Origin of the sequence: Xanthomonas sp. WHRI 8932A, from assembly GCF_035012785.1 — a bacterium.
In the GTDB taxonomy this organism is placed as follows: Bacteria; Pseudomonadota; Gammaproteobacteria; order Xanthomonadales; family Xanthomonadaceae; genus Xanthomonas.
The window spans coordinates 344,830-402,500 of the sequence record NZ_JAYGQQ010000003.1; the positions used below are offsets into that span (position 1 = coordinate 344,830).

General features: G+C 64.9%; 44 protein-coding genes and 5 other RNA genes (1 of these 49 running past the window's edge). 24 read left to right on the forward strand and 25 right to left on the reverse strand.

Annotated features, from left to right (window positions below; all coding sequences use genetic code 11):
• The first annotated feature begins 15 nt into the window (after positions 1–15).
• A complete protein-coding gene (tkt, locus tag VC212_RS06595; RefSeq protein ID WP_323514637.1) occupies positions 16–2,016 on the forward strand; it encodes a transketolase in 2,001 nt (666 codons plus the stop codon).
• A 278-nt stretch (positions 2,017–2,294) separates the two neighbouring features.
• Here the strand turns inward: tkt and VC212_RS06600 are convergent, their stop codons facing one another.
• Positions 2,295–3,368, reverse strand: coding sequence for an alpha/beta hydrolase (locus VC212_RS06600; RefSeq protein ID WP_323514636.1), 1,074 nt, complete (start codon positions 3,366–3,368; stop codon positions 2,295–2,297).
• 606 nt (positions 3,369–3,974) lie between these two features.
• Between VC212_RS06600 and fhuE the strand changes: the two genes are divergently transcribed.
• Positions 3,975–6,158 carry a ferric-rhodotorulic acid/ferric-coprogen receptor FhuE gene (gene fhuE / locus VC212_RS06605; RefSeq protein WP_323514635.1) on the forward strand — a complete coding sequence of 728 codons (2,184 nt, stop codon included), beginning with the start codon at positions 3,975–3,977 and terminating at the stop codon, positions 6,156–6,158.
• Between the two features lie 283 nt (positions 6,159–6,441).
• Here fhuE and VC212_RS06610 read toward each other — a convergent pair whose 3' ends face one another.
• Entirely contained in the window at positions 6,442–7,419 is a 978-nt protein-coding gene (locus VC212_RS06610; RefSeq protein ID WP_323514634.1) for a LysR family transcriptional regulator, read from the reverse strand.
• A 33-nt stretch (positions 7,420–7,452) separates the two neighbouring features.
• On the opposite strand from VC212_RS06610, the gene VC212_RS06615 reads away from it, so the two are divergent.
• Positions 7,453–8,217 (forward strand): SDR family oxidoreductase, encoded by a 765-nt coding sequence (locus VC212_RS06615; protein ID WP_055848694.1) that lies wholly within the window; start codon positions 7,453–7,455, stop codon positions 8,215–8,217.
• Between the two features lie 117 nt (positions 8,218–8,334).
• Here VC212_RS06615 and VC212_RS06620 read toward each other — a convergent pair whose 3' ends face one another.
• The 3 genes from VC212_RS06620 to VC212_RS06630 form a co-directional block, all read right to left on the reverse strand.
• Positions 8,335–9,045, reverse strand: coding sequence for a M23 family metallopeptidase (locus tag VC212_RS06620; RefSeq protein ID WP_323514633.1), 711 nt, complete (start codon positions 9,043–9,045; stop codon positions 8,335–8,337).
• Positions 9,046–9,047: 2 nt separating this feature from the next.
• Positions 9,048–9,977, reverse strand: a complete 930-nt coding sequence (locus tag VC212_RS06625) for a L,D-transpeptidase (protein ID WP_323514817.1) — start codon at positions 9,975–9,977, stop codon at positions 9,048–9,050.
• Between the two features lie 374 nt (positions 9,978–10,351).
• Positions 10,352–13,066: a TonB-dependent receptor gene (locus tag VC212_RS06630; protein WP_323514631.1), complete on the reverse strand. Its 2,715-nt coding sequence runs from the start codon at positions 13,064–13,066 to the stop codon at positions 10,352–10,354.
• 76 nt (positions 13,067–13,142) lie between these two features.
• On the opposite strand from VC212_RS06630, the gene VC212_RS06635 reads away from it, so the two are divergent.
• A non-coding RNA gene (locus tag VC212_RS06635) (sX9 sRNA) lies at positions 13,143–13,218 on the forward strand.
• Between the two features lie 126 nt (positions 13,219–13,344).
• Here VC212_RS06635 and VC212_RS06640 read toward each other — a convergent pair.
• From VC212_RS06640 to VC212_RS06650, 3 genes are all read right to left on the reverse strand, one after another.
• Positions 13,345–14,520: a phosphatidylinositol-specific phospholipase C1-like protein gene (locus VC212_RS06640; RefSeq protein ID WP_323514630.1), complete on the reverse strand. Its 1,176-nt coding sequence runs from the start codon at positions 14,518–14,520 to the stop codon at positions 13,345–13,347.
• A 128-nt stretch (positions 14,521–14,648) separates the two neighbouring features.
• Positions 14,649–14,725, reverse strand: a non-coding RNA gene (locus VC212_RS06645) — sX9 sRNA.
• A 73-nt stretch (positions 14,726–14,798) separates the two neighbouring features.
• Positions 14,799–16,757: an acetyl-CoA hydrolase/transferase C-terminal domain-containing protein gene (locus VC212_RS06650; RefSeq protein ID WP_323514629.1), complete on the reverse strand. Its 1,959-nt coding sequence runs from the start codon at positions 16,755–16,757 to the stop codon at positions 14,799–14,801.
• Positions 16,758–16,906: 149 nt separating this feature from the next.
• On the opposite strand from VC212_RS06650, the gene VC212_RS06655 reads away from it, so the two are divergent.
• The 4 genes from VC212_RS06655 (at position 16,907) to VC212_RS06670 (ending at position 19,368) form a co-directional block, all read left to right on the forward strand.
• On the forward strand, positions 16,907–17,272 hold the full coding sequence (locus VC212_RS06655) for a BlaI/MecI/CopY family transcriptional regulator (protein WP_115513745.1): 366 nt from the start codon (positions 16,907–16,909) through the stop codon (positions 17,270–17,272).
• Positions 17,262–18,551: a TonB family protein gene (locus VC212_RS06660; protein WP_323514628.1), complete on the forward strand. Its 1,290-nt coding sequence runs from the start codon at positions 17,262–17,264 to the stop codon at positions 18,549–18,551. The genes VC212_RS06655 and VC212_RS06660 overlap by 11 nt, the downstream gene beginning before the upstream one ends.
• Complete coding sequence (locus VC212_RS06665) at positions 18,548–19,132, forward strand: hypothetical protein (RefSeq protein WP_323514626.1); 585 nt, start codon at positions 18,548–18,550, stop codon at positions 19,130–19,132. The genes VC212_RS06660 and VC212_RS06665 overlap by 4 nt, the downstream gene beginning before the upstream one ends.
• Positions 19,133–19,292: 160 nt before the next feature.
• Positions 19,293–19,368, forward strand: a non-coding RNA gene (locus VC212_RS06670) — sX9 sRNA.
• Positions 19,369–19,502: 134 nt separating this feature from the next.
• On the opposite strand, the gene modC is transcribed toward VC212_RS06670, so the two are convergent.
• The 9 genes from modC to VC212_RS06715 form a co-directional block, all read right to left on the reverse strand.
• Complete coding sequence (gene modC / locus VC212_RS06675; protein WP_323514625.1) at positions 19,503–20,117, reverse strand: molybdenum ABC transporter ATP-binding protein; 615 nt, start codon at positions 20,115–20,117, stop codon at positions 19,503–19,505.
• Positions 20,117–20,803, reverse strand: coding sequence for a molybdate ABC transporter permease subunit (gene modB, locus VC212_RS06680; RefSeq protein ID WP_323514623.1), 687 nt, complete (start codon positions 20,801–20,803; stop codon positions 20,117–20,119). Before modB ends, modC begins: the two co-directional genes overlap by 1 nt.
• Before the next feature lie 16 nt (positions 20,804–20,819).
• Positions 20,820–21,596: a molybdate ABC transporter substrate-binding protein gene (gene modA / locus VC212_RS06685; RefSeq protein ID WP_323514622.1), complete on the reverse strand. Its 777-nt coding sequence runs from the start codon at positions 21,594–21,596 to the stop codon at positions 20,820–20,822.
• A gap of 73 nt (positions 21,597–21,669) precedes the next feature.
• The gene (locus tag VC212_RS06690) at positions 21,670–22,494 is read right to left on the reverse strand and encodes an MBL fold metallo-hydrolase (RefSeq protein WP_323514621.1); all 825 of its coding nucleotides are present in this window, start codon (positions 22,492–22,494) and stop codon (positions 21,670–21,672) included.
• 13 nt (positions 22,495–22,507) lie between these two features.
• Positions 22,508–23,281, reverse strand: coding sequence for a S1/P1 nuclease (locus VC212_RS06695; RefSeq protein ID WP_323514815.1), 774 nt, complete (start codon positions 23,279–23,281; stop codon positions 22,508–22,510).
• Between the two features lie 127 nt (positions 23,282–23,408).
• A complete protein-coding gene (locus VC212_RS06700; RefSeq protein WP_115554470.1) occupies positions 23,409–24,023 on the reverse strand; it encodes an OmpW family outer membrane protein in 615 nt (204 codons plus the stop codon).
• Positions 24,024–24,149: 126 nt separating this feature from the next.
• Positions 24,150–24,226, reverse strand: a non-coding RNA gene (locus VC212_RS06705) — sX9 sRNA.
• A gap of 61 nt (positions 24,227–24,287) precedes the next feature.
• On the reverse strand, positions 24,288–24,911 hold the full coding sequence (locus VC212_RS06710; protein ID WP_055848732.1) for an OmpW family outer membrane protein: 624 nt from the start codon (positions 24,909–24,911) through the stop codon (positions 24,288–24,290).
• Between the two features lie 302 nt (positions 24,912–25,213).
• Positions 25,214–25,726 carry a calcium/calmodulin-dependent protein kinase type II gene (locus VC212_RS06715; RefSeq protein ID WP_311260603.1) on the reverse strand — a complete coding sequence of 171 codons (513 nt, stop codon included), beginning with the start codon at positions 25,724–25,726 and terminating at the stop codon, positions 25,214–25,216.
• A 451-nt stretch (positions 25,727–26,177) separates the two neighbouring features.
• Between VC212_RS06715 and gap the strand changes: the two genes are divergently transcribed.
• The 9 genes from gap to VC212_RS06760 all read left to right on the forward strand — a co-directional run bounded on the left by gap (position 26,178) and on the right by VC212_RS06760 (position 37,626).
• Positions 26,178–27,179, forward strand: coding sequence for a type I glyceraldehyde-3-phosphate dehydrogenase (gene gap / locus VC212_RS06720; protein ID WP_005988872.1), 1,002 nt, complete (start codon positions 26,178–26,180; stop codon positions 27,177–27,179).
• 327 nt (positions 27,180–27,506) lie between these two features.
• Complete coding sequence (locus tag VC212_RS06725) at positions 27,507–30,320, forward strand: DUF2339 domain-containing protein (RefSeq protein ID WP_323514620.1); 2,814 nt, start codon at positions 27,507–27,509, stop codon at positions 30,318–30,320.
• Complete coding sequence (locus tag VC212_RS06730) at positions 30,317–31,663, forward strand: DUF3999 domain-containing protein (RefSeq protein WP_323514619.1); 1,347 nt, start codon at positions 30,317–30,319, stop codon at positions 31,661–31,663. Before VC212_RS06725 ends, VC212_RS06730 begins: the two co-directional genes overlap by 4 nt.
• 449 nt (positions 31,664–32,112) lie before the next feature.
• Positions 32,113–33,288 carry a phosphoglycerate kinase gene (locus VC212_RS06735; protein ID WP_323514618.1) on the forward strand — a complete coding sequence of 392 codons (1,176 nt, stop codon included), beginning with the start codon at positions 32,113–32,115 and terminating at the stop codon, positions 33,286–33,288.
• A complete protein-coding gene (locus tag VC212_RS06740) occupies positions 33,285–33,932 on the forward strand; it encodes an HAD family hydrolase (protein WP_323514617.1) in 648 nt (215 codons plus the stop codon). Before VC212_RS06735 ends, VC212_RS06740 begins: the two co-directional genes overlap by 4 nt.
• A 256-nt stretch (positions 33,933–34,188) precedes the next feature.
• Positions 34,189–35,655, forward strand: coding sequence for a pyruvate kinase (gene pyk, locus VC212_RS06745; RefSeq protein WP_055848745.1), 1,467 nt, complete (start codon positions 34,189–34,191; stop codon positions 35,653–35,655).
• Positions 35,656–35,676: 21 nt separating this feature from the next.
• Positions 35,677–36,147 carry a hypothetical protein gene (locus VC212_RS06750; protein WP_323514616.1) on the forward strand — a complete coding sequence of 157 codons (471 nt, stop codon included), beginning with the start codon at positions 35,677–35,679 and terminating at the stop codon, positions 36,145–36,147.
• Positions 36,148–36,355: 208 nt separating this feature from the next.
• Positions 36,356–37,360, forward strand: coding sequence for a class I fructose-bisphosphate aldolase (locus tag VC212_RS06755; protein WP_055848751.1), 1,005 nt, complete (start codon positions 36,356–36,358; stop codon positions 37,358–37,360).
• A gap of 194 nt (positions 37,361–37,554) precedes the next feature.
• A non-coding RNA gene (locus VC212_RS06760) (sX9 sRNA) lies at positions 37,555–37,626 on the forward strand.
• Positions 37,627–37,774: 148 nt separating this feature from the next.
• Here VC212_RS06760 and VC212_RS06765 read toward each other — a convergent pair.
• From VC212_RS06765 to cobA, 4 genes are all read right to left on the reverse strand, one after another.
• Positions 37,775–38,314: an O-acetyl-ADP-ribose deacetylase gene (locus tag VC212_RS06765; protein WP_055848754.1), complete on the reverse strand. Its 540-nt coding sequence runs from the start codon at positions 38,312–38,314 to the stop codon at positions 37,775–37,777.
• A gap of 269 nt (positions 38,315–38,583) precedes the next feature.
• The gene (locus VC212_RS06770; RefSeq protein WP_055850303.1) at positions 38,584–39,090 is read right to left on the reverse strand and encodes an isoprenylcysteine carboxylmethyltransferase family protein; all 507 of its coding nucleotides are present in this window, start codon (positions 39,088–39,090) and stop codon (positions 38,584–38,586) included.
• Between the two features lie 678 nt (positions 39,091–39,768).
• Positions 39,769–40,728, reverse strand: a complete 960-nt coding sequence (cysK, locus tag VC212_RS06775; protein ID WP_104616535.1) for a cysteine synthase A — start codon at positions 40,726–40,728, stop codon at positions 39,769–39,771.
• Positions 40,729–40,744: 16 nt separating this feature from the next.
• On the reverse strand, positions 40,745–41,947 hold the full coding sequence (cobA, locus tag VC212_RS06780) for a uroporphyrinogen-III C-methyltransferase (RefSeq protein WP_115554462.1): 1,203 nt from the start codon (positions 41,945–41,947) through the stop codon (positions 40,745–40,747).
• A gap of 163 nt (positions 41,948–42,110) precedes the next feature.
• On the opposite strand from cobA, the gene VC212_RS06785 reads away from it, so the two are divergent.
• Both VC212_RS06785 and VC212_RS06790 read left to right on the forward strand, forming a co-directional pair.
• On the forward strand, positions 42,111–43,091 hold the full coding sequence (locus VC212_RS06785; RefSeq protein ID WP_323514615.1) for a LysR family transcriptional regulator: 981 nt from the start codon (positions 42,111–42,113) through the stop codon (positions 43,089–43,091).
• 10 nt (positions 43,092–43,101) lie between these two features.
• The gene (locus VC212_RS06790; protein ID WP_323514614.1) at positions 43,102–43,386 is read left to right on the forward strand and encodes a hypothetical protein; all 285 of its coding nucleotides are present in this window, start codon (positions 43,102–43,104) and stop codon (positions 43,384–43,386) included.
• A 670-nt stretch (positions 43,387–44,056) separates the two neighbouring features.
• Here VC212_RS06790 and VC212_RS06795 read toward each other — a convergent pair.
• The gene (locus tag VC212_RS06795; RefSeq protein WP_161963934.1) at positions 44,057–45,253 is read right to left on the reverse strand and encodes a GAF domain-containing sensor histidine kinase; all 1,197 of its coding nucleotides are present in this window, start codon (positions 45,251–45,253) and stop codon (positions 44,057–44,059) included.
• A gap of 304 nt (positions 45,254–45,557) precedes the next feature.
• Between VC212_RS06795 and VC212_RS06800 the strand changes: the two genes are divergently transcribed.
• The 3 genes from VC212_RS06800 to VC212_RS06810 all read left to right on the forward strand — a co-directional run bounded on the left by VC212_RS06800 (position 45,558) and on the right by VC212_RS06810 (position 49,917).
• The gene (locus VC212_RS06800) at positions 45,558–45,992 is read left to right on the forward strand and encodes a DUF2946 family protein (protein WP_323514814.1); all 435 of its coding nucleotides are present in this window, start codon (positions 45,558–45,560) and stop codon (positions 45,990–45,992) included.
• 191 nt (positions 45,993–46,183) lie between these two features.
• Positions 46,184–48,187 (forward strand): TonB-dependent receptor, encoded by a 2,004-nt coding sequence (locus VC212_RS06805; RefSeq protein WP_323514813.1) that lies wholly within the window; start codon positions 46,184–46,186, stop codon positions 48,185–48,187.
• A complete protein-coding gene (locus VC212_RS06810; RefSeq protein ID WP_115554459.1) occupies positions 48,187–49,917 on the forward strand; it encodes a PepSY domain-containing protein in 1,731 nt (576 codons plus the stop codon). Before VC212_RS06805 ends, VC212_RS06810 begins: the two co-directional genes overlap by 1 nt.
• A 327-nt stretch (positions 49,918–50,244) precedes the next feature.
• Here VC212_RS06810 and VC212_RS06815 read toward each other — a convergent pair whose 3' ends face one another.
• The 3 genes from VC212_RS06815 to VC212_RS06825 form a co-directional block, all read right to left on the reverse strand.
• The gene (locus VC212_RS06815) at positions 50,245–50,970 is read right to left on the reverse strand and encodes a phosphoadenylyl-sulfate reductase (RefSeq protein WP_055848769.1); all 726 of its coding nucleotides are present in this window, start codon (positions 50,968–50,970) and stop codon (positions 50,245–50,247) included.
• Positions 50,967–52,673 carry an assimilatory sulfite reductase (NADPH) hemoprotein subunit gene (gene cysI / locus VC212_RS06820; RefSeq protein ID WP_323514613.1) on the reverse strand — a complete coding sequence of 569 codons (1,707 nt, stop codon included), beginning with the start codon at positions 52,671–52,673 and terminating at the stop codon, positions 50,967–50,969. Before cysI ends, VC212_RS06815 begins: the two co-directional genes overlap by 4 nt.
• A gap of 108 nt (positions 52,674–52,781) precedes the next feature.
• Positions 52,782–54,629: an assimilatory sulfite reductase (NADPH) flavoprotein subunit gene (locus VC212_RS06825; RefSeq protein ID WP_323514612.1), complete on the reverse strand. Its 1,848-nt coding sequence runs from the start codon at positions 54,627–54,629 to the stop codon at positions 52,782–52,784.
• Between the two features lie 180 nt (positions 54,630–54,809).
• Here VC212_RS06825 and cysD point away from each other — a divergent pair, with 180 nt between their 5' ends.
• Together cysD and cysN are read left to right on the forward strand one after the other, a co-directional pair.
• Positions 54,810–55,718: a sulfate adenylyltransferase subunit CysD gene (cysD, locus tag VC212_RS06830; RefSeq protein WP_115562743.1), complete on the forward strand. Its 909-nt coding sequence runs from the start codon at positions 54,810–54,812 to the stop codon at positions 55,716–55,718.
• A gap of 62 nt (positions 55,719–55,780) precedes the next feature.
• On the forward strand, positions 55,781–57,671 hold the 5' portion of the coding sequence (cysN, locus tag VC212_RS06835) for a sulfate adenylyltransferase subunit CysN (protein ID WP_323514812.1). Its footprint extends 23 nt past the window's final position; only the first 1,891 of its 1,914 coding nucleotides appear in the window; its start codon is at positions 55,781–55,783; its stop codon lies off the right edge, out of view.

The following is a 57,671-nucleotide window of genomic DNA, read 5'->3' on the forward strand; positions in this document are numbered from 1 at the left end:
CTTCCATAGACGCCCATGACCCAGCCCACCCGCCGCCAGCTGGCCAACGCCATCCGTTTTCTTGCCGCAGATGCGGTCGAAGCCGCCAAGTCTGGCCATCCCGGCATGCCCATGGGCATGGCCGATATCGCCGAAGTGCTGTGGAACGATTATTTCCGGCACAACCCGAACAACCCGCAGTGGTTCAACCGCGACCGCTTCGTGCTGTCCAACGGCCACGGCTCGATGCTGCAGTACGCACTGCTGCACCTGACCGGCTACGACCTGCCGATCGAGCAGCTCAAGCAGTTCCGCCAGTTACACAGCAAGACCGCTGGCCACCCCGAGCGCAGCGAAACCCCCGGCGTGGAGACCACCACCGGTCCGCTGGGGCAGGGGTTCGCCAATGCAGTGGGCTTTGCGCTGGCCGAGAAGTTGCTGGCGCAGCGCTACAACCGCCCGGAGCTGCAGATCGTCGACCACCGGACCTGGGTGTTCATGGGCGATGGTTGCCTGATGGAAGGCATCTCGCACGAAGCCGCCTCGCTGGCCGGTACCTGGGGCCTGGGCAAGCTGGTCGCGTTCTGGGACAACAACCATATCTCCATCGACGGCAACACCGATGGCTGGTTCAACGACAACACACCGGCACGTTTCGAAGCGTACGGCTGGCACGTGATCCGCGATGTGGACGGGCATGATGCCGACAAGATCAAGGCGGCGATTGAAGCGGCGCTGGAAAACAGCGACAAGCCAACCCTGATTTGCTGCCGCACCAAAATTGGCTTCGGTGCGCCCACCAAGGCTGGCAAGGAATCCTCGCACGGCGCGCCGCTGGGCAAGGAAGAGCTGGAAGGTGCCCGCAAGGCGCTGGAATGGCCGTATGGTCCGTTCGAAATTCCCGAAGAAATCTACGCCGGCTGGCGCGCAGGTGGCACTGGCACGCTGCGTCAGGCCGAGTGGGAGCAGTTGTTCGACAAGTACGGCAAGCAGTACGCGGCCGAAGCTGCCGAACTGACCCGTCGCTCGCACGCCGAGCTGCCGGCCGACTTCATCGCCCAGGCCGATGCCTACATCGCCAAGGCACAGGAAGACGGCCAGACCATCGCCTCGCGCAAGGCCTCGCAGCTGGCGATCGAAGCGTTTGCGCCGTTGCTGCCCGAATTGATCGGCGGTTCGGCCGATCTGGCGCATTCCAATCTGACCCTGTGGAAGGCCAGCAAGTCGGTGGCCACCGATGACCCGGATGCCAACTACGTGTATTACGGCGTGCGCGAGTTCGGCATGACCGCCATTGCCAATGGTCTGGCGCTGCATGGCGGCTTCATTCCGTTCGACGCGACCTTCCTGGTGTTCAGCGACTATGCGCGTAATGGCGTGCGCATGAGCGCGTTGAATCCGGCGCATGCCATCCACGTGTACACGCACGACTCGATCGGCCTGGGCGAAGACGGCCCGACCCATCAGCCCGTGGAGCACTTGGCGTCGCTGCGCTACATCCCCAACAACGATGTATGGCGCCCGGGCGATGCGGTGGAATCGGCGGTGAGCTGGAAGGCCGCAATCACCCGTAAGGACGGCCCGAGCTGCCTGATCTTCAGCCGCCAGAATCTGCAGCACCAGCCGCGCAGCGCCGAGCAGATCAAGCTGATCGAACGCGGTGGCTACGTGCTGGCCGATGCCGAAGGCGGCACGCCGGACGTGATCCTGATCGGTACCGGTTCGGAAGTGGGCCTGGCGGTGGAAGCCAAGAAGACGCTGGATGCGGCCGGTTTGAAGACACGCGTGGTGTCGATGCCGTCCACCGATGTGTTCGATCGCCAGGATGCGGAGTATCGCGAATCGGTGTTGCCCAATGCAGTGCGCAAGCGCGTGGCGGTGGAAGCGGGTGTGACCGGCTTCTGGCGCAAGTATGTCGGCCTGGATGGCGATGTGGTCGGTATCGACACCTTCGGCGCCTCGGCACCGGCCGATCAGCTGTATGCGTACTTCAAGATCACCGCCGAGCACGTGGTGCAGGCGGCGAAGGCGCTGTAACCGCGCAGCGTTGCGGATAAGAAAAACGCCGGCCAATGCCGGCGTTTTTTGTTGTGGCTGCCAGTGACGTCATCGTTGGATGCGCGCATTGCTGCCGAATCGTTTGCGGCTCCCGGCCCTTGTGATGGTGAGAAGGCGCAATGCTTAGGTGGCAGGTGTGCGTTGCAGAACGCGTCTGCGCGTGGGGCAAGCAGTCGCGGCATGCCGGTGATGCAAGAGTGCTGCACCACGCAGCACCAGGCCGCCGGATGGCTGTGCAGTAGTGGCGTCTGCCGCTCCTAGCGCGCGTGCTTCGCCAGCGTCTCTGCACGAATCCGTTCCAGTACCTTCAACTGCGCGTCCATCATGGTCGGGTTGGGGTCGTGCCCGGTGCGCGGTAGCGGCAAAAACGCCTTGCTTGGGGCAGAAATCGCATCGAAATAGGCTTTGCTGACCTCTGCTGGCGTGACCAGGTCCTGGTCGCCCTGCAACAGATAGACCGGCATGGCGAAGCGGGTTCCCAGTGTGCGCAGATCGATGCCCGGGCCCATGCCGTCGCCGTGTAGACCGACAAACTGCAGGAACGAATAATCCTCTCCTGCCTCGTAAGCGGCGCGGTATTCCGGCGTGTCGTAGTCCGGCGCAAAGGTGAACCAGCCCGCGGGCGCAGGCTCGGTCTGCAGCGCTTCGTAGGTGCGTGTCAGGCGCCGCAGGATGCCGAAGTTGCGCGGGTTGGTCCACGGCGGAGGGCCTATCTTTTCCAGTTTGCCGATGGCCTCCGTATCGCTGGCCGCGCGCGCCAGCTGCAGTGTCTTTGCGTAACTCGCCGCCATATCGTCCTGGTAGTTGGCCAGTTGCGCGGTGCCGACATAGGCCTGAAACAGGTCCGGTTGCGCCATGGCGATATTGACCGCCAGCGCCGACCCCCACGAGCCACCCATGAGGATCAAGGTGCGCTTGCCCAGCCGTTGCGCGGCATAGCGGGCGATCGCCACGCCATCGTCGGTCAGCCGTTGCACGGTCAACGTTTCGTCATCGGCCGGCGTGCTGGCAGCGTAGGTCTTGCCTGCGCCGCGCTGATCCCATTGCACGATGGTGAAGTGTTGCGTCCAGCTGCCGAACAACTGCTGTGCAAAGGGCGTATTGGGGTTGCCCGGCCCGCCGTGCACGATCAGCACGACCGGATTGCGGCAATCCTGCCCGTCGATGGTGACCCATTGCGCGATGCCGCCGATCTGCACAAGGCCGGATTCCGTAACACTGGTGCCCGGCTGCCGGCAGGCAGCGCTCACTGCGACTTCTTCCGCGTGTGCGTCGACGACAGCAAAGGCGCAAAGCAGCAACAGCGCGCCACTCTTCCAAGTCTTCTTCATGCGATCCCTCGTGGTGCTGCGTGTTTGCGCTATGCAAAGCCAGTCCTGCGGCGCTCATCCGAGTATCACCGCAGCGTGAGTTCTGCTGCAATGCAGATCGCAGTAGTGCGCGATCTATCGGTTGATCGCTGGTACTCGCTGGTACCTACACGCCACTACGCTGATCAGTTTGCGACTCGCGTGGGGCTGGGATCTGCGATGGCCGGGCGATGCAGGCGCAGGTGTCAGCGGTGGCGATGGTCGTGCTGACCAGGCCGTTGTGATCGCGCTCCCTATGTTCTCGCCAGTGGGCACCGCTTTCGCACGCTAGCGCTGCAGCCAGTTCAGTGCGCCGATGTGTCCGTGCTGCATGCGAGCGACGCCTTGATGCGCTGTCCGCTTGGCCGAGCAGCGTGTACCGGTCGAGGCCGCTGGCAGGCGCAAAACCTTGCTGTGGCGTTCGCTTGGGCCGGCCTTTCTGCCGGCCGACCCTGACGCCGCCTATTTAAAATGTGAATCATTCCCATTAAAATGTTGCACTGCCGCGGTTTCGCGGTGCGTCCTCCCCCCTGTATACCGCCGCCTTCGCGTGGCGGCTTGCCCTCGACTGTCTGCGCCGGAGCTGTAATGAATCGTCTTACCGTAATGCGTCTTCTTCTCATTGGGCCGCGCCCGCGCGCGCTGTCGCATGCGGTGTTTGCCGCGCTGTGCACAGTGTCGGCAGGTCAGGCCATGGCCGAAACGCCGGCCGGCGATGCCGAGGTCACCACGCTGGACCGGCTCAACGTGCAGGGTGAGCTGGTCAAGGGCTATACGGTGGAAAAGACCACCGCCGGCACGCGCATGAACCTGTCGCTGCGCGAGATTCCGCAGTCGGTCAGCGTGATCACGCGCGACCGCATGGACGACCAGAACCTGCAGAGCATCACCGATGTGCTCAACAACGTCTCCGGCATCTCGGTAGCCCAAAGCGATAGCGAGCGGCTGGAGTTCTACGCGCGCGGTTTCTACATCGACAACTACCAGTTCGATGGCATTCCGGCGTACATGGAGCAGGCCTGGAGCTATGGCGATTCGGCGTTGGACGTGGCGTTGTACGACCGGGTGGAAGTGGTGCGTGGCGCCACCGGCCTGCTGACCGGCTCGGGCAATCCGTCGGCCTCGATCAATCTGGTGCGCAAGCATGCGGTGAGTCGCGACTTCACCGGTACCGTGTCGGTAGGCGGTGGCGACTTCAACAAGACCCGTAGCGTGGCCGATGTCACCGTGCCGCTGAGCCCCGAAGGCACCGTGCGCGCACGCGTGGTCGGCGTGTATCAGGACGGCGAATCGGATATGGATCGCTACAACCTGCGCAAGAAGATCGGCTCGGCGATCATCGATGCCGACCTCACCGACAGCACCTTGCTGAGCGTGGGCTACGAATACCAGAAGAAGGAATCCGACGACGTCACCTGGGGCGGCTTCCCGCTGTTCTACAGCGATGGCACCCGCACCAACTACGACCGCTCGTTCAATCCCGCCGCCGACTGGACGTTCTGGGACACGCGTCTGCAGCGTACCTTCGCCAGCCTGCAACAGAGCTTCGACAACGGTTGGACCCTCAAGGCCAATGTGAGCCACGAGAAGACCGAAGCGTCCAATCACCTGTTCTATCCGTTCTATACGATCTTCGGCTTCGACCGCGCCACCGGCGGTGGCGTGGTGCCGTATTCGGGCAACTACCAGACCGAGCGCAAGGCCGATGGCGCCGACGTCTACGCGGAAGGTCCGTTCCAGTTGTTTGGCCGCGAGCATCATCTGGTGGCCGGCGCCAGCTACAACCGCCGCGAGTACGTCAACAACGGCACCTTCGATTTCCCGGCGCCGCTGGACAGCTACCTCGGCTGGAACGGCGCGTATCCGGAACCCAACTGGAGCCCGCGCACGGTGCAGAGCGAAGGCACCATCAAGCAGAAGGCCGCCTACGTGGCCGCACGTTTTTCGCTGGCCGAGCCGCTGACGCTGCTGGTGGGCGCGCGCTATACCGATTGGCAAATCGATGGCGGCAACGCCGATGCGGCGCAGGGGCTGGTGCCGTTCTCCGATAGCCAGACCGAAGTCACCCCGTACGCCGGTCTGGTCTACGACATCGACGACGTATGGTCGACCTACGTCAGCTACACCGAAATCTTCAACCCGCAGACCTTGCGCGATGCCAACGGCGGCTACCTCGATCCTCTGAGCGGCAAGGGCTACGAAGCCGGCGTCAAAGCCGCCTGGTTCGACGACCAGCTCAATGCCTCGCTGGCGCTGTTCCGCATCGAGCAGGACAACCTGGGCGTGGCCACCGGCGGCTTTGTGCCGGGCAGCAGCGAGTCTGCTTATGAGGCGGCCAGTGGCGTGGTCAGCGAAGGTTTCGACTTCGAGCTGTCCGGCCGTCTGGCCACTGGCTGGAATGCGACCTTCGGTGCCTCGCACTACACCGCCCGCGATGACAGCGGCACGTCGATCAATACGCACCTGCCGCGCACCACCATCAAGTTATTCAACAGCTACACCCCGCAAGGTGCGTGGAGCGACCTGACCGTGGGCGGCGGTATCAATTGGCAGAACCGTTCGTACTACGTGGACCCGGTGTACGGCACGTTCCAGCAGAGTGCCTACACCCTGGTCAGCGCATTCGCACGCTACCGTCTGTCGCCGCAGTTCTCGGTGCAGCTCAACGTCGATAACCTGCTCGACAAGCGCTACTACGCGCAATTCAATGGCGGCTACGGCGCATGGGGCGCATCGCGCAACGGCATGCTGACCTTCAACTACGCGTTCTGATCGATGGCGACGTCAGCTGGTTTGACGTTCGATCCTGCTGAAGTGACACAGGCACCTGCAAGGGTGCCTGTGTTTTTTTGTGTGTCGGGTCGCTCTGTGCTGACGTATCGCGGAGCTTGCGGTGGCGGTGGAACAAATTCGCGCGGCATGCCGCAAAGGCTGTTTACAGCCGTTGCCAGGAATGCAGGGACAGCGCTGCAGGAGTGATGCGGGAGTTTCACGGTTCGATCGAAACGCAGCATCGTCTTCACGCGATCGCGATCGCAACTTCAATCGCAATCTCTCAAGGCAACAGCGGCTGCAACTGCGGCGCCATCACTTCGGCTACCCAGTCCATGAAGGCGCGTACACGCTGCGGCAGATGTCGGCGTTGCGCGTAGAGCAGCGTGACGGGCATCGGCTCGGGTGCCAGATCGGCCAGCACTTCGATCAGTGCGCCGCTGTCCAGGTGCGGGCGTAACGGGCTGGCTGGCGCCTGGATGATGCCCAGCCCCGCCAACGCAGCAGCCAGATACGCGTCGCCATTGTTGACCGTCACCGGGCCGCGCATGGGCAGCAGTTGGTAACGCTGCCCATCGTGATACTCGAAGCCGGGCGAGCGCTGCCCGAGCGTTGGCACGTAATGCACCAGATCGTGCTGCGCCAGATCGTCCAGGCACGTTGGCATGCCGCGGCGCGAAAGATACTCGGTGCTGGCGCAGCTGACGATGCGGAACGCGCCCAGCGGACGTGCGACCAGGCTGGTGTCTTCCAGCGTGCCCACACGCAGCACGCAGTCGAACCCCTCGCGCACCACATCCACTCGGCGGTCGGTGCCGCTGATTTCCACTTCCAGCTGTGGATGCCGTGCCAGAAACGCGGGCAACGCGGGGATCACGAAATGACGCGCGATGCCCGCCGACATGTCCACCCGCAGACGCCCGCGCAGCTGCCCATGCTCGCGCTGAAACATGCTGTGCAACTCGTCCATGTCGTCGAGCAGGTCGCGGCTGCGCTGATAGAACGCCGTGCCGTCGCCGGTGAGTTGCACACGCCGTGTGGTGCGATGCAAAAGCTGTGTGCCGAGAGATGCCTCCAGCCGCTGCACGGCGGTCGAGACACTGGCCTTGGGTAAGCCAAGGGTGTCGGCGGCGCGGGTGAAACTGCCCAGCTCGGCAACGCGCAGAAAGGCGCGCAACGATTCCATGGTGTCCATCGATTGGTCGATTATCTTGAACGGTGCAATCAGCGTGAGCCGATTTATGTAGCGCAGCAAGCGCAATAGCCTGGGCCATACCCACTACGGAGCATGCCGATGTCGACCACCACCACACCCATCACCGTGATCACTGGGGGCAGTCGCGGCCTTGGCCGCAATGCCGCGCTTGCGCTCGCTGCCGCAGGCAACGATATCGTGCTGACCTACCGCAGCCAGGCCGACGAAGCCGCCGCCGTGGTAGCAGAGATCCAGGCACTGGGCCGGCGCGCGCATGCGTTGCCGCTGGATGTTGCGCAGGCCGAGACCTTCAGCGCATTCGCCGCGCAGCTGAAGGACGTGCTCGCCGATTGGGGGCGCACGCAGTTCGATGCCTTGGTCAACAATGCCGGCACCGGATTGCATGCGGCCATTGCCGATACCACGCCCGCGCAGTTCGATGCGCTGGTGGATATCCATCTCAAGGGGCCGTACTTTCTCACCCAGACGCTGCTACCGCTGATCGCCGATGGCGGGCGCATCCTCAACGTGTCGAGTGGCCTCGCGCGCTTCGCGCTGCCAGGTTCGTCCGCCTACGCGATGATGAAGGGTGGGGTGGAAGTGTTCACCCGCTATCTTGCAAAAGAGTTGGGCGCGCGTGGCATTCGCGCAAATACGCTGGCGCCGGGCGCCATCGAGACCGACTTCAATGGCGGCAGCGTGCGCGACAACGCGCAGGTCAATGCGATGGTGTCCTCGGTCACCGCACTGGGCCGGCCCGGCCTGCCGGACGATATCGGGCCGGTGGTGGCGGCGTTGCTCGCACCCGGTACCGGATGGATCAATGCGCAGCGCATCGAGGTCTCGGGCGGGATGTTGATCTGATTTGATGAGTCAGACAGTGCGGCGATGCCGTTCGACGGCATCGCCGCTTGCAAGCCAGTGCATTGGTGAGCGCGATGACGATGCGCGGCGATGTATGCCGGGCGTTGCGTCGTTGCCTCACTGCAGGATTTGATCGCCATGCAATACGGGATAGGGATTCAACGCCTCTCCCTTCCACCACTGCTTTTCCGGTCCCAGGCGATGGATCTCGAAGTGCAGATGCGGTGCGGCCGGATTGGCATTGCCGGTGCTGCCGACATAGCCGATGACCTGGCCACGTTTGATGGACTGTTTTTCGGCCAAACCATCGGCGTAGCGTTCCAGATGCGCGTAGTAGTAGCAGTACGTGCCGCCGGGCTCGAACTGATACACGGTCAGCCCACCGCGTTCGCTGTCGAACAGTTTTTCGACCGTGCCATCTGCCACCGCAAGTACCGGCGTACCGGCCGGCGCCAGGATGTCGATGGCGTCATGCACGCGGCCTTCGCTGCGTGCGTCGGTGAAGGTGTCCTGCAATTTGCTGCGGTCGATGCCCTGTACCGGGATCAGCAGACCGGTGCCCGCTGACGTTGTATTGGCTGCCGGAGTAGAAGCCGGTGGTGCGGGCGCGGCCGGACTTGGCTGTGCAGGCACAGCATCCGATGGCAGCGATGTCGGTGCGGGTTGCGCAGCAGATGCAGCAACCACTGCAGTGTCGGTGGGCTGCGCAATCACCGTCGGCGCACTCGCCGACGGCGTGACTGTTGCTTCCGGCGCGCCGCGTTCCAGCCACCAATAGCCGCCTGCACCGATTGCCACGCCTGCAACCAGAATCATCAGCAGTTTCATGCTTACTCCTGCATCACCACCGGGACCGACGGGCCGACCACGCTGGCCAGATTGACCACGTCCCAATTGGTCAGACGCACGCAGCCGTGCGATTCGGTCTTGCCGACATGGCCGGGCTCCGGCGTACCGTGCAGCCCGTAATGCGGTTTGGACAGGTCGATCCACACCCGGCCAACCGGATTGTTCGGGCCTGCCGGCAACGTGGCTTTTTGATCGCCTTTTTTCGCGTCCCAGAACAGCTTGGGGTTGTACTTGAACACCGGTTCGCGCGAGATGCCCAGGATCTTCCAGCGCCCGATTGGCAACGGATCATGCTTGCTGCCCGACGACACCGGGAACTGTGCGTAGACCTTGCCGTCGGCATCGAACAGGCGCAGCGTCGAATCGGATTTGTCTACGATCAGCTTGGCCGGTTTGGCCAGCGGCGCAACGCCGTCGATGTTGGGAACCTGGATCACGCCGCCGGCCTTGCTCAACTCCACGCCGGGGTTGAGCTGGCGTAGCAGCGCCGGGTCGGCGTGGAAGCGCTCGCCCAGTGACTCATCCACCGAGGTATAGCCGAGCGAAGGCAGCTTGGCTTGCTCTGCGGGACCCTTGGGAATTGGCTGGAACGGGCCGGCAACGTCGGCATCGGTGAGTGTGTATTGCACCATCGCCGGCGTGCTGTCGGCCTGCAGTGCCTGCCAGGTGGCGTCGTCCAGTTCGCCGGTCACCTTGATGTTGTGCTCGGCCTGAAACCCGGACACCGCGCGCTTTTGATTCGAGCCACGTTCGCCATCGATCTGGCCCGGCGAAAAATGCGCGCGGTCCAGCAGTACCTGTGCATGCAGATCCGAGCGTGGGCCGGTCGCCACGGCCTTTGCGGCAGGCGTAGCCGTCGGCGCAGGTGCGGTAGCAGGCGGGGGTTGCTGTGCCTGTGCCAGCGCAGACAGCGAAGCGCTCAACGACAGAGCGAGCAAACAAACGCGAGCGTAAGAGCGTGATGGCATGTGCAGATCCGGGAAAGGCATGCGCGCACCTTGCCCGACCGGGCTGCGCTCTCTGCGTGAAATGGCTGCACGCCGACTGACTTGAGATTTGGTGTCGCTGGGGCCAGTGGCCAATCACGACGATACGGTGCTGCGTTGCGCGACCGCCTGCGCGACACCGCCACGTTGCGCGCGGTGTCGCGGACAGGTGCGCATGTGCAAGTCCTCACCATCGGCCGGAAATCGATCGCCTGCCTCATGCGCAGACAATCGGCCGATGACCTGTGCGCCCACGTCCGAGCGCACGCATTTGGCCGCGTGCCGCACACGCTTTGTCGTCAGTAGGTATAGCCCACTGTCAGCAGGTACGCCCGCCCGGTCTGCACATAAGCACCATCGGCGCCGGGGTCGTAGGCCATGTAGCGATCGGACTTGCCCTGGGTTTCGTAGAACGTGGCGGCGTTGAGCAAGTTCCTGGCCGACACGCCCACGTCGACGTGGTGCGGCAGGTGATAGGTGGCGCTGAAGTCCAACGACTTGACCGGCTGCAGGTAGTAATTGAGCCGGTCGCTGGTCAGCCCCAGCAATTGCAGGCCGGTGTAGTGGTAGCTCAGGTCTGCGCGCAGGTGCGCATCGTCGTAGAACAGATCCAGGTTGTAGATGCGCTCGGGCGCACGCGGTAACCAGGTTTTTTCCGGCTGATCGGCCCGTTTGCTGTCCGCTTCGCTGCGCTGCAGAGTAAGGTTGGCGGTGACGCCAAGGTTGCTCCAGATGCCCGGCAAATTCTGCAAACGCTTGCTGCCGGCCAGCTCTAGCCCGTACAGCGTGGCGGTGCCGCCGTTCTGCGGCATGGTCACCGGTACGCCGTTTTCGAAGGTAGTGCCGGTGGGCACCAATCCGCCGAGTGTGTTGTCGTTGCTGGTGGCCGACTGCGAGGTGTAGATGAAGCCGGTGATGCGCTTGTAGTAGGTCGAGGCGCTGAGCACGCCGCCGTTGTGGTCGTAGAACTCGGCGGACAGGTCGGCGTTGTCGGCCTTGCTCGGCTGCAAATCGGGGTTGGGTTTGGAAATGCCGACCACGTGCTGGGTGTCATCGATGGTGTACACCGTTTCGCCGGAAATCAGGCCGAAGGCCGGGCGGCTGAAACTGCGGCGTAGCGAGGCGCGGTAGACGGTGAGATCGTCTGGCCGATAGTTGATGCTCATGCCGGGCAACACTTGCCCATAGGTGCTGCCGGTGCCGACGAAATTGCCGCTGTTGCCGTCGCCGCTGGATTGCCAGGAATCGGCCGAGTAGCGGGTCAACTCATAGCGCACGCCGGGCAGGATGCTGACCTGGCCGACATGCAGCGCGGCCATCGCGTAACCCGAATAGATCGCTTCGGTGCTGGAGGTGGTGTTGGCGTTGTAGTCGTTGGGGGTATAGACGCCTGCGCCGTTCGGGTCGTCGATGTATTTGTAGGGCAGGGCTTGCGCGCGCATCCAGTTGCGGTCCAGCAGTTTGAACGGACCTGCGTAATGCCCATCGAAGGCGTTGTAGGTAAGACGGCCGGGAATGGCGCTCAGCGGCGGTCCGCCCGCGGTGGGGAAGGCGTAATTGGGGCCACCGAAGTACGGCCCGTTGCTGACGAAGTTGCCGTCCTTGTGGAAGAACGGGTGATCGTAGGCGCCGCGGTCGGAGTGATCCGCAGACAGGCCGACCTTGACGCTGTCCAGCACATCGCCATCGACCTGGTAGGTGATATCGGTATGCGCATTGATGCGGTTGTCGTGACTGCCGGCATCGTGGCCTTGCACTTTCCACAGCAGCGACGAATCCAGGTTGTAGAAGAAGTCCTTCAACGTCGCCGCGCTGGGGCCGATGCCGGGGTAGGTCGGGTCGCTGAGGTCGAAGGCGAAGCTGCCCGGGGTAAAGCCATACAGACTGGCCGACACATAATCCGGCCGGCTGCGCGTACCACGCCCCACCGAAGCGCCGTAGTCGAAGCGCAAACGGTCCAATGTGGTCTGCCCGCCAAGCTGCAAGGTCGCCAGCTTCTCGTCGATGTCGTGGGTATTGAAATAGCCGCCGCGCACCGCCGTGGGTTGGTTGAGATAGGTTTCCAGGCGCGCACTGGATTGATCCTGCTGCCCGGTGACGCCGTAGCTGCCATAGATGGCGCGCGCATAGAGCGCACTGTTGTCGCCTTGCCAATCGAGCGAGAGGTTGCCGCCATAGCGTTCGATCTGGCTGGTGTACACGCTGTATTTGTAGCGCGTGCTGATCAACGGGCCGACAGCGCGCAGATCGGTTGCATTGGCCAGCGCGGGATCGGCCGGCACATATTTGCTGTTGGGCGCCGGTGCCTGCGCCATGTTGTTGTTCTTGCCGTAATAGGCCGATGCGTAAACGCCGAACGCATGGTCGCTACCAAATTTCCAGGCGATTTCCTGCTGGAACGTACCGCCGGTGTGCTTGCCGCCCAGGTGCAAGGCCAGTGCGTTGAGCTGGCCTTGCGCGGTGCTCTTGGCATACACGTCCTGGTCGAAATCGAACGCATTGGGCGTGCGCATGTCGATCGCACCGCCAATCGCATCGCCGGGCATGTCGGGTGTGGGCGACTTGGACACCTGCACCGACTGGATGCCGAACGGCGCCAGCATGTTCAATGAGATCGCGCGCGTCGACGCATCGGTTTCCGGCATGCCGAAGCCATTGAGCGTGTACGCGTTGTAGCTGGCGTCCATGCCACGGATGCTGACGTAGGCGTTCTCGCCGGTGGTGGCCTGGCCCAGATGCATGTCGCTGTACGACGACAGACCCGGCAGATGCGCCACGACATCGGCGATGCCGCCGGACGGGATGGCGTCGATCTGCTGCTTGCTCATCACGCTGTTGACGCTGCTGGACAGGCGTTGCTCGTTGAGCGAACCGGGCGTGGCGGCATGCTTGGCCTGCACGTTGACCGAATCCAGCGTGGTGGTGGCCAGCTCGGGCGTCTCGGCCAATACGGGTGCAGACAGCACCAATGCGATGGCGCAGCTCAGGCGATGGAGGGTGCGGGGAGTGTGCATACGGGGGCTCGTGTAAGAGCAGCTAATAAACCTACTGTGCAGTCGTCAGGCGGGCGCGTCCGGTGCTCGGTGCGGCATGTACCACGCGTACACGCCGGTTCCTCCGCGCCGTCCACACCCATCTGACGACTGCTCGCTACGTTTTGTTAGCCGCTCCAAGTGAAAGGAACGCCTGGCCGTGACGCGGGCGCGGGCGCGGGCGTGCAGTGCCGATGCCTTCCATTGCGGCGGATCTGTGTTTGCATCTATGCGATGTGCGCCAATGCCAGTGGCGCCGATCAGTGACTCAGATCGACGCCCTTGCAGTGCGTTGGCGGCCGCTGCGGATTGCAGCGCGCCACCGCATCGCCATCCAGGCGCACCTCGTAACCGGTATTGGCCGGCTCGTGTGCGGGAAAGTCGGTGCTCAGCAACTGCGCACCACTGGCCAGCATGCTGTCGCGGCGGGTGGTGTCGTGTTGCTGTGCTTCTTTGAGGTCTGCATCGGTTCGCGTGCGCACCAGGTAGCCGGCCTTTACCAGTTGCGTAATCGTGTCGGCAGGTCCGTCGTTGAGTTCGGTGAATGCAGCATCGTCTTCGCCAGGCACGGCATTGGTGAAACAGACCCGGCCACGCAGCGACGGATGCCCCGGCAAATAGCTCGCACCGGCGGTACGTTGGTCGAGCAAAAACACCACCTTGCCGCGCGTCTCGGCCAACGAGGGCCAGCCATGCGCACGCACCGCCGCGTTGAGCGTGCGCGCGCTGCCACGCACCTGGTCGGGGCTGACGTATTCGCCCGGTCGAAAGACCGAGCGCAGTTCTGCATCCAATGCATCCATGGCCTTTGCATCGAACGGCTCAGGCTGCACGCTGGGAAAGCCCAGCTGCACAGGCGCCTGCTTGGTTTCCAGCAGGATGAAGATCGGCACGTGCCCGGGGTGTTGCCTGGACCAGTCGCGCACCTGTTGCAGGCAGGCGATCAGCGGCTGGCACGTGCTGCGTTGGTCAACGTCCTGCACGTGCATGACCTTGAAGCCGGGTGTGTCCATCACGCCGGCGGGTGCGCTGGCCGGTGCTGGCGGCAGCCCGGCCTTGGCAATCTGCGCGGCGATCGCCGGGTGTGCGTAGCGACCACCCTGGGCATCGGCAAACACGTCCAGTTCCAGCTGCCTGACGCCATCGTCCAGCTGTTGCGTCAGCGGCGGATGGCGGTAATCCAGTGCCGCGAATAACGCGGGATTGAGCTGTTTCAGCAGCGTGGCTTCGCTGGGTGCAAACCCGGCGTGGTAGCTGTTGTGGCTGCCGACGTATTGCAGGTCGGTGAGGCGCGGCGCAGCAGCTAGCGCAAGATTGCTGGTGATCAAGGCGGCAAACAGTGCAGCGTGCGGCAGCTTGCTTCGTTCGATGCGCGACTGCTTCGCTTTGCGGTGGATGGCTGAACAACGTGCGGGAAAAACCGGAACAAAACCCATGCGGCGACGCCAGGAAACAAGGTGGTCGCCATCATCCGGGCGTAGCTTGACGCACATCTTTCCGCAGTGTTGCCGTCGTGCGTCAGTCGCTTCGAGACGTGCAGGCGAATCCAGTGAATCACTAGAGTGGCTAACACAACGTAGCGAGCAGTCATCAGGTGGGTGCAGACGGCGCGCGCAGAGCCGCAGGGTACGAGTGGTACATGCCGCACCGAGCACCGACCGCGCCCGCCTGGCGGCCGCACAGTAGTTCTGTTAGCTGCTCTAAATGATTAGTTTCATCGTGGTGTTGTTTGGCGCAGCGCATAGGCCAGCAATCGTGCCTGGAGACGCTCCCCAATCGTGCGCGGTGTGTCCAATGCCATGCGCTGCAGGCAGGCCGCGTCGTCAGCCGTGTCGCTAGCGCGCGATGTCACTGCACGCGCCAGCGTCGCCAGCATTGCGCCCTTGCTGGCGGTGGCACGTTTGAGCCATGTCAGTGCGCGTAGCAAGCGTTGTTCGACCGCGGTGAAATCGCTGCCGAGCGGATAATCGGGCAGGCTGCCGTCGCGCCGGAATGGCGCTATCGCCTGTTCAAGCGCGTCGGGCGTGTTGTGTTGTGCGCGCGCAGGTAACACGGGTGCCGTGCGCAGCTTGCGTGACTGGGCGGCTTGCGCAAGCAGCGCGTCCTGAAAGCGCGCATCGCAGATGCCGGCCATTTCCACCACGCACTCCTGATCGGTCTTGTGGCGCAGATCGGCGATGCCGTACTCGGTGATGTAGATGTCGCGCAGATGGCGGGGAATCGTGGTGTGGCCGTAATTCCAGCGCACATTGCTGGCGGCGTCTGCGCCGGCATCGCGGGTGGCGCGCAGCATCAAGGTGCTACGTGCCTGCGGCAAGGCGTGCGCCATTGCGACAAAGTTGTATTGCCCGCCGACGCCGGAGACCACACGGCCATCTTCCAGGCCGTCGGAGACCGCCGCACCGAGTGCGGTGGCCATCATGCAGGAATTGAAGAAGCGTGCATCGCGGCGCTGCAGCCGCTCCAGCGCTTCATTGCCGCCATACAGCTGATTGATCTCGCTGATGCGGCGCATGCCGATGGCATTGCGGGTGTCGGCATCCAGATCGCGCAGCCATTGATAGAAGTCCGGCGAGCCGAGATAGAACGCGCCGTGCAGGAACTCGCCTTCGTTTGCCAGGCGCGCATGATCGGCGGCATCAGCGCTGCCATCGGCGATACGCTGCATCAGCGGTAGATCGTCGTGCACCTTGCGACGGATCACGCCGCTGTCCACCAATTGCTTGAAGCCTTCGTTGAGCATTTCGCTGCAGCCATACAAGCCAATCGCAAACGGCTCAAGGCCGCCGCTGGCACGCACGCTGGGGTGCGCCTCCAGGGTTGGATCCAGCGCCTGCAGCACGCGGCGATAGGTCGCATTGTCGGTATGCCGCAGTACCAAGGCATGACTCAATGCGTCGGCCAGCGTGCCGATGCCGATCTGCAAGGTGCCGCCATCGCGCACCAGCGTGCTTGCATACAGGCCGATGGCGTAATCGACGGTCGTCACCGGTTGCCGCGGCAGGCCGAACAAACGCGGCGAAGGGCCGGGCAGGTCGATGATCAGATCGAAGAACGCTGCATCCACCGCGGCAGCGCCACCCATCCACGGCAGCTGCGGGTCCACTTCGGCCACCAGCAGCGGGCGTGACAGGCTCAATGCCTGCACGGCGTCCAGCGTGTCCTGGGTGATGTCGTTGTTGCACGACAGCGACAGCCGCGTACCACCGGGTTCGCGCGCGACTTTCTGCACGATCAGATTCGGCGCGCGCTGCGCCACTGCGGCCGCGGCATGCGTGTAGTTCAAGCTGGTGTAATCGGCTTGCGCCTGCGTGGACTGCAGCAGACCGCCGGACTGCATGTAGAACTCTTCCACCTGCACATGCGCCGGTAAGGCATCGCGCAACATGGCATCGACATATGCAAGCCGCGGGAAGTCCTCGCCGAAGTGACGTGCGATAAACCCAGCCGCAAAGCGCGCCTCAAGCCCCTTGCCCGGCCTGGGTGGATTGAGCGACAGCGCGGTATACAACGCCAGCGGACGTGCGGGCGTGTTCTCGATCTGCGCGTACAAGGCATTCAACAGCCGATGCGGCTTGCCGATGCCCAGCGGTGCACCCACCCGCAACGGGCCGTCGATGCGTTGCAGGATCCGTTGCACGGCGGAAGGGAGGTCGGTGAGATGTTCGGTCATCCGTGCAGGGTAGCCGAGCCGATGCGGCGCTGCCCGCCTTGCAGTGCGTGTTCGCCAATGGTGGTGCCGCCGGAACGCCATGCAGGCATGCCGCTTGACAGGCATCCTGTTTACGCATGTAATCGCAAAAAAATTACGGGTGTAATCGCATGTCGATCAGCGATGCGGAAGCGGTGGTGATGCAGGTGCTCTGGGACCGTGCGCCGCGAACGGCGGACGAGGTGGTTGCCGCGTTGGCGCAGACCCATTGGGCCGAGCCAACCGTCAAGACCTTGCTCAACCGGTTGCTCAACAAGGGCGCCATCGCAGCGCAAAAAGAGGGGCGCAAATACCTCTACACGCCGCTGTTGCAGCGCGATCACTGGGTGCAGCAACAAAGCGAAGGGCTGCTGCAACGTCTGTTCGGTGGGCGGGTTGCGCCGCTGGTGGCGCACTTCAGCGAACGCGGAAAGCTCAGCGCCTCCGACGTTGCCGAATTGAAGCGTCTGCTCAAGGAGTTGGACGATGAGCCCTGATGCGCTGATGTGGCTGCGCGCCACGCTATACACCACGGTTGCGTTGCTGGCGTGCCTCCTGCTGCGCCGTCCGCTGCGTACCTGGCTGGGCGCCACGGCAGCCTATGCACTTTGGGCCAGCGTGCCGCTCGCGTTGCTGGCGGCAGTGCTACCTGGCCCGCCAGTGGGTGCGGTGGTAGTGCAGCTGCCGGCGCTGGCTGCCATCCCGTTCGCATCAGATACCGGCACTGGCGCGCCAGGTGTGCAGCAATGGCTGATCGCAGTGTGGCTGGCGGGCGCCGTACTGAGCGCGGTCATCATGTGGTGTGGCCAGCGGCGCTTTATGCACAGTCTCGGTGCGCTGCATGCGTTGGACAAGACGCTGTGGCTGGCTACGCATGATGTCGGTCTGCCGGCCTCGCTCGGACTTTGGCGTCCGCGGATTGTGCTGCCGATGGATTTCACCACGCGCTATAGCGCCGACGAGCGTGCGTTGATCCTGGCCCACGAGCGACTGCATCTGCGCCGTGGCGATCTACATGCCAACCTGCTGGCGACCGTGCTGCTGTGCATCGGCTGGTTCAATCCGCTCCTGCATCTGGCGTGGCGTGCATTCCGGCTGGATCAGGAGTTGGCGTGCGATGCCGCCGTGCTTGCGCGCCATCCGGACAAGCGTCGCAGCTATGCAGGGGCGATGCTCAAATGCCAACTGGGCGACAGATGGTCGCCGTTGGCGTGCCACTGGGCCGCGACGCATCCGTTGACGCAACGCATTGCCGCGCTACGTGCGCCTGCGCTGGAGGTGCGCCGTGCACGGTGGAACGTGTGCATGGTGATGTTGGTTGCAACCGTCGCCAGTCTTACCTGTTGGGTCATCCAGCCTGCGCGTCTGAGCGCGACACCGACGCCAGGCAATGCAGTGGATTTCAGCACGATGCCGCCGCCCCGCTATCCAGCCGAAGCGATCGCTGCAAACCTTGCAGGCCTTGTCGAGTTGCAGATCGATGTCAGCCCAAGCGGCGCACCCGACCACGTCGTGATCGTGCACAGCCAGCCAGCCGGAGTGTTTGATCAGGCCGTGCTAGAGGCAGCGCGTCACTGGCGCTTCAAGCCCGCCACTGCAGACGGCAAGCCGGTGGCTTCCCGGGTACGTGTGCCGGTCCGGTTCGAGCTGGATCCGCCGGAACAGGCGGGTGCATCCAGCGATGTTGGCGGCGGCCAGCGCCTTGCCTCGCAATCCAGTCGCACCGATAACTGCGTGGCATCCGCAGGATGCGCAAAACAAGGAGCACCGCAATGAAGTACGGTCTGGCATGGTGCAGCGTCGTCGCTCTGAGCCTGTGCGGATGTGCAACGCAGCGCACGGCAGAGCAGGAGCGTAGCCAGCGTGAGGATTCGGTGGATCAACGCATGCTGTCGCCGCAACCGGGTGGTGGTGGCGCTGCTGCGATAGCCTCGTACACGCTGGCGGAAACGCAGCGGTTTCGCATGCCGCGCGCCTTGCGCAGCGAGGCGCCGGTGCTGCCGGCCGATTCGCCACGTCAGACCTTGCCGGCAACCACGGTATGCGCACACGTGATTCTTGCCGAAGACGGCGCAGTGCAACGCGTGGACCCCCTGTCCGATCGCGACGAGTGCGTGGCCGGGCGACTGCCGGAGAACACCGACCTGCTGCAGGCCGTGCGCACAACCGTGCAGCACTGGCAATTCGTGCCGGCCGCACTGTGCACGTATGCACCTGGTGTGGCACAGCCTGCGGCACTGGACGACTGCACCGGCGCGACGCATGAAGAACCCGTACCTGTGACGTTGTCGTTCGCGTTTACCTTCGAAGTGCGGCAAGGCAAGGTGAGCGTGCGTACCGGCAAGGTTGCGCAATGAAGGGGCGTGATTGCGACGCTTGATTTCGGCGTGCGTGGTGACAGGTGTCGCGCAGCAGTGACGTTCAAACGGTCATCCTATAGGCGCTGGTTTGGCCAAGAGCAGCTAACAAAAAGACTGTGCTCACCACCATGCGGGCGCTTCCGGTGCTAGGTGCGGTATGTACCATGCGTACACTCCAGCTCCTCCGCGCCGTCCACACCTACCTGACGACTGCTCGCTACGTTTTATAAGCCGCTCTATGGCGCGGCAATCATCTATAACGTGCAGACGATAACTCGCGGATCACCGTGATGGGTGTCGGCTCAACACGAGTGCCGGTCGCATACAGCGGACAGCCCGCACCGCCGCCGTATCGCCCATCAACGTCTCACTCCAACACATGCACGCTGTCGGCAATGCGCTGCACTTCATCCGGGTTGTGGCTGACGTACAGCATCGGCAGACGGATCTCGTCGCGCACGCGCTGCAGGTAAGGGATCAATTCTTCGCGGCGCGCCTGGTCCAATGCGGACAACGGTTCGTCGAACAACAGGATGGCCGGTTGCGACAGCAATGCACGGCCGATGGCCACACGCTGCGCCTCACCACCAGACAGGTTGCGCGGGCGGCGATGCAGCAGCGGGCCGATGCCGAGCAAGGCCACCACGTCGTCGAATCCGAACGGCGCCGCACCGCGCGCATGCCGACCGTAGTGCAGGTTGCGCCGCACATCCAGATGCGGGAACAGCCGCGCATCCTGAAATACATAGCCAATGCTGCGTCGATGCGTCGGCACGTCCACGCCCAGCGCGTGATCGAACAGACAGCGCCCATCGATGCGGATATGCCCGTCCTGCGGACGCATTAGGCCGGCAATCGCATTGAGCACGCTGGTCTTGCCGGCACCGGAGGGGCCAACCAATGCCACCACGCGTGCGTCGTCCTGGATACGGATACGCCGCTGAAAATGGCCGCGTTGCAGCTGCAGATCGAGATCCAGCATCAATCGTCCTCGCGTCGGTACTGTCTGCGCACCAACCACTCGGACAACAACAGCGCCGCCAGCGAGATCGCCAGCGCCACGCCGGCCAGGCGCCATACGCCCGATTCCATGCCCGGCACCTGCATCAAGCCGTAGATGGCCGACGACAGCGTCTGCGTCTCGCCGGGGATATTCGACACGAAGGTGATTGTGGCGCCGAATTCGCCAAGCGCCTTGGCGAACGCCAGCACCATGCCGGCCACCAGACCCGGCCACGCCAGCGGCAGAGTGATGCTGAAAAACACCCGCCACGGGCCAGCGCCAAGGGTTGCTGCGGCCGCTTCCAGGCGGCGGTCGGTGGCTTCGATCGACAGCCGGATCGCGCGCACCATCAACGGAAATCCCATCACCGCGCAGGCCAATGCCGCACCGGTCCAGCGGAACGCAAACTGCACACCGAGGTGTTCCAGCAGCCAGCTGCCGATCGGCCCCTGTGTGCCCAGCATCACCAGCAACGCATACCCGGTGACCACCGGCGGCATCACCAGCGGCAGATGCAGCAATGCGTCCAGCAGCGCCTTGCCCGGAAAGCGGCGCCGCGCCAGCAGCCAGCCGCAGGCGATGCCCGGCGGCAGGCTGGCAATTGCGGCAACCAGCGCGACCTTCAGGCTCAGGCCGATCGCGGTGACTTCTTCAGCGGTGAACATCGACAGGCGGCGTGCCTCAATCCTTCAACGAAAAGCCGCGACGCACGAAGATCGCCTTGGCCGGCTTGCTGCTCAGCCACTGCACGAACTTGGCGGCATCGGGCGTGCTGCTGTTTTTCAGGACCGCCACCGGATACACGATGGCGTCGTGGCTGTCTGCGGGAAAGGTGGCGACCACGCGCACCTTGGGGTCGGCGCGTGCGTCCGAGCCATAGACGATGCCCAGCGGCGCTTCGCCGCGCGAGACCAGCATCAGCGCGGCGCGCACGCTCTCCGATTCGGCCAGGCGGTTGCTCAGCCCATCCCACTGGCCCAGTTTGCGCAGCGAGGCGGCGGCGTATTTGCCGGCCGGCACGCTGTTGGTCTGGCCCACTGCCAGGCGTCCATTCTCGCCAAGCGCCTTGACGATGGCGCCGGGTGTGCGTGGATCTACCCGCACCTTACTGGTGGCCGGTGCGATCAGCACCAGCGTATTGCCGAGCAGGTTGCGGCGCTGCGCCGGCACGACCAAGCCGCGCTGCTGCAGGTAGTCCATCCATTCCAGGTCGGCCGAGAAAAACACATCCGCCGGTGCGCCTTGTTCGATCTGCCGCGCCAATGCGGAACTCGCCGCATACGACACCCGCACCGGCGTGCCGGAGGCTTTTTCGTAAGCGGCGGCGGCCTCGTCCATCGACTCCTTGAGGCTGGCGGCGGCGAACACGGTGACCGGCGGCGTCTGCGCAGCGGCCAGGACGGGCAAAGCGAGCATCAACGCACACAGGGCGCGCTGCCAGAAACCGATCGTTCGCATGGGAATGTCCAACCGAGGGAAGGCACCGATCATAGCGGCTGCGCCCGACCGGCGTGGCGAACGCCAACGGGCGCTACGGAGCCACGTCCTCGCAGCGGCCTGCCTGAAGGTTTGCCTGTAATGCGGGCCGGATCAGTTTCGGCTCGGGCAGGGTAGCGTCGCGTGCCTGCCGTTGGGCGACGAATGCTTCGACATCGACGCCATCGCGCACATGGACATTGCTTCGCCGCTGCTCGCCAATGGTGGTCCGATGCGCCACTGCCCGGCCACCGGGGCCATAGTCATGGCAGACGAACACGCGGGTGTCGTCGGCAAGCGCGTACAGGCGCTGGATCGATGCGTACAGTTGCCGCGCATCGCCGCCAGGAAAATCGCAGCGCGCCGTGCCCGCGTCGGGCATGAACAACGAATCGCCGGGAAACAGCGCATCGCCGATCAGATACGCAATGCTGTCGCTGGTGTGCCCGGGTACCGCGATAACGCGCACCTCGATGCCGCCGAGCAGAAAGTGTTCGTCATCGGCAAACAGATGGTCGAACTGCGAACCATCTGGGCGAAAGTGCTGCGGCAACGCATAACGCGACGCCAGCGTCTGCTGCACCTGGCGAATTCCTTCGCCGATCCCGACCCGCGCTTGGGGCCACTGTTGCTTCAACCACTGCGCGGCCGACAGATGATCGGCATGCGCGTGGGTTTCCAGCAACCAGTGCACGTGCCAGCCGCGTTGCCGGATGGCATCGACGATGGCCTGCGCGGTGTGGGTCCTGATGGCGCCGGTGTCCGCTGCATAGTCCAGGGCCGGGTCGATCACCGCCGCCGCGCCGGACGCCGTATCGGCGACCACGTAGGTGAAGGTGCTGCTGTCGGCATGGAAGAACGCAAGAACCTCGGGCTGCATCACTGTCTCCACGTTAGGGAGTGGCCAACGCGGCGTTGAGGACGGCGGCCAGTCGGTCGCCTGCCAGCCGCAACTGCGTCTCGGCAATCGGACGATAGGTGGCGATGTAGCCGGCCGGCAACACGTGCGCTGCCGGGTACACGCCCGGCGTGACGGCAATCTTGCACGACGCCTGCGCCCAGGCCGCAGCAGGCGGCGGCAGCGCGGGAGAGACCGCCGTGGCCGCAGGCAGCGCCAGCAGGCGTTGCAGGTAGGCATCGTCGCTGAGGTGGCGATCGTTGAGCATGCCGCTATCCCACAGCGCATGCAGGTTGCTGCCCTTGCCATCGACCTGCAGCTGGAAATCGTTGCCGCCCTTGTCGTGCGCATAACCGGCGTGCATCGGCTGATGGATATCGCCGACAAAATGCACCACAAACTTCAACGCCTGACGGCGCGCGTCCAGCGGCTGGCGACGGTCGGCAAGCACGGCGGTCTGGCGGTCGAGTGCGGCGATCACGCAGTTACCATCCGGGCAATCGCGCGGCGGCGCATAGCTGCAGTCGTGTTCGGCGAGGTTGACGTAATGCCACGGCCCCGAGCGCTTGCCCAGATCCGGATCGTGTTCGCGCAATTCATCGGCCCAGCTCGCGACCCCATGCAATGTCGGGTCCGGCTCGCCGGCAAGCAATTGCGCCACTTGCGCGCGCGCCTGCGGGCTCAATTCGGTTTCGGCAACGCGCGCCACCAGACGGTGGCCCTGCGGGCCCCAGGCGAATGCGGTGACGGGCTGGATGGCCGCGGTCAGCGCCACGGCAAGCACAACAAGAGAGGGGGAGAACGTCTTCATCCCCCGATTGTACGCAACCGTCCGGGACGGTTTGATGGCTGTTGTTGCCACGTCGCCGCGCATCAACGCGACGGTGGCAGCGCGATCAGTAATAGACCAGGTACGAGATGCCATAGGTCAACGGATCGACCCGCGCCTTGCCAAGCCGCGCGCCGTTGAAATCGACATTGCTGCGCGAATCGGTCCAGCGCGCATCCACGCGCAGCCCGCTGCGGTCGTTAAAGATGAAGTCCACACCGACATGCGCGGTGGCGCCGACCGAGTCGCCAAACCGCAGCTCGCTATTGCCGAACGCTTGCTCGGTGTCTTCGCCCAGGAAGGTGGTGTAGTTGATACCCACGCCCACGAACGGCGATACCGTGCCGTAGCCATTGATGTGGTACTGCAACAACACGCTGGGCGGCACCGACCAATAGCTGCCCACCTTGCCGACGCCTTCCAGCTCGAGATCGTGCTTGCCTGCCACGGCGGCATGCACCTCGATACCGAGGTTGTTGCGGATGAAGTATTCGTAGGTGAACGACAGCGCGGGCGCGCCCTTGATCTCGGCGCGTGCGCCGCCGAAGTTGCCGCTGTCGGACTTGGGCGAGACATAGCCCGCGCCGTAGCCGGTCGTCCAGTGGCCGGCCGACTGTGCAAGCACGGGAGTGGCCGAAGCGGCCAATGCAATGGCGAGGGCGGTGCGGATGAACATGCTCATGGAATCCCCGGTAGGTCGGACAGGCGTTCGACGTGACTAACCTGTCCGCAACTCCGGCGGTGGATGCACGTCCCTGGACGTCAAGTGTGCCAGAGATGCACCGCGCTTGCTGCTGTGACTTAGAGTGGCTAACAGAACCTGGCGAGCAGTCGTCAGGTGGGTGTGGACGGCGCGCTCAGAAGCGGCGTGTACGCGTGGTACATGCCGCACCGAGCACCCGCCGCACCCGCCTGGCGGTGAGCACAGTCCTTTTGTTAGCTGCTCTTAGAACCGGTAGACGTACGCCGCGCCGTAGACCAGCGGGTCGATGTTGACCGTGCCGATGCGGGTGCCGTTGAGGCGTGCTTCGCTGTCGATGTCGATCCAGCGTGCGTTGACGCGCAGCGCGCCACGCTCACTGAGCTTGAAGTCCAGCCCGGCGTGCAGGGCCAGGCCCCACGAATCGTCCAGTTCCAGCTGGCTACCGGCCAACGCGCCGCGGGTGTCGGTGCTGAAGAACCGCGTGTAATTGATGCCGGCGCCGACGAACGGCGACACCTTGCCCTGGCTGTTGAAGTGGTACTGCAGCGACACTACCGGCGGCAGATGCTTGGTGCTACCGACGCGGCCCAGCCCACGCAGAGCGATGTCGTGCTCGAACGGCAGCGCTGCCAGTACCTCGATGCCCAGGTTGTCGGCGATGAAGTATTCCGCGGTAAAGGTCGGTTTGATGTCCTTGCCCACGTCCGCTTCGAGCGTGCCACCGACCAGGCGGCCATTGTCGGATTTAGGAGCAACCTGGTGCGCGCCGACGGCAACGGTCCAGTCGCCTTTGGATTGAGCCAGTGCGGGGACGCTGGCAAGGCTGGCGGCCAGGCCGGCGAGCAGAAGGGTAGAGCGCATACGCATAGAGATTCTCGTTGTGTGCAGGGGTTGGACGAAGTCTTGTAGGTTTGCGCGGCTGCCGCCTTGATCCTGATCAAACCAAGGCCACTACGCGCCGGGGCATCGCGATGCGGGTGGTCATGCGTGGACTGCAGCGTCGCTGCGCAATGGCAGCAGCGCTGCGCGCCGTGGCGGTCATCGCATGCAGGTCGCAGGTCGGATGTGCAATGCGCTGCGGACCGCGCCACCGTCGGCGGGGGAGGTGTGCCGACGGTGGCGCGCGGGAGGCCGCAGACAGCGGGCGGCGTACTCCGAGGCGCCCGCATTTACTTGGCCTTGGCGACCTGCGGCGCATCCACTTCCGGCATCGCCGAGCTGTGGTGGTTGATGATCAGCCACTTGCCGTCGCGCTTCTCGTAGACGAAGGTGTAGCGCGCCTGCACATCGCTCTTCTTGCCGCTCTTGTCGGTCAGCGTGAAGGTGTAGACGCCGGCATCCACCGCGCTGTCGTCATCGAGCACACGTACGGTGCGGTAATTGATCACGCCCTTGGGCTTTTTGGTCAGGAACATTTCGAAGTAGTTTTCGATCTGCTCGCGCGAGGCGCGCACTTCGTTGGAGACCGTCGGCAGCAGCACGCCGTCCGGTGCATACAGATCGGCCACCTTGTGCGGGTTGCCTGTCGCCAGCGCGGCGTTCCAGGTGTCGAACAGTGCGGCGACTTCACGTGCTTCACCGTCGACGGGCAGCGCTGCCTTTTCGGTGTAATGCATCACGCCAGCGGCCAGCGCCGGGGTGGCAGCCAGAGCCAAAGCCAGAGAGAACAGGGTGCGACGCATGGGAATCTCCGTGTAGTTGATTGGGTGCCTCAGCAGGCAGAGCCAGTATCGAAATCCACGGAGCGCCGAAATGCTGCTGTTCGGCATATGCATGAATACGCTTTTCGGCGTATTTAGTTGAATTGTAAGTATTTGGAAAATAAAGCGTATGCGTTGATTCGGTGCGTTGGGTGACGCTTGGCCCCGATGACGCGATTTGCGCCTGGGACGCTGCATGGGGGATCAGTGGACAAGGTCGGCGAGCAAGTCGTGCCATCAGGCGCAACGCAGAACGCCGTGCACCTGCGTCCGCCGAACTGGACAAGGGGCGCCGCGGACGGGTTGAAGGCAGGCAATGAATCATCCCGAACCCCCGCCCACACGCAACAGCACGGCCGTCCAGGGAGGACGCTGTTAGAATGTCATCCCCTTTCCATCCGCCGCGCTGTCGCGGCCGCAGGAGCTAGTGAACATGGCAATCAAGGTTGGCATCAACGGATTCGGTCGCATCGGACGCAACGTGCTGCGCTCTGCGGTGCAGAACTTCGCCAATGACATCGAGATCGTGGCCATCAATGACCTGCTCGAGCCCGACTACCTGGCCTACATGCTGCAGTACGACTCGGTGCACGGCCGCTTCAAGGCCGAGGTGTCGGTCGACGGCAACACCCTGATCGTCAACGGCAAGAAGATCCGCCTGACCCAGGAGCGCGACCCGGCCAACCTCAAGTGGGATGCCGTGGGCGCCGACGTGGTGATCGAATCCACCGGCCTGTTCCTGACCAAGGAAACCGCGCAGAAGCATATCGACGCAGGCGCCAAGAAGGTGATCCTCTCGGCTCCGTCCAAGGACGACACACCGATGTTCGTCTACGGCGTCAACGACAAGACCTACAAGGGCGAGGCGATCGTTTCCAACGCCTCGTGCACCACCAACTGCCTGGCGCCGTTGGCCAAGGTCATCAACGACAAGTGGGGCATCAAGCGCGGCCTGATGACCACCGTGCACGCGGCCACGGCCACGCAGAAGACCGTGGACGGCCCATCGAACAAAGACTGGCGCGGTGGTCGCGGCATTCTGGAGAACATCATTCCGTCCTCTACCGGCGCTGCCAAGGCCGTGGGCGTGGTGATCCCGGAGCTCAACAAGAAGCTCACCGGCATGAGCTTCCGCGTCCCGACCTCGGACGTCTCGGTGGTCGACCTCACGGTCGAACTGGAAAAGCCGGCCACCTACGCCGAGATCTGCGCCGAAGTGAAGGCACAGAGCGAAGGCGCGCTGAAGGGCATCCTGGGTTACACCGAAGACAAGGTCGTGGCCACCGATTTCCGCGGCGAGACCTGTACCTCGGTGTTCGACGCCGACGCCGGCATCGCGCTGGACTCGACGTTCGTCAAGCTGGTGTCCTGGTACGACAACGAGTGGGGCTATTCCAACAAGTGCCTGGAAATGGTGCGCGTTGTTGCGAAGTAAGTTCTGACGTCGTGCAAAAAACCCCGGCTAGCCCGGGGTTTTTTTATGGGCGTTTCGCTCGTTCCGGTGGCAGGGCCGGTGGGGCGTGGATGTAAAGCCGCAGGTGTCCCCCAGACGTGTTGTCCGCCCCATGGCATGCGCAAGCTGCGCGGCTGGCTTTACTGCAAGACGCAGGCGCCTGGTACGCGAGCCACCTGCTTTACCGTCCAGGTCGTCTTGGGGGCAGTGTCTTGTCGGGCGCTTATGCGCGGCGATGCCGACTTTCGTGCGTACGCCGAGTAGCATGGCGGCGCTAGAGTCGGCCGGATGCCGGCTAGGGGATAGGCGTTGGAAACGATAATCGTGCTGGTGGCCCTGGTGCTGCTCGCAGTGCCGGTGGGCGTGGTGATCGCGCTGGTGTGGATTGCCGGGCTGCGGCGGCGGGTGGATGCGCTGGAGCAGCGGCTTGCGTACTGGCAGGCGGGGAATGTGCCTGCGGATGCGGCAGCGCGTGCGGCCGAACGATCTGCTTCTGCGCCGACAGACGCTTGGACGCAGCCGGGCGACACGTCCGCATTGAACACCTCCACTTCCGACGCGGCGGTGCCTGACGCATTCGATTTGCCGAGTGCGTCGAGTCGCATTTCGCCGTCTGCGTCTGTGATGCAGACGCCGCCAACACTGCCCGCAGACGCGCCTGCAGCGTCGGTAACCAGCCCAACAGCGGAAGATGCGCCTGCGTCCAGCTGGCAAGCGCAATCGTCGCCGTCGGAGCCGCAAGGACTGCCACAGCAAGCGCAGGAATTGCCTGCGCTGCCAGCGCAACCGGACCCGATCACGCGTGCCATCGGCGCGGTGAAGCGCTGGTTCACCGAAGGCAATGTGCCGGTCAAGGTCGGCATGCTGGTGTTGCTGGCCGGCGTGGCGTCGTTGTTGAAGTACGCCAGCGATCAGGGCTGGATGCGCATGCCGGTCGAGCTGCGGTTGGCCGGCATCAGTGTGCTGGCGCTGGCCGGTCTGGTATTCGGCTGGAAGCAGCGGTTGCAGCGGCCCGGGTTTGCATTGGCGTTGCAGGGCGGTGCCATCGGCGGCTTGTTGCTGACGGTGTTTGCGGCATTCAAGTTGTACAGCTTGCTGGGCGCTGGGCTGGCGATGGGCATCAGCGTGGTGCTGATTGCCGGCATGTGCGTGCTGGCGGTGGTGCAGGACTCGCGCACGTTGGCGGTGTTGGGCGTGCTGGCCGGGTTTCTTGCGCCAATCTGGCTGTCCACCGGCAGCGGCAATCACGTCGGGTTGTTTTCGTATTACGCCGTGCTCAACGCCGGCATCGTGGCGATTGCGTGGACGCGGCCGTGGCGCGTGCTCAACCTGCTTGGATTTGCCTTTACCTTCGGCATCGGCACGCTGTGGGGCGCGCTGCAGTACACCCCTGCAAAATTCGCCAGCACCGAGCCGTTCTTGTTGCTGTTCTTCGCCATGTATGTCGCGATTCCGGTGCTGCATGCGCGGCGCGGCGACGGCAGTGCGGGCAAGCTCATCGATGGCAGCCTGTTGTTCGGCACGCCTTTGGTCGCCTTTGCGTTGCAGGCGCGTTTGCTGGAAGGTGATCGCCTGCCGTTGGCGTTGTGCGCTCTCGCCGTGGCGGCGTTGTATGCAGGTCTTGCGAGCTGGTTGCTGCGGCGTGCTTCCACACGCTTGCTGGGCCAGGCGCACGCGATGCTGGCCGTCGGCTTTGCGACGCTGGCAGTGCCGTTGGCGTTGTCGGCGCGTGCCACCGCCAGCGTGTTCGCGCTGGAAGGCGTGGGGTTGTTGTGGCTGGGCTTGCGTCAGCAGCGACGCATCCCGCAGATCAGCGGCGTGGCCTTGCAGCTGCTGGCAGCGGTGGGTGTGGCCTTCGGTGTGGATGCGTGGCGCTACGACAGCGTGGCGGTGGCCAATGCCACCTGCATGAGCAGCTTGCTGATCGCCATCGCCGGCTGGGCCAGTGCCTGGTTCCTGCGCGATGCGGGTCATCGGCGGAGCGCGCTGGTGGCGTATCTGTGGGGGCTGGGCTGGTGGACCATGTGCGGGGTACACGAAATCCTGCGCTTCGCCGGTGATCTGCGCAGCGAGCCGGATCTGCTGCTGGGCTTTGTCGCGTTCAGCGTGTGGCTGGCGGCCGAGGTGCACCGCCGTCGCTCTGCCGCAGCATTGGTGTGGACGGTCATGGCGGGTCTGGCGCTGGCCGCGCCGTTGGCGCTTTGGCAGAACCAGGCGCATGCGCAGCCCTTCGCGCATTGGGGTGCTCTGGCCTGGCTGGCGTTTGCGCTGGCAGGCACGCGGGCGTTGTGGTGCCTGCGGATGCAGCCTGGCGCAGGCGCCGTGGTCGCGCAGTTCATCTGGTGGCTGTTGTGGCCGTCGGTGGTGTCGTTGGGTGCGGCCTGGTTGGCTGATGCGTTTGCGCTTGCCAACGGCTGGCGCTGCGCCTTGCTGGCGGTGCCGTGGCTTGCCGTGGCGACCGTGGGCTTGCTGCGCTGGCCGTGGCTGACCTGGCCGCAGGGGGCGCGCTTCGATCCTGCGCGCACCGGGTTGCTGAGCTGCGTGTTCGCGGTATTGGGGATCGGTTGGCTGCTCGCATTGCTGGATCCGGTCAGCGCCGCGCCATTGCCCTGGGTGCCCTTGCTCAATCCGGCCGAACTGGCGCAGCTGGCGGTGCTTGCCTTGGTAGCGCGCTGGGCGTGGTCGACGCACGCGCCGGTGATCCTGCAAGGTCGGCGCGTCACTGCGCTCGGTGTGCTGGGCTGGGTGTTGATCACCGGCAGCACCTTGCACAGCGTGCATCACTGGGGCGATGTGCCGTGGAATGCCGGGTTGGTGGGCGCGACGGTGTCGCAGACCAGCCTGACCATCGTCTGGAGCGTGCTGGGTGTGCTGGGCTGGGTGGTCGGCTCGCGTCGCGGGCAGCGCGGACTGTGGCTGGGCGGTGCCTTGTTGATGGGTCTGGTGCTGGCCAAGCTGGTGCTGGTCGATCGCCAGCACCTTGGCAATCTGCTCGGCATCGGCTCGTTCATGGCCTACGGCCTGTTGTGTACGGTGGTGGGGTATCTGGCGCCGGCGCCGCCGCGTCCGGCGATTGAAGAGCGCGCTGTCGACGACGATGGCGCGGCAAAGGATCAGGCATGAGTACGAAACATTGGGGATGGGTGCTGCTGGTGCCGCTGATGGCGCAGGCGGCCGATGTGCGGCAGGACTATCGGCAGCAGTGGCCGCTGCAGGTGGCCGGCTCCGACGCCGGTATGTATCAGCTGACCTTGAACGAAGCGGTCTATCGCAGCGCAGTCGATGCGGAATTAGGCGATGTCACGGTGATCGACGCGCGTGGCGAAGAAATGCCCACCGCGCCGCTGCCCGTCGCCGCTGTGCCATCCGCATCGCGTCGGCAGCGGTTGCCGTTGTTCGCATTGCCCGAAGGCGCTGCGCCGGCCAACGGCGATCTGCAGTTGATCGCCGAGCGCGATGCCAGCGGGGCAGTGCGGCGGCTGGAAGGCCGCTTTGCAACCGGTGCGCCCGCAGCGCCCGGCGTCGGTGGCAGCTGGTTGATCGACGCCAGCGCATTACGCGATCGCCCGCGTGCGTTGTTGCTGGACTGGGAGGGCAGTACGCTGGTGCAGGCGCAGCTGCGTGTGGAGGGCAGCGACGATCTGCGCGACTGGCGTGTGCTCGCTTCCGATGCAACAGTCATGGCCTTGGACAACCAGGCTCAGCGGCTGCAGCAACGCCGCATTGCGCTGGACGACGGCGCAAAATACCTGCGCATCGTGCCGGTATCGGGCAGCTTGCCGCCGTTGCGCGCGGTCGATGCGGAAGTGGATGGCGCGGTTGCGCCCACCCAACTGTCCTGGCTGGACTTGCAGGGCACTGCCCAGGACACCGGCGTGACCTATGTCGTGCCAGGTCGCTTTCCGATCACGCAGCTGGATGTGGGCGGCGGTGTGGCCGAGGCGGTGGAATGGATCGTGGAAAGCCGCGATGCCGACGATGCGCCATGGTCGCGTCGCGCCGGGCCATGGTTGGCGTATCGGCTTGGCAATGGCGCCTCGCCACCGCAGCTGTTGTCCGCGCCCGTGCGCGATCGTCAGTGGCGATTGGTGGCTGCCCAGGGCCGCAGCACCGCGGTGCCGACCTTGCGCGCGGGGTATCAACCGGAGCGATTGATGTTTCTTGCGCAGGGGCAGCCGCCGTATGCGCTCGTCGCTGGCAGCGCGCGCGTGCAACGTGGCGACGCGCCATTGGCCTCGATGCTGCAGGCGCTGCGGCAGGAGCGCGGGATGCAGTGGCAGCCCGTGCAGGCCAGCATGGCCGCGCAGGCACAGCCGCTTGCCGGCGATGCGGCACTGCAGCCGGCCGCCACGCCGCGCGACTGGAAACAATGGCTGCTCTGGGCGCTGCTGGTCGGTGGCGCCTTGCTGGTCGGCGGTTTTGCGGTCAGTCTGCTGCGCAAATCCGGTACGGAGCGGCCGCTGTAACGCTTCGCTATCGCACACTCGCCAGATCTGTGCGGGCGATGCGGGTTTGCCGCTTTGCTGCGAAGGCCGGACAATGGGTATCCCCCGTCGCCGAGGCAGCCGCATTGCCCGTCGTGTTCGACCGATCACAGTTGGCGCCATCCGCATATGCGGCAGTGCCCGTCCAGCGCACTGCCTTGTTGCGGTACGGCGCGCCGATCCCGACTCCTGATTGCCCAATCCCCGCCGCCAAGGCGGTCGCATTGCGCGTCGTCTCCGATCGACTGCCGTTCGTGTCGGCCGCAGTTGCAATGGCGGCATCTTTGCAAGGCGCTGCCCCGTCAAGGCGGCGCAGTAGCGTGATTTCCTCCGCCCACAGAGCGTGCACGCACGCGTCCAACGCAGGCGCGGCGCCGTGTACCAATCCCTAATCCCGATTCCCTAATCCCCAGACTTAGCGAGCCAAGCCCATGTCCATTGTCCGTATGACCGACCTCGATCTTTCCGGCAAGCGCGTGCTGATCCGCCAGGATCTCAACGTGCCGATCGACAACGGCCAGATCACCTCCGAGCAGCGCATCACCGCTTCGGTGCCCACCCTCAAGCTGGCGCTGGAAAAAGGCGCGGCGGTGATGGTCACCTCGCACCTGGGCCGCCCGAAGGAAGGCAGCTGGAGCGAAGAAGATTCGCTGGCGCCGGTCGCCGCGCGGCTGACCACCTTGCTCGGTGTCGAAGTCACCCTGGTGCGTGACTGGGTGGATGGTGTGGAGGTCGCACCGGGCCAGGTGGTGCTGTTGGAAAATTGCCGCATGAATGTTGGCGAGGGCAAGGACGACGAGGCCCTGGCACGCAAATATGCCGCGTTGTGCGATGTGTTCGTCATGGATGCCTTTGGCACCGCGCATCGCGCGCAGGCGTCCACGCATGGCGTGATCCGCTTCGCGCCGGTGGCCGCCGGTGGCCCGCTGCTGATGGCCGAACTCGATGCGCTGGCCAAGGCGCTGGACAACCCGGCCAAGCCGCTGCTGGCGATCGTGGCCGGCAGCAAGGTTTCGACCAAGCTGGAGCTGCTCTCCAACCTGGTCAACAAGGTCGACCAGCTGATCGTCGGTGGCGGTATCGCCAACACCTTCATCGCCGCTGCCGGGCATGACGTGGGCAAATCCTTGAACGAGCCGGATCTGATTCCGACCGCCAACCAGATCGTGGCCGATGCCAAAACGCGCGGCGCCGAGATTCCGCTGCCCACCGACGTGGTCGTCGCCAAGCAGTTCCTGCCCGATGCGCAAGCCACTGTGAAGTCGCTCGACGCCGTCGAGGCGGACGATCTGATTCTCGACATCGGCCCGCAGACCGCGCAGCACTATGCCGAGATGATCGCCAATGCCGGCACGGTGGTGTGGAACGGGCCGGTCGGCGTGTTCGAATTCGAGCCCTTCAGCCAGGGCACCGAAACCCTGGCACGCGCGATCGCCGCATCCAAGGCGTTTTCCATCGCCGGTGGTGGCGACACCCTGGCGGCCGTGGACAAGTACGACATCGCCAAGGACGTCACCTACATCTCCACCGGTGGCGGCGCGTTCCTGGAATTCTTGGAAGGCAAGACCTTGCCAGCGGTGGCCGCACTCGAGGCCCGCGGCAAGTGAGTGCAGCCACGCTGTTCTTCGATCTGGACGGCACGCTGGTGGATTCGGAACCGGGCATCGTCGCCAGCATCGTGCATGCCTTCGATGCCGTGGGCCAGCCGCGTCCATCGCCTCAGACCTTGCGTGCCTGGATCGGCCCACCGTTGCGCGACAGCTTTACCGAGTGTTTTCCGCAGGATCCGGAGCTTGTGCAGCACGCGCTGGGCCTCTACCGCGAGCGCTACGACGCGGTGGGCTGGACCGAACTCAGCGTGTTCGATGGCATCGGCGAGATGGTCACCGGCCTGCAACGCGCCGGCCATCGCCTGGCCGTGGTCACCTCCAAGAACGAGCGGTACGCGCGCCGCATCGTCGAGCACCTGCCGTTTGGTGCGTGCTTCGAGAATGTGATCGGTGCCAGCGAAGATGGCGAACGCCGCTTCAAGCCGGACCTGATCGCCGAAGCACTGCGCCGCCTTGAGATCGACAAGACCGGCTGCGTGATGATCGGCGACCGTCGCATGGATATCGATGGCGCCAATCACCACGGCATCCACAGCATCGGTGTGTTGTGGGGCTTTGGCGACGAGGCCGAACTGCGCACCGCAGGTGCCGGAGCGATTGCACACACGCCGGCGCAATTGACCCAGTTGATCGACGCGTGAGCGCTGCGCATCGGCCGTTGCGCTCGCTTGGTCGATGCCTGCACGTTGCGCAACGTGATGCCGCAGAACGCTCTTCACTGCCACCGAGTTAGGGTGGCGACCGCGTCGCGTTGCCCAGTGCAACGCGTGCGTAAACGGACGTACTGTCCCGCACTGTCTGTAAGACATGCCGGAATAAGAGGGTGGCTATGCCGCAATGCCATCCTCGGTACGTGACGTGTGTGTTAAGTTTCGCGGCTTTTACAGGGAGGCCATCATGAAAGAACGTCAACGCCGCACCAAGATCCTCGCCACCCTCGGACCGGCAACGGACGCGCCCGGTGTGCTGGACGCTTTGTTCAAGGCGGGCGTCAACGTGGTGCGCCTCAACTTCAGCCACGGCGACCCGTCGGGCCAGGCCAAGCGCGCCGCCGAAGTGCGTGCCGCCGCTGCGCGCGCCGGTGCCGAAGTGGGCATCCTGGCCGACCTGCCGGGCCCGAAGATCCGTATCGAACGCTTTGCCGAAGGCAAGATCAAGCTGACTATGGGCGCGCGCTTCGACCTGGTGGCCGATGTCAATGCGCCGGCCGGCGACCAGAATCAGGTGGGCGTGAGCTACCTGGGTCTGCCGCAGGACGTGGTGGCCGGCGACGTGCTGCTGCTCGACGACGGCCTGGTGCAGTTGCAGGTCACCGACGTGCAGGGCGCGCGCATCGTCACCACCGTGCTCAACGATGGTGTGCTGTCCGACCGCAAGGGCTTGAACAAGCAGGGCGGCGGCCTGTCGCTGGGCGCGCTGACCGAGCGCGACAAGGAGCTGATCGGCATCGTCGCCAAGATCGGCGTGGACTTCATCGCGGTGTCGTTCTGCCGCAATGCGCAGGACATGCACGACGCGCGTCAGATCGCCCAGCAGCACGGCTGCGATGCGCAGCTGGTGTCCAAGATAGAGCGCACCGAAGCGATCGAAAATCTGGTCGAAATCGTCGAAGCTTCCGATGTGGTGATGGTGGCGCGCGGCGATCTGGGCGTGGAAATCGGCGATGCCGAATTGCCCGGCCTGCAGAAGAAGATCATTCGCGAGTCGCTGGCGCAGAACAAGGTGGTGATCACCGCCACGCAGATGCTGCAGTCGATGGTCGAAAGCCCGATCCCGACCCGCGCCGAAGTGCTGGACGTGGCCAACGCGGTCATCGACGGTACCGACGCGGTGATGTTGTCGGCCGAAACCGCCGCCGGCGCCTATCCGGTACGCGCGGTGGAAGCGATGGCACGCATCTGCCTGGGCGCCGAGCACCAGTTCGAATTCGACACCGACTTCGAAGCGGCGCAACGCAACCTGCAGCGCGCCGATCAGGCGATCGCCATGGCGACCATGTTCCTGTCCGAGCACATCGGCCTGGGCGGCGTGGTGGCGTTGACCGAATCCGGCGGCACGCCGCGCTTCCTGTCGCGCTTCCGCTCCAACATGCCGATCTACGCCTTCACCCGTCACGATGGCGCGCGTCGCCAGATGGCAATGATGCGCGGCGTGTTCCCGATCAGCTTCGACAGCCGCGGCCTGACCCCGCGCGAAGCCGCACGTGCGGCCATCCGCCTGCTGGTGGAAAACGAGCGCATGGGCCCGGGCGACCGCGTGGTGTTCACCAGCGGCGAGCACATGGAAATGCACGGCGCCACCAACACCCTGCGTCTGCTGGAAGTGGGCGAAGACGGCCGCGCCACCGGTCTGGGCGAGCTGTAACGCACTGCCGGCCATTCGCGGATGTCGATTGACGTCCGCGGCGGGTTGAACAGCACGCATCCTGCACAGCGGCGGCCTTCGGGTCGCCGTTGTGCTGTGTGCGGTTCGGTGCGTCGGGCGTCGTGGCGTTCGGCATGCACCGGCCGCGCGCTGTTTGGCGTCCGCACCGCTGGTGCGTTGCATGTCGCTCACCACATCACGCATTCCATCGTGCATGGCGTGATTCAACAGGCCTGGATCGTCGGCGGCATCTGCTTGGCCGCGATCGCGCTCCAGGTGACGACGATGCTGCCGGAAATGCGGTTGTCGCGGCATGTCTTCGCAGGGACGTCCCCTTGGGCCTGTCCACCTGTGGGCGTAATCGATCAACGTTGCACAACCGCGATGCCGGCACGTTCGACGCACACGATTGTGCATGCAGATCGGATGTTCTACGCGCGCTGCTGCGGTGATCGCGGCGCAAGTGCAGGGCTGCCTGCAACACAGCGGTGATGCATGCCGACGCGATGGCCGCATGCGCTTGTGCAAGCGTCGGCAACCACACACCACAGCGATGGCGCCTTGTGCAGCGCGATGCGAGCGACGCCACACATCCTGTCACGCAGGCAAGGTGTAATCGGTTGCAGGCATTCCGTGAAGGAATGTGTACGACTTTCGTCGCTATACTTTCGTTCTCCCCCGCAGCTGCCACAGGAACTACATGAGCATCGAACAGCTTGCCGAAACCGCCCAGGCCATGGTCGCCCCGGGCAAGGGCATCATCGCCATCGACGAGTCGACCAGCACAATCGCAAAGCGTTTTGCCAGCGTCGGCATCGAGAACATCGAAGAAAACCGCCGCGCTTACCGCGAACTGCTGCTGACCACGCCCAAGCTGAGCGATTACATCTCCGGCGCCATCCTGTTCGACGAGACCATCCGTCAGAAGACCAAGGACGGTGTGCCGTTCGCCAAGTACATGGCCGAGCACGGCATCATCCCGGGCATCAAGGTCGACAAGGGCGCGCAGCCGCTGGCCGGCATGCCGGGCGAACTGGTCACCGAAGGTCTGGACGGCCTGCGTGCACGTCTGGAGGAGTACTACACGCTGGGCGCGCGTTTCGCCAAGTGGCGTGCGGTCATCAACATCGGCGAAGACATTCCGTCCGGCACCTGCATCGAGGCCAACTCGCATGCGCTGGCGCGTTACGCCGCGCTGTGCCAGGAGCAGGGCCTGGTGCCGATGGTGGAGCCGGAAGTGATCATGGACGGCAGCCACGACATCGAGACCTGCTACGAAGTGACCGAAGCCACGCTGCGTTCGCTGTTCGGCGCGCTGTATGAGCAGAACGTCGTGCTCGAAGGCACCATCCTGAAGGCCTCGATGGTCATCTCCGGCAAGGGCTGCGAAGAGCAGGCCAGCGTCGAGGAAGTGGCCGAGTCCACCGTGATGTGCCTGAAGTCGACCGTGCCGGCGATCCTGCCGGGCATCGTGTTCCTGTCCGGCGGCCAGACCGACGAGCAGTCCACCGCGCACCTCAACGAAATGCACCAGCTCGGCAACCTGCCGTGGCCGCTGAGCTTCTCCTACGGCCGCGCGATGCAGCAGGCCGCACTGAAGCTGTGGGCCAAGGACATGACCGGCAACTTCGCCAAGGCGCAGCAGATCATCTATGAGCGCGCCAAGGAAAACGGCCTGGCTGCACTGGGCAAGTGGAAGGGCTGATCGAGTGATGGCGGCCGCAAGGCCGCATCGCCGGTAAGACCAGAGCGCCGGCAGCGATGCCGGCGTTTTTTATTGGGTGTCGACGTGCGGGTTGACTGCGCCCAGGTGCGGGCCAGCTCTGCGCAACGCAGCCGCAACGCACAAAACACTGCGCCTTTGCCGGGCGGGTATGGCGGGCGGGTGCCTGGATCGGCATGCACCGGTGCGGGCACCGTAGTTCCTCGGCGCTGTGCGCACTCGCCTGACGCTCGCTCCGTTTGTCAGCCGCTCCTGGTGCGATCGGGCGAGCTGAGGCCGTGCATCAGGACTGCTGCACGGTAGTGGCGCGGTTGAAAGACGACGACGGGATTCCACTGACCAAAACGCAACGAGCGCCTTGCGGCGCTCGTCAGTGCAACCTGCATTGCGTAGCGATCAGGCGGCCGCAGTGTCCTGCGTTGCCAGTGCCTGCTGATACGCCTTGTAGGTCGCCTCGTTATAGGCCACCAGCACGATGTGCTTGGGTACCTTGTGCGAGCGCTGCCAGTCACGGGTTTCAGTCACGGCAATCCGTGCGGCCTGGTACAGCGGGTAACCGTAGATGCCGCAGCTGATGGCCGGGAACGCGATCGAATGCAGCATCATCTGCTCGGCAAGTTTGAGCGACTGCCAATAACAGTTGGCCAGTTGCTCCGGCTCGTTGTGCTTGCCGTCGCGCCACACCGGGCCCACGGTATGAAACACATGGCGCGCCTTCAGATCGAAGCCTTCGGTGATGCGGATTTCGCCGGTGGGGCAGCGTACGCCCGGGCGCACCTGCGGCAGCGCTTCACAAGCGTGCAGCAGACGTGGGCCGGCAGCACGATGGATGGCGCCATCGACGCCGCCGCCACCCAGCAGTGATTCATTTGCGGCGTTGACGATGACGTCAACGTCGAGTTCGGTGATGTCGCCTTGCCAGACTTCGATTCTCATAGCGCGATAGTTATGGGATTTGAATGATGAACGCGTGATGGGGTCAGGCGCTGCGGAGCCCCACGCTAGGACCCATTCATCTCACACGCTGCGACAGCACACGACGGTGCCGGAGGCGCAGCAAAAGATCGGCCAGAATCGGGTTTTTGGACGAAACAGTCGCGGCAACGATTGGAAGAATTTATCGCTGGCGCCAGGGAGTTACTGGCGGCCCTGCCTGCCAAACCGCCGCCGCATTGCGCGACGCGGCGCGACCCGCGCGTTGCGCGTCAGAGCCAGCGGCGGACGCGCGTGCAGTACGCGGTGTAGGCGCGGCCGAATTCGGCGCGCAGGCGGCCTTCTTCGAACGGAATCAGGTAGAACTGCAGCGCCAGCCACGGCAGCGGCAGCAACAGCACGCCCCATAGATAGCCCATCTGCACGGTCAGGCCCAGATAGCTCAGGATCAGGGCCAGATACATCGGATTACGGGTGAAGCGGTACGGCCCGGTCAGGACCAGCTGCGAGGGATGGCCGCTGGGCAGGATGGTGGTGCGACGGCGCGCGAACAGCACAAAGCAATTGATGGCCAGGGCCAAGCCCAGGCAGGCGACGATGCCGCCAAGCAGTTCGATCCAGGCCAACAGGTCGGGCGGCGGCAAGGGCAGATCGAACCGCCGTTGCAGCCAGGCGCCCAGAGCCAGCGTCGCAGCGAAGTGCACGGGCGACGTGATCTTCACCAGCCACGGCGCGCGCGCGCTGCGTGTGCCGCCGTGCCCATACGATTGCTTGCTCACCACACTCTCCCTGCAGAACGGCGGACATCCTAACGTTTCCTTGACAAGGAGGGGAGTGCATCCATCGCAATGCAATGTGTGGCTGGGGGCACGCTGAGGCAGGAGGCCTGGCGACCGAGAAAGTGGGGTGCGGCGCGTCGCGATGACGCGCTCTTCCTCTTCCATGGGGTGGAACTCTGCTTGTCTGAAGCGCACGTGGGTGCGGCTTCGCTGTCGCAATGCGAGGCCATCTTGCGGTGATCGATCAGCTGTTGAAGCGCTTTTCGATTGCATACCAGCCATCAGGGTTTCGAGTTGATCACTCGATGTGCGGCGATGATGGGTGTGGTGCCTACCGCCTATGGCGATGCGAACGCCCCTCCACAGTTGCCTGACTTGCTGTGCCCGGTTCGGTTGCTGACTTTCTTCTCAAGGCGCTCGTCACGGCTGCGCTTGGCGCTGTTGCGCGAGCGCGATGGCTTCGGCAATCAGGCAGCCCGGCATGTGGTCCGCGTTGCAATCGAATCCAGCGTGCGCGATCGAAATGGTGGCCGCGCTTCGCTCACTGGTGGCCGCGGTTAAAACGAGCAGGGCTATTCCAGTCTGCCGATCGACCGCGCTTCCAATGTTTCCGGTCCCAGAACAAGAAAGGCCGCGCTAAATGCGCGGCCTTTCCGTGCCAACCAACCAACCGTCCGATCAGGGCAGGCCAGCCAGCCAATCGTCATCCGAGCCTTCATTGATGTCGGCGAACAGCGGGGTGGAGAAGTAGCGCTCGCCGGTATCGGGCAGCATCGCCAGGATGACCGCGCCGGGTGCGGCAGACTCGGCCACGCGCAGCGCCGTCGCCACGGTGGCACCACCGGAGATGCCGGTGAAGATGCCTTCTTCGGCGGCCAGGCGGCGGGCGATGGTGATCGCATCGCTGTCTTCCACGCTCAGCACTTCGTGTGCGACCTCGCGATTGAGCACCTCGGGGATGAAGTCCGGGGTCCAGCCCTGGATCTTGTGCGGCTTCCAGTCCTGGCCCTGCAACAGCGCGGCGCCGGCCGGCTCGCTGGCGGTGATGCGCACTTCCGGGCGGGCGACACGCAGCACTTCGCCCACGCCGGTGAGCGTACCGCCGGTGCCCCAGCCGGTGACGAAATGGTCCAGCCGGTGGCCGGCGAAGTCGCGCAGGATTTCGGCGGCGGTGGTGTTGCGGTGATAGGCCGGGTTGGCCGGATTGGCGAACTGGCTGGCCAGGAACCAGCCATGCTGCTCGGCCAGTTCCTTGGCCTTGCGCACCATGCCACTGCCGCGCTCGGCGGCCGGGGTCAGGATGACCTTGGCGCCGTACGCGCGCATCAGCTTGCGGCGCTCGATGGAGAAGGTTTCCACCATGGTGGCGACGAACTTGTAGCCGCGCGCGGCCGCCACCATCGCCAGTGCCACGCCGGTGTTGCCGGAGGTGGCTTCGACGATGGTATCGCCGGGCTTGAGCAGGCCGCGCTGCTCGGCGTCGAGGATGATCGCCAGCGCCAGGCGGTCCTTGACCGAGCCGCCCGGATTGAACGCCTCGACCTTGACGTACAAGGTGACATTGTCCGGGGCGAGGCGGTGGAGTTTGACCACCGGGGTGCGGCCGATGGTGTCGAGGATGTTGTCGTACAGGGCCATGGGGTCTCCGTCGAATTCAGGCTGCGTGGGCGAGTGTGGGCGTGTCGGGCGTTGCGATGGGTGAGTGTGGCAGCGGCGCGCTGAGCGGTGCAGTGCCGAACCAATGCAGTGTCGGCGCGAGCGCGGTCACTTCGCCCAGGATCAGCAGAGCGGGCGCCTGCACCTTGAACTGCCGTGCGCTGCTGGCCAGGGTGGCGAGCGTGCCGGTGATCACCCGCTGCTGCGGGCGCGAGCCGTTTTCCACCAGGGCGAATGGCGTGGTGGGCGCGCGGCCGGCCTGCAGCAGGCGCTGCTGGATACCATCAAGGCCCGCCACGCCCATGTAGAAGGCCAGCGTCTGGCGCTCCTGGCCCAGCGCGTGCCAGTCCAGCGTGTCCAGCGAATCCTTGCAGTGCGCGGTGATCAGGCGCAGCGATTGCGCGTGATCGCGATGGGTGAGCGGGATGCCGGCATAAGCGGCGCAGGCGACCGCGGCGGTGATGCCGGGGACAACCTGAAAGCCGATGCCGTGCGCGCGCAGGAATTCCAGTTCTTCGCCGCCACGGCCGAACACGAACGGGTCGCCGCCCTTCAGTCGCACCACCCGGCGCCCGGCGCGGGCGTGTTCCAGCATCAGCGCATGGATCTGTTCCTGGCGAGTGCTATGGCCTTGCGCGGCCTTGCCGACTTCCACACGCACTGCGTCGCGGCGGGCCAGTTGCAGGATCTGCGGGCTGACCAGACGGTCGTACAGCACCACCTCGGCCTGCCGGAGTGCGCGCACCGCATGGCGCGTGAGCAGGCCGGGATCGCCGGGGCCGGCACCGACCAGGGTCACGCTGCCGGGGGAGAGCGGTGCGACACCTACCTGCGGCGCGGGGGAGGGCGCCGTAGCAGTTGCGGATGCGGCCGGCGCTGCGCTATGGGTCAACAACCGCTGGCTGCTCGCTGCGGCGCGCAGTGCATCATTGTGTTCCGGCTGCTCGCTGGCGGCGATGGTGAGCCAGATGGGGGTATCCGGCAGCGCCAGCCAGGCGGGGTCGAAGTAGCCGGGCAGCCATCGAAGCCGGCCGGCCCGCGCCCACTGCTGCAACTGTGGGGTCAGTTGCGGGGCGCCAACCAGCGGCAGCGCGCCGGCCTGCAGCAGGTTGGCGGTGGCGCGTTCGGCATCGGCGCCGCCACCGACCACCAGGACGGCACGGCCACGCAGGTCGGCAAGGAGCGGGAACGCAGAAGTCACGGACCGGGGCATCGAAAGGGAGGGCCAGACCGTAACGCCGGCTTATAGCCGTCGGAAATGACTTCATGCGCCCTAAAAATAGCGTTCGGTTATAAGCTGGGCCGCAGAACTCCTCTACAGTCCAAGTCCTTGTGGCGCCTCGCGCTTTTTTGGACATAAGCCCATGACGCTGACCCAACTTCGCTACCTGGTGGCCATCGCCGATGCCGAGCTGAACATCACGCTGGCGGCGGCGCGTGTGCACGCGACCCAGCCCGGCCTGTCCAAGCAGCTCAAGCAGCTGGAAGACGAGCTGGGCTTTTTGTTGTTCGTGCGGAAGGGACGCAGCCTGGACGCGGTGACGCCGGCCGGGGTGGAAGTGATCGAGCGGGCACGCGCGGTGCTGTCGGAAGCCAACAACATCCGCACCTACGCCGCCAACCAGCGCCGCGAAAGCCAGGGCCAGCTGACCCTGACCACCACCCACACCCAGGCGCGCTTCGTGTTGCCGCCGGCGGTGGCGCAGATCAAGCACGCCTACCCGCAGGTGAGCGTGCATCTGCAGCAGGCCGCCGAAAGTGCGGCGCTGGATCTGCTCAGCCAGGGCGATGCGGATATCGCCGTGGTCAGCACCGCCGGCGGCGAGCCCAATGCAGGCATTGCGGTGCCGCTGTACCGCTGGCGGCGGCTGGTGGTGGTGCCGCGCGGGCATGCGCTGGACACGCGGGTGGCGCCGGACATGCAGGCGCTGTCCGAGCACCCGCTGATCAGCTACGAATCGTCCACCCGGCCGGGCTCGTCGCTGCAGCGCGCGTTCGCGCAGGTCGGGCTGGAGCCGAGCATCGCGTTGACCGCGCTGGATGCGGACCTGATCAAGACCTATGTGCGCGCTGGGCTCGGTGTGGGGTTGGTGGCCGAGATGGCGGTCAACGCTCAGGACGAAGACCTGCGTTCCTGGCCGGCGCCGGCACCGATCGCCGAGTGCATCGCCTGGGCGGTGCTGCCGCGCGACCGGGTGCTGCGCGACTACGCGCTGGATCTGGTGCATGTGCTGGCGCCGCAGATCGACAAGCGCGACCTGCGCCGCGTACTGGACGGCAACCAGGCGCCGAACTGGCCGCTGCCGCCGACCTGGGAATCGCTGACCCAGACCATCACCAGTTGAGCGCTACGCGATGACCGAGCCAGTACGCCCGTCGCTCAGCAGACTCTGGTCGCCCGAACCCGATGGCGGCATGTCGTTGCAACTGTCGGCAAACATCGACGGACGCGAGCACGCCGTGCTGACGGTGCTGGCCGACCCGCAGGACGAATCGCTGTGGGTGGCGCTGCAGGCCGGTGCAACGCCGGTGCAGATTCCGCTGGCCGTGTTGCGTCAGCTACTGGAAGTGGCGGCCGAAGACGTGCATTCGGCGGCGTGGTTTGCGCAGCAGGGGGATGAGGCTGGGATTGGAGATTAGGAAGTTGGAATTCCTAACAGCGTTTTCTGCCACGTCGTCGTCGTGCGCTGGGTGTGTTGCGTGCTGTTGTTGTCGGGTCCGCTAACGCGCATTGCATGTTGCACTGCAGCGTAGAGTAGCCCGTAAATCCTCTTTGCAATCAATGCCATGCGAGCGCTGGCCGACGCGCCGTGCGTGTCGCTGTCAGTGATTCTCCCTACACGTGTCAGGGCCGTCTTAGCCGCGTTGTCGGCACCCATCAAGTTGGGCGCGGCGCTGTCGTAAACCCTTATAGCAACCATGACGCGACACTTCGGACGTCTAGGGGTGGACGGCGCAGGACCGGCGATGCAGGTATCGCTTCACCGGTGTGATCAGTGGTGTCGTCGAAAGGTTGCTAGCGCTGTCGCATCACTGTTGCGCGAGGCTGCGCACACAGCGCGGCTGGCGCACCCGGGTCCCTGGGGAGAGGCCTGGCGTGTTTGGCGGCGGATCCGGGTCGGGAGCTCGGGTCCGCCTTTTTTTTGCCGATTTTTTGCCGAAACAATCGCAGTACGCGCCGGCGGCCGAGCTGGGTTGGCCGCTTTTGGCGAGCGCCGGATACTCGAATCAACGCCTGTGAAGCGACGTGCGCCAGGTCTGCTGCACAGCTGCGCGGTCGCACATCGCCACGCAGTTGCGCGCGACTGCGTCAGGCCAACGGAATGCGAACCGAAAAACAGGTCCCGCCTTCCGAACGTGGCCGTACCTTCACCTCGCACCCTAGCGTCTCGGCGGTGCGGTGCACGATCCATAGCCCGATGCCCAGACCGTCGCTGCGTGGGTCGGCCTGGCGAAACGCCTGGAAGACCTGCTCGGGCTGCTCAAGATTCAGGCCGATGCCGCTGTCGATGATTTCCACCACCGCATAGCCGGGCCGGCGGCGGGTGCCGACCAGCACGCGTCCACGCTCGGTGTATTTGATCGCGTTGCCGACCAGATTGCCGATCAGGGTGGTCAACAACGTCGGATGGCTGCGCACGCGCAGCGAGGTCGGTACGTGGCGCAGCGACAGGCACTTGTCGATGGCCGGCTGGCGCCAGACGCCGAGCACCGAATGCAGCACGTCTTCCAGCTGCAGCGGCTGCAGATCCGGCATGGCGGACTTGCTTGCGGCGGCCAGCGTGGCCAGTTCGTCCAGGCTGCGACCGACCAGACTGATCGCGTCGCGCGCGGTCACCAAGGTCGGGATGGAATCGACGTTGGCATGCCGGCGCATCTTGTCGATGGCGTAGGCGGCGGTGCGCAGCGGGGTCTTCAGATCGTGCCCGGCAATGGCCATCAACCGGCTGCGATAGCGGTCGGATTCTTCCGCGATCAGCAGCGCACGGCGCAATTCCAGCTGCGCCATGGTCTGGCGCGCGAGCGCGCGCAGCGCCTCGACCTGTTCGTCGGTGAGCTTGCGCGGCTGCCGGTCGAGGACGCAGACGGTGCCTAACGGCAGGCCGTCCGGCGTCTTCAACAGCGCACCGGCATAGAAGTACAGCGGCGCTTCGCCGGTCACCAGCGGGTTGCGCGAAAAACGGATGTCTTCGCGCGTATCGGGCACCACCAGCACGTCGCTGTCGAGCAGCGCATGCGCGCACATCGACTTGAACAGCGGCGTCTCGCGCTCGCCCATGCCGAGTTCGCTCTTGAACCACTGGCGGTCGGCGTCCACCAGGCTGATCAGGGCGATCGGGGTCTGGCAGATGATCGACGCAAGCCGGGTGATGTCTTCGAAGGCCGCCTCGCGCGGCGTATCGAGGATGCCGTAGCTGCGCAGGGCCTGGAGGCGCAGCGCCTCGCTGGGCGGCTTGGGCGCGCAGGGAAGTGGCTCAGCCGCTGGATCGGACAGGACAGTACTCATGCGCGGGCAGGATGAATGGGATGAAGTCCAAGCATAGGGCATGGCGACGCCTCGCATGCGCGCGGTCTTATACGCACCGGTAGAACTGTGACTGCCGGCCTGGACAATGGGGCGGCAGTGATATTCAGGTGATGGGCTGCGCTTCATCGACTCGGCCGTGGCGACGGCTGATGGGGCGCGGGTCGACAGGCGTCAGCGTGCGATGCCAGTCCGCCCGGACGCCTGCGCGGGTTTGGGTGCGACATCCGGTCGCGCACCGGCCGCTCCCATCGCTCCTGCCGACATGGCGGCTTACACTGCGGCGATGCCCGCGCTTCATCGCCATCGTCTGTTGCACCTGCTCGCCTGCCTGGCAGTGGCGCTGATGCTGTTGGCGCCGTTGATCAGCCGCTGGAGCCAGGCGCGCATGCTCGAGCCGATGTGCATGAGCGGCCCGGCGCTTGGCACCAGCGCTGCAGTGCATGCGAGCCACGCGCCTGCGCAAGCGCACAGCGCAGTGCCTCGGGATCACGGCATGCCCGGCGCCCCGCAACGCGCCGGCGACCATGACGCTGCGCTGCATGGCGAAGCCTGCGACTACTGCATGTTGGCCGCGCGCCTGCTGCCCTGGCTGGCACTGCTGGTGCTGTGTCTGCTGCAGCGACGCCCGGTGCCGATGTCGCTGCCCGCCGCGGTGCGGGCATGGTCTGCCTTGCGCTGGACCGCCCTCGGAGCGCGTGGGCCACCGTTGTACGCCTGAGCCTTGCCCCGTTGCGGGCGTCCGTTCTGTTGCAGCCTGTCTGCGCCTGATGCGTTGGCGTGCCTGCGCACAATCGATGGACGACGCATTCTTTGAATGAAGCCGGCGCTCGCCCTGTGAGGTGGGGCACGGCGGCATTGCCGTGGTGTCGCGGCAAAGGGTTGGTCATGCGGTTACGGTTGTTGAAAACGATGTGGTACGCGCCGTCGTTGGCGCTGGTGTGTGGCCACCCCTGGCAGGTGCAGGCGCAAGATGCGGCATTGACGCTGGGCAAGGTACAGGTGAGCGAGCACGTGCAGCGCACGCCAAGTACCGCGCGCGTGCTGAGTTCGGTGGACGTGATCGGCGGTGCGCTGCTGCACGATCAGCACGTGGATTACAGCTGGGAACTGCTGATGCGCGCGCCCGGCGTGCAGGTGACCCAATTCCGCATGGGCACCGATGCGGGGCGGTTTTCGTTCCGTGGCTTCAACGGCGAGGGGCGGATCAACGCGGTCAAGCTGCTGATCGACGGCATCCCCAGCAACGACAACGCCGGTGGCATGCCCTATCTGGATGCGGTGTTTCCGCAGGACATCAGTGCGATCGAAATCGTGCGCGGCACCAACGATGCGCGGTATGGCTTGAACGCCATCGCCGGCAGCGTGGATGTGCTGACCCGCACCGGTGGCAACGATGGCCGGCTCAGCGTGACCGCGGGCAGTTTCGGTGCGCGCGAAGTGCAGCTGGGCAAGGGCTTCGAGCGCGGCCCGTGGAGCCAGAACTATGTGCTGGCCTGGCGCGATTCCGATGGCTATCGCGCGCACGCCGATGCGCGCAAACGCAGCGTCGCCGGCAAGTGGTTCTACACCGACCCGGATGGCGCCTTCCGTGCCGGGCTGACCACGCGTTACTACGACAATCACGCGCTGGAGGCGGGGTATCTGGACGCGGCCAGCGCGCGTGCGGCGCCGCGCAGTTCGCCGGCCTATGCGCAGGACGATCGCAGCGAGCGCCGTGTGCGTCAGACCGCATTGCATGCCGATGGCACGCTGGGCACGGATGCGCAGTGGAGCGCCAAGGCCTACCAGAACGACTACCGCAATCAACGCTGGGTCCGTTTTTCCGCCGCCGGCCTGCAGCAGGAGCGCGATACCGATGAAACCCATCGCGGCGTGCTGCTGCGCGGCAACTGGCAGCCCGACTGGGGCGTGTGGAATGCGGCGCTGGAAGCCGGTGCGGATGCGCAGTGGCAGGACAACCGGTCGCAGCGCTACCGCACCGTCGCACGCGTGCGCGGCGCGCAACTGCGCGACTGGAACTACGATCTGCACACCCAAGGTGCCTATGTGCAGGCGGTGCTGAGCCCGGTCGACCGTTTGCAACTGGTGCCGGGGTATCGCATCGATCGTGTCGATGGCACCTTGCACGACCTGCTGGCCGGTGTCTGGGCGCCGACCTACGACTACGGCACCATCAAGCAACCCAAGTTCAGTGCCAGCTACCGTGTGGGCGAACAGAGCAGCGTGTACGCCAACTGGGGACGCACCTTCCAGATCGGCAGCGGCGATGGTGCCTACCGTCGCCAGCCGGGCAATCTCGGGCCATCGATCAACGATGGCTGGGAAGCCGGTTTCAAATTCGCCCCGTCGGCACTGTTGGATGGGCGGGTGGCGTATTGGGAACAACGTGCGTCTGGCGAAGTGGCCACCATTCTCGGTGTTAATGGCATGGCCGGCATCGGCGATGTGGCCAATGTCGGCCGCACGCTGCGGCGTGGGTGGGATGCGCAATTGAACCTGCAGCCTGCCGAGCATTGGCGTGCGTGGATGTCGTATTCGCGGCAGAAGGCCAGCATCGCCACGCCCGATCCCAGTGCGCCGGCCACGCGCGGCAAGGAGATCGAGAACGTGCCGCACTGGTTGGCCACCGCCGGGCTGGAGTGGCAGGTGAGTGCAGCCGTGCAGCTCAGCGCCTGGGGCAATGCGCAGGGCGATTATTACCTGGAGCGCAGCAATACCCTGGGTCGCACCGGCGGCTATGCCTTGCTCAATCTTGGTGCGCGCTGGAACTTGGATGCGCGTCATGCGCTCAGCGTGCAATTGCGCAATGTCACCGATCGCGCCTATGTGTACGCGTGGTACGACAGCGGTAGTTCCGGCTATTCGCCAGGCGATGGCCGCGCACTGTCGGTGTCCTGGGATTGGAGTTTCTGATGCGGACACGCACAAGCACTACCAGCGTCGACGTACCGCAGCGGGATGGCCGCTGGCGGTTCTATCGGGCCGTGTGGCGCTGGCATTTCTATGCCGGGCTGCTGGTGCTGCCTTTCATCATCTGGCTGGCGCTCACCGGCGCGGCGTTTCTGTATCAGGACGCTATCGATCGCACGGTGCACCATGGGTTGAAGGTGGTGCCGGTGGGTGCGGCGCGCGCGTCTGCACAGCAACTGGTGGAGGTGGCGCAGCGCGAGGAGGGTGGGACGTTGTTCCGCTACACCACGCCCAAGCGTGCCGATGCCAGTGCCGAGATCGGCCTGGTGGACGCGCATGGCACCCGCACGGTGGTGTATGTGGACCCGTATCGCGTGCGTGTGCTGGGTCGCTTGCCCGAGCACGGCACGCTGGCCTGGACGATTCGCCGGCTGCACAGCCTGGAGTTGATCGGCCCGTTTGCACAGGGGCTGATCGAAATGGCGGCGGGGTGGGCGATCGTGCTGGTGCTCACGGGTGTGTACCTGTGGTGGCCGCGCGGGCGGCGTGGTGGTGTGCTCAACGTCCGTGGCACGCCGACGCAGCGGCTGTTCTGGCGCGACCTGCACGCGGTGACCGGTGCCGGTGTGGGTGCGATCCTGTTGTTTCTGGCGCTGAGCGGCATGCCGTGGTCGTGGCTGTGGGGCGCACAGGTCAATCGCTGGGCCAACGGGCACGACTTTGGGTATCCGGCCGGGCTGCGTGTGCAGCAGCCGATGTCGGAGCAGCGCCTGACCGACAGTGGCGAGCCTGCGTGGTCGCTGCGGCAGGCACGGTTGCCGGAATCTGCTGCGCCTGTGCCTGGTGCGCTGGATGAGCGATTGCATGACGGCCAAGCGGGTGGGCTGCACGCGGCTGCGATGCGTGCGGCCCACCCGCACCCCAACTCCCGGCCCGAGCTAGCGGCGTGGGCGCTCCAAGGCACGCGCGCCAGTGGCGCGCAAACAGTGCCTTCTCGCCCCGAGGAGAGAGGGGCTAACTTCGACCATGCTCATGCACAGCATTCGGAACATTCGGAGCACTTGCAGCATTCGGATCACTCAGAACATTCAGCTCACTCAGAGCATTCGGAACACTCACAGCATTCGGCGCACTCAGAACATTCAAGCCAGTCAGAATATTCAGTCCATGCAGCGCACGGTGGCGCCGGCAGTGTCGCTGCGCCGGGGATGGGCGCGATTGGTCTGGATGCGGCGATGGCGCGGTTCGATGCGCTCGGCATTGCGTCGGGCTATAGCGTGTCGCCGCCGCGTGGTGTGCGCGGTGTCTATACCGCGACGGTGTATCCGGCCGATCTGCAGCAGCAGCGGGTGATCCATCTGGATCAGTACAGCGGTGAGGTGCTGCTGGACATGGGCTACCGCGATTACGGGCCGGTGGCTAAGACGCTGGAATGGGGCATCAATGTGCACCTGGGGCAGCAATACGGCACCGCCAATCAGCTGATCCTGCTGCTGGCGTGCGCGTTGATCGTGCTGTTGTGCGTCAGTGCCGTGGCGATGTGGTGGAAGCGGCGGCCGGTGGGCGGCTTGGGCGTGCCGCCATTGCCTGCCGACCCACGCACCCTGCGCGGGCTGCTGGCGCTGCTAGTGCTGTGCGGATTGCTCTTTCCGCTGGTCGGGCTGTCGTTGTTGCTGATGTGGTTGTTCGATCGTTACTGGATGCAACGCGTGCAAGCGAGTGCTGTGGCGTGATGCGATGGCTGCGCGTGTCGCTATCGCTACACGTGTCGCGATTGCATCTCTCAGCCGCTGCAGCTGTAGCTACAGCTACAGCTCGCGTCGATGTCGTCTGTGTTCGCGGCGCTGGGACCAGCGCGGCCGCGCTCTTCGGCAGAGAGCACGCCTTTCTCGATCCTGAGATCCTGCTGCAACGGCGGCGCGATGCCTCGCACGTGTTACGGCCACCACAGCCCACCAGAAAGATCTCCAGGCGTTGCGCTGTCTGCCACGCTCACAGCACGCAGAAACCAAACATCTCACATCGCGACGCTCTACAAAGCGCGCGATGCGTAGCCCAACTCAGATGTCCTCGTGAATCCCGCACTCGCGCTTGAGGCCGAAAAAGCGGGTGTCTTCTTCGCGCATGCCCGGTTCCCAGCGGCGGGTGGTGTGGAAGTCGCCGATCGAGACGTAGCCCTGCTCCCACAGCGGGTGATACGGCAGATCGTGCGCCTGCAGGTATTGCCAGACATCGCGGTCGGTCCAGTCGGCGATCGGGCTGATCTTGTAGCGGTCGCCACGCTTCTGCACGATTGGCGTCTGTGCGCGTCCGCCGGATTGGCTGCGGCGCAGGCCGGTGAACCAGGTGCCGACGTCGAGCTCGTCCAGTGCGCGGCGCATCGGCTCGACCTTGCGCAGGTTGTTGTACTGGTCGATGCCGACCATGCCCTGTTCCCACAACCGGCCATGGCGCGCCTCCATCCAGGCGCGGCTGACCAGCGGGCGATACACCTTGAGATTGAGTTTGAGCCGATCGGTCAACGCGTCGGCAAAGCGATAGGTTTCCGGAAATAGATACCCGGTGTCGATCAGGATCACCGGAATGTCCGGGCGCTGCCGGGTGAGCAGATGCAGCGTCACCGCCGATTGCGCGCCGAAGCTGGACGACAGCGCGACGTCCTGCGGGCCATGCTCTAGCGCCCACGCCACGCGTTCGTCGGCACGCAGGGTTTCCAGGTGTGCGTTGAGCGCGTCCAGATCGTCCAACGCGGAAGAGGTGATCGATGCGACAGGCAGCGCGGTCATGCGAGCAATTCCAGGTCGAGGTGACGGTGCGTGGGGTAGGGCGGCAGGGCGATCAGGCCACTGCGGTGCAGGAAATCGCCAAAGCCTTCATCCGCTGCCTGGTCGCGTTCTGCGGCGTAACGGGCCAGTAGCGGCTCCAGCGCGGCGAGGATCTCTGCTTCAGTGATGTTTTCGCGATACAAGGTGTTGAGCCGCTGGCCGCGACGGTCGCCGCCCAGCATCAGGTTGTAGCGACCAGGCGCCTTGCCCACCAGTGCGATCTCCGCCAGATATGGACGCGAACATCCATTGGGGCAACCGGACAGGCGCAGCACGATGGGCGTGTCGGCCAAGCCGTGCTGCTGCAACAACGGCTGCAGCGCAGCGCTGAAATCGGGCAGATAGCGCTCGGCCTCGGCCATCGCCAGGCCGCAGGTCGGCAATGCCACGCAGGCCATCGCGCCGCGTGCCAAGGCGGTGCCGGCATGGTTGCCCGCATCCAGCGCGTACTGCGCAGCCAGCGCATCGATCTGCGCGCGCTGCTGTGCAGGGACGCCGGCGATCACCAGGTTCTGATTGGGCGTCATCCGGAACTCGCCCACGTTCAACTGCGCAATCGCGCGCAGCCCGCTCAGATGCGCGGCGGTGTCGGTGTCGGCAATGCGGCCGGCCGGTAGCGACAGGGTCAGATGCCACAGGCCGTCTTCGCCTGCGACCCAGCCATAGCGGTCGCCGTTGTGGTCGAACGCAAACTGCCGCGCAGGCTGCAACGAAAAACCGGCACGGCGTTGGATCTCGGCCACGATGGTGTCCAGGCCATGATCGTCGATGGTGTACTTGAAGCGCGCGCGCTTACGCACTGCGCGATTGCCGAAGTCGCGCTGCGTGGTGACTACAGCGGTTGCGAGTTCCAGCAATTGATCGCGGGTGATAAACCCAATGACGTTGGCCACGCGCGGCCAGGTTTCCGCATCGCCGTGGCTGGCGCCCATGCCGCCGCCGATGCTGACGTTGTAGCCGAGCAACTCGCCGTCGCGCAGGATGGCGATGAAGCCCAGATCATTGGCGAACACGTCCACGTCGTTGAGCGGCGGTGCGGCGAAACCGATCTTGAACTTGCGCGGCAGATACCGGTCGCCGTAGATCGGCTCGTCTTCGTTGCCGGAGCCGGATACGCGTTCTTCGTCCAGCCAGATTTCGTAGTACGCACGCGTGTTGGGTAGCAGATGCTCGGACACGCGCGCGGCATCGGCGTACAACGTGGCATGCGCCTGCGACAACAATGGGTTCGCCGCCACCTGCACATTGCGATTGACGTCGCCGCACGCCGCCAGCGTATCGACCAAGGTGGCGTTGATCGCCTGCATGGTCGCCTTGAGTTCGCGCTTGATCACGCCATGGAACTGGAACGCCTGACGCGTGGTGATGCGCAGCGAATGATTGGCGTACCGCGTGGCGATGCCATCCAGCGCCAGCCATTGGCTGGGCGAAATCACCCCGCCCGGCGTGCGCGTGCGGATCATGAACTGATATGCAGGCTCGAGCTTCTGTCGACGCCGCTCATCGCGAATATCGCGATCGTCCTGCTGGTAGCTGCCGTGGTACTTGATCAGCGTCTGATCGTCCTCGCGCAGCGCCCCGGTGACCGGATCGGCCAGGCTCTGCTCCAGCGACCCGCGCAGACGGCGGCTTTCGGATTTGATGTCTTCGACGGAATGAGTCATGGGAATCGGGAGTCGGAAATGGGGAATCGTAAAAAGCTGCTTGGTCTGCCAGGAAAGGTCAGTAGCGAGCTGTACCGATTCCCGATTCCCCACTCCCGATTCCCTGCACTAATAAACATCGCGCGCATACCGTCCCTCCACCTGCAGCTGAGTGAGATATGCGGCGGCGTCTTCGGCGCTGCGGGCGCCGTGGGTGGTGACGATGTCCAGCAATGCGGCGTGCACATCCTTTCCCATGCCGATGGCGCCACAGACATAGAGATGCGCGCCGCCCTGCAGCCAGGCATAGACCTCGGCGCCGCGTTCGCGCAGGCGGTGTTGCACGTAGATTTTTTCGGGATGGTCGCGCGAGAACGCCAGGTCCAGCGCGTGCAACTCGCCGCGTTGCAAGGCCTGCTGCCACTCAGCCTGATACAGGAAATCGGTATTGAAATGCTGGGCGCCGAAGAACAGCCAGTTACGACCTTTGGCGCCGGTTTCGGCGCGTTCCTGCACGAAACCGCGGAACGGCGCCACGCCGGTGCCCGGGCCGATCATCAGGATGTCGCGGTCCGCGTCGGCCGGCACGCGGAAGCGGGTGTTGGGTTCGATGTAGACCGGGGCGGTATCGCCTTCGGCAAGCGCGGCGAGAAAGCTGCTGGCCGAGCCCAGGTGCGCATGCCCGTGCGCCTGGTAGTTGAGTTCATCCACCGCCAGATGCACTTCGTCGCCCACGCGCTTGCGGCTGGAGGCGATGGAATACAGCCGCGGGGTGAGCGGGCGCAGCGTGTCCAGCAGGCTGGCGTGGTCCCAATCCGCCGGCCAGCGTCGCAGCACGTCGATCACTTGATGATCGGAGAGCAACGACGCCAGGCCGGCAGTCTGGGTGGGGGTGAGCAGCGCCTGCAGGTCGTCTGCGCGTGCGCGCTCGGCATGGGCGGTGAGGAATGGCCGCGACAGCTTGGTCAGTTCGCGCCGGGTGGTCAGCCACTCGTTCAAGGCCAGAGTCTCTTCGCCGACGGTGACCGCGGCATGACCATCCAGCTGCAAGGTCTGCAGTACCGCATCCACCAGCGCGGGCGGATTGCGATGACGGATGCCCAGGGCATCGCCGGGTTCGTAACTCAGGCCGCTGCCTTCCAGCGAAAATTCCAGATGCCGCACGCGCTTGCCGGGCTGCGCATAGACGCGAAAGCCCGGGCCCTTGAAGTCGCGTCCGCTGATGATCTGGTTGGCCAGCAACTCGGCAGCAAACGGATGCTGGTGCGACCACACCGGCGCCACCGGGTTGCTGCGTAGCGGCGTGACCGTGGCCGAGTGGGGAGCGCTCTTGAGCTGCTCGCGCGCATGCTTGAGCGCCTGCGCGCGCCACGGGTCGGCGATGCTGTCGATGTCCAGGTCGGCTTCGCCACGCGGCTGCACACGGCTGGCGCCGAGCTCGGCCAGACGGTCGTCGATGCGCCGCGCAATGCCGCAGAATTCCGCATAACTGGAATCGCCCAGGCCCAGCACCGCGTACTTGAGCTCGGGCAGCTTGGGCGCGCGGCGGCCGGCCAGGAATTCGACCAGGCCGATCGCATCGTCCGGCGGGTCGCCTTCGCCCTGGGTGCTGATCACCACGTACAACAGGCGTTCGCTGGCGAGTTCGCGGGTGGGGTAGGCATCGGCGCGCAGCAACCGCACGCTCAGCCCGGCGGCCTCGGCATCGGCGGCCAGCTGCTCGGCCTGGCGGCGCGCGTTGCCGGTCTGGCTGCCGTACACCACGGTCAAGCGCTGGCTGTCCTGCGCGGCCGCCTGCGGTTGTCCGCCCGGCAGCACCGCCAGCGAGCGCGGCGGATGACCCTGCGCCAGCCCGGCGGTGTAGCCGGACAGCCACCACAGTGAGGCGGTATCCAGGCCGTCGACCAACCGTTCCAGCAGCGCCTTGCGCTCGTCGGGCAAGGGGCTGGGCGGTAGCGCGGAACTGGCGGCGGTCATTCGGATCCAGGGGCGGGGATTGGATGAACGATGTTAGGGAAGCGTTCGCTGGTCTAGAAAGGATCACCGGTTATCGCGTTATGCCGGCCGATTATTTCAAGCAGACATCTGCCCGCCACACACTGCGCTGCCTTGGCCTACCATCGGCTGGTCTTGCCTGCCGCCGCTCCCGACATCCTGATGACCCTGCCACCGCTGTCCCATCTCGACCGGCTCGAAGCCGAAAGCATCCACATCCTGCGCGAGGTCGCCGCCGAGTTCCGGGCACCGGTGATGCTGTATTCGGTCGGCAAGGACAGCTCGGTGCTGCTGCATCTGCTGCTCAAGGCGTTTGCGCCGTCGCCCCCGCCGATCCCGCTGCTGCACGTGGACACGCGCTGGAAATTCCGCGAGATGATCGCCTTCCGCGACCGCCGCGCGGCCGAAACCGGGGTGGATCTACGCGTGCACATCAATCCCGATGGCATCGCGCAGGACATCGGCCCGATCAGCCACGGCGCCGCGGTGCACACCGACATCATGAAGACCCAGGGCCTGAAGCAGGCGCTGGAGCACGGCGCGTTCGATGCGGCAATCGGCGGGGCACGGCGCGACGAAGAAAAATCGCGCGCCAAGGAGCGGGTGTTTTCGTTCCGCAATGCACGCCATCGCTGGGACCCGAAAAACCAGCGTCCGGAACTGTGGAACCTCTACAACGCCCGTACCAAACCCGGCGAGAGCGTGCGCGTGTTTCCGTTGTCCAACTGGACCGAGCTGGATATCTGGCTGTACATCTACCGCGAAAAGATCCCGGTGGTGCCGCTGTATTTCGCCGCAGCGCGCCCGGTGGTGGAGCGCGACGGTGCGTTGATCATGGTCGATGACGAACGCTTGCCGCTGCAGCCTGGAGAAACCCCGCAGCTGCGCTCGGTGCGCTTCCGCACGCTGGGTTGCTATCCGCTGACCGGCGCGATCGACTCCACCGCCGACACCCTGGAAGCGGTGATCGCCGAAATGCTGGTCAGCACCAGCTCCGAGCGTCAGGGCCGCATGATCGATCACGCACCCGGCGCGTCGATGGAACAGAAAAAGCTTGAGGGGTATTTCTGATGGGTAGTGAATGGGGAATCGGGAATGGGGGATCGCAACAGCGGTTCGCTGCGTCTACATCGATCGAGGAGGCGGCTTGTACCATTCCCGATTCCCCACTCCCGATTCCCGGCACCATCGACACTTACCTGCAGCAGCACGAATCCAAACCGCTGCTGCGCTTCATCACCTGCGGTAGCGTGGACGATGGCAAGAGCACCTTGATTGGACGGTTGCTGTACGACAGCAAGCGCTTGTTCGACGATCAGCTGGCGGCGCTGGAAAGCGATAGCCGGCGGCATGGCACGCAGGGCGAGGGTATCGATTACGCGTTGTTGATGGATGGGCTGGCAGCCGAGCGCGAGCAGGGCATCACCATCGATGTGGCGTATCGCTATTTCGATACCGACCAACGCAAATTCATCGTCGCCGACTGCCCAGGCCACGAGCAGTACACGCGCAATATGGCCACCGGTGCGTCCAGCGCCGATGTGGCAGTGGTGCTGGTGGATGCGCGCAAGGGCTTGCTCGTGCAGACGCGCCGCCACAGCTACATCGTGTCGTTGCTGGGCATCCGCCACGTGGTGCTGGCGGTCAACAAGATGGATCTGGTGGACTACGACGCCGACGTCTTCAGCGCCATCGCCGAGAGCTATCGCGCGCTGGCGGCGCAGCTGGGCATTGCCGATGTGCAGTGCATCCCGTTGTCGGCGCTGGCTGGCGAAAACCTTTCCAGCGCCTCCACCCGCATGCCGTGGTACAGCGGTCCGCATCTGCTGCAGCATCTGGACAGTGTGCAACTGGAGCCGCCCGACGCCGATAGCGGCCTGCGCCTGCCGGTGCAGTGGGTTAACCGCCCCAACTCACAGTTCCGCGGCTATGCCGGCACCATCGCGGCGGGGCAGGTGCGCGTGGGCGATGCCGTGGTGGTGGTGCCATCGGGGCGACGTTCGCAGGTGGCTGCGGTGCTGGATGCTAACGGCGATGTGGCCAGCGCACGCGCAGGGCAGGCGGTGACGCTGACGCTACGCGATGAGATCGATATCAGCCGTGGCGACATCATCGCCGCCATCGACGACCCGCCGGAAGTGGCCGACCAGTTCGCCGCGCATCTGCTGTGGATGGACGATGCCGCGCTGCTGCCTGGCCGCCCGTACTGGCTCAAGATCGGCACCCGCACGGTCACCGTGAGCGTCAGCGAGATCAAGCACAAGGTCGATGTGAATACGCAAGAGCGCCTGGCGGCCAAGCGGCTGGAGCTCAACGAAGTGGGCTACTGCAATCTCGCCTTGGACGAACCCATCGCCTTCGCGCCGTACGCCCGCAACCGCGTGCTCGGCGGGTTCATCCTGATCGACCGGCAAAGCAATGCCACCGTGGCCGCGGGCACGCTGGAGTTTGCGTTGCGCCGCGCCGGCAACGTGCATTGGCAGCATCTGGACGTGGACCGCGGTGCTCGTGCGCGTATCAAGGGCCAGGCGCCGCGCGTGCTGTGGTTCACCGGCCTGTCGGGGGCGGGCAAATCCACCGTCGCCAACCTGGTCGACAAGCGCCTGCATGCCTTGGGATATCACACCTTCATCCTGGATGGCGACAACGTGCGCCATGGGCTCAACCGCGATCTGGGCTTTACCGACGAAGACCGCGTGGAAAATATCCGCCGCGTGGCGGAAGTGGCGCGTCTGATGGCCGATGCCGGCCTGATCGTGCTGGTCAGTTTTATTTCGCCGTTCCGCGCCGAGCGGCAACTGGCGCGCGAGCGTTTCGATACGGGCGAGTTTGTCGAAGTGTTCGTGGACGTTCCGCTGGCGGTGGCAGAGGCGCGCGACGTGAAGGGGTTGTACCGCAAGGCGCGGGCCGGGCAGATTCCTAATTTCACCGGGATCGACTCGCCATACGAGGCGCCCGAGACGCCGGAGATCCATCTTCACGCCGATGGTGAGAATGTAGAGGCGCTGGCGCGCCACGTGCTCG

Coding starts and splice junctions, on each gene's coding strand:
- VC212_RS06600 (WP_323514636.1), bottom strand. CDS start 3,368: ATGAAGAAGACTTGGAAGAGTGGCGCGCTGTTGCTGCTTTGCGCCTTT.
- cysK (WP_104616535.1), bottom strand. CDS start 40,728: ATGGCCCTGTACGACAACATCCTCGACACCATCGGCCGCACCCCGGTG.
- VC212_RS06735 (WP_323514618.1), top strand. CDS start 32,113: ATGTCCATTGTCCGTATGACCGACCTCGATCTTTCCGGCAAGCGCGTG.
- VC212_RS06810 (WP_115554459.1), top strand. CDS start 48,187: ATGCGGACACGCACAAGCACTACCAGCGTCGACGTACCGCAGCGGGAT.
- VC212_RS06755 (WP_055848751.1), top strand. CDS start 36,356: ATGAGCATCGAACAGCTTGCCGAAACCGCCCAGGCCATGGTCGCCCCG.
- gap (WP_005988872.1), top strand. CDS start 26,178: ATGGCAATCAAGGTTGGCATCAACGGATTCGGTCGCATCGGACGCAAC.
- VC212_RS06655 (WP_115513745.1), top strand. CDS start 16,907: ATGTCGATCAGCGATGCGGAAGCGGTGGTGATGCAGGTGCTCTGGGAC.
- VC212_RS06715 (WP_311260603.1), bottom strand. CDS start 25,726: ATGCGTCGCACCCTGTTCTCTCTGGCTTTGGCTCTGGCTGCCACCCCG.
- modC (WP_323514625.1), bottom strand. CDS start 20,117: ATGCTGGATCTCGATCTGCAGCTGCAACGCGGCCATTTTCAGCGGCGT.
- tkt (WP_323514637.1), top strand. CDS start 16: ATGACCCAGCCCACCCGCCGCCAGCTGGCCAACGCCATCCGTTTTCTT.
- VC212_RS06620 (WP_323514633.1), bottom strand. CDS start 9,045: ATGAAACTGCTGATGATTCTGGTTGCAGGCGTGGCAATCGGTGCAGGC.
- VC212_RS06765 (WP_055848754.1), bottom strand. CDS start 38,314: ATGAGAATCGAAGTCTGGCAAGGCGACATCACCGAACTCGACGTTGAC.
- VC212_RS06805 (WP_323514813.1), top strand. CDS start 46,184: ATGTGGTACGCGCCGTCGTTGGCGCTGGTGTGTGGCCACCCCTGGCAG.
- VC212_RS06665 (WP_323514626.1), top strand. CDS start 18,548: ATGAAGTACGGTCTGGCATGGTGCAGCGTCGTCGCTCTGAGCCTGTGC.
- cysI (WP_323514613.1), bottom strand. CDS start 52,673: ATGACTCATTCCGTCGAAGACATCAAATCCGAAAGCCGCCGTCTGCGC.
- modB (WP_323514623.1), bottom strand. CDS start 20,803: ATGTTCACCGCTGAAGAAGTCACCGCGATCGGCCTGAGCCTGAAGGTC.
- VC212_RS06630 (WP_323514631.1), bottom strand. CDS start 13,066: ATGCACACTCCCCGCACCCTCCATCGCCTGAGCTGCGCCATCGCATTG.
- VC212_RS06700 (WP_115554470.1), bottom strand. CDS start 24,023: ATGAGCATGTTCATCCGCACCGCCCTCGCCATTGCATTGGCCGCTTCG.
- VC212_RS06790 (WP_323514614.1), top strand. CDS start 43,102: ATGACCGAGCCAGTACGCCCGTCGCTCAGCAGACTCTGGTCGCCCGAA.
- VC212_RS06690 (WP_323514621.1), bottom strand. CDS start 22,494: ATGCAGCCCGAGGTTCTTGCGTTCTTCCATGCCGACAGCAGCACCTTC.
- VC212_RS06660 (WP_323514628.1), top strand. CDS start 17,262: ATGAGCCCTGATGCGCTGATGTGGCTGCGCGCCACGCTATACACCACG.
- VC212_RS06615 (WP_055848694.1), top strand. CDS start 7,453: ATGTCGACCACCACCACACCCATCACCGTGATCACTGGGGGCAGTCGC.
- VC212_RS06825 (WP_323514612.1), bottom strand. CDS start 54,629: ATGACCGCCGCCAGTTCCGCGCTACCGCCCAGCCCCTTGCCCGACGAG.
- VC212_RS06795 (WP_161963934.1), bottom strand. CDS start 45,253: ATGAGTACTGTCCTGTCCGATCCAGCGGCTGAGCCACTTCCCTGCGCG.
- VC212_RS06785 (WP_323514615.1), top strand. CDS start 42,111: ATGACGCTGACCCAACTTCGCTACCTGGTGGCCATCGCCGATGCCGAG.
- VC212_RS06710 (WP_055848732.1), bottom strand. CDS start 24,911: ATGCGTATGCGCTCTACCCTTCTGCTCGCCGGCCTGGCCGCCAGCCTT.
- fhuE (WP_323514635.1), top strand. CDS start 3,975: ATGAATCGTCTTACCGTAATGCGTCTTCTTCTCATTGGGCCGCGCCCG.
- VC212_RS06815 (WP_055848769.1), bottom strand. CDS start 50,970: ATGACCGCGCTGCCTGTCGCATCGATCACCTCTTCCGCGTTGGACGAT.
- VC212_RS06730 (WP_323514619.1), top strand. CDS start 30,317: ATGAGTACGAAACATTGGGGATGGGTGCTGCTGGTGCCGCTGATGGCG.
- VC212_RS06800 (WP_323514814.1), top strand. CDS start 45,558: ATGCCCGCGCTTCATCGCCATCGTCTGTTGCACCTGCTCGCCTGCCTG.
- cysD (WP_115562743.1), top strand. CDS start 54,810: ATGACCCTGCCACCGCTGTCCCATCTCGACCGGCTCGAAGCCGAAAGC.
- VC212_RS06750 (WP_323514616.1), top strand. CDS start 35,677: ATGTCGATTGACGTCCGCGGCGGGTTGAACAGCACGCATCCTGCACAG.
- modA (WP_323514622.1), bottom strand. CDS start 21,596: ATGCGAACGATCGGTTTCTGGCAGCGCGCCCTGTGTGCGTTGATGCTC.
- VC212_RS06640 (WP_323514630.1), bottom strand. CDS start 14,520: ATGGGTTTTGTTCCGGTTTTTCCCGCACGTTGTTCAGCCATCCACCGC.
- pyk (WP_055848745.1), top strand. CDS start 34,189: ATGAAAGAACGTCAACGCCGCACCAAGATCCTCGCCACCCTCGGACCG.
- VC212_RS06650 (WP_323514629.1), bottom strand. CDS start 16,757: ATGACCGAACATCTCACCGACCTCCCTTCCGCCGTGCAACGGATCCTG.